This window comes from Rothia sp. 32237D007AR, assembly GCF_053544675.1.
Genome location: NZ_JBPPUO010000004.1, coordinates 115,172 through 170,160, shown reverse-complemented (window position 1 = coordinate 170,160; position 54,989 = coordinate 115,172). Strand labels below are relative to the sequence as shown.

45 protein-coding genes (1 of these 45 cut by a window edge) are annotated in these 54,989 nt (G+C 58.9%); 24 read left to right on the top strand and 21 right to left on the bottom strand.

Annotated elements, in window-relative coordinates; translation table 11 throughout:
• From ACED87_RS04500 to pgi, 3 genes are all read right to left on the bottom strand, one after another.
• Window positions 1-638, bottom strand: a 638-nt coding sequence (locus tag ACED87_RS04500; protein WP_449089646.1) for a hypothetical protein, incomplete at its 3' end; no start/stop codon positions are given.
• A 265-nt stretch (window positions 639-903) separates the two neighbouring features.
• Window positions 904-1,326 (bottom strand): hypothetical protein, encoded by a 423-nt coding sequence (locus ACED87_RS04495; protein WP_449089645.1) that lies wholly within the window; start codon window positions 1,324-1,326, stop codon window positions 904-906.
• A 108-nt stretch (window positions 1,327-1,434) separates the two neighbouring features.
• Window positions 1,435-3,114, bottom strand: coding sequence for a glucose-6-phosphate isomerase (pgi, locus tag ACED87_RS04490; protein WP_449089644.1), 1,680 nt, complete (start codon window positions 3,112-3,114; stop codon window positions 1,435-1,437).
• Window positions 3,115-3,536: 422 nt separating this feature from the next.
• On the opposite strand from pgi, the gene typA reads away from it, so the two are divergent.
• The 5 genes from typA (at window position 3,537) to ACED87_RS04465 (ending at window position 10,051) form a co-directional block, all read left to right on the top strand.
• Window positions 3,537-5,450: a translational GTPase TypA gene (gene typA / locus ACED87_RS04485; RefSeq protein WP_449083763.1), complete on the top strand. Its 1,914-nt coding sequence runs from the start codon at window positions 3,537-3,539 to the stop codon at window positions 5,448-5,450.
• A gap of 199 nt (window positions 5,451-5,649) precedes the next feature.
• A complete protein-coding gene (locus ACED87_RS04480) occupies window positions 5,650-6,948 on the top strand; it encodes a PIG-L family deacetylase (protein ID WP_449083761.1) in 1,299 nt (432 codons plus the stop codon).
• Between the two features lie 121 nt (window positions 6,949-7,069).
• The gene (fdxA, locus tag ACED87_RS04475; protein ID WP_135013646.1) at window positions 7,070-7,393 is read left to right on the top strand and encodes a ferredoxin; all 324 of its coding nucleotides are present in this window, start codon (window positions 7,070-7,072) and stop codon (window positions 7,391-7,393) included.
• Window positions 7,394-7,424: 31 nt separating this feature from the next.
• Window positions 7,425-8,555 carry a succinyldiaminopimelate transaminase gene (gene dapC / locus ACED87_RS04470; RefSeq protein ID WP_449089643.1) on the top strand — a complete coding sequence of 377 codons (1,131 nt, stop codon included), beginning with the start codon at window positions 7,425-7,427 and terminating at the stop codon, window positions 8,553-8,555.
• A gap of 215 nt (window positions 8,556-8,770) precedes the next feature.
• The gene (locus ACED87_RS04465; RefSeq protein ID WP_449083757.1) at window positions 8,771-10,051 is read left to right on the top strand and encodes a citrate synthase; all 1,281 of its coding nucleotides are present in this window, start codon (window positions 8,771-8,773) and stop codon (window positions 10,049-10,051) included.
• A 115-nt stretch (window positions 10,052-10,166) separates the two neighbouring features.
• Here ACED87_RS04465 and galE read toward each other — a convergent pair whose 3' ends face one another.
• Both galE and dapD read right to left on the bottom strand, forming a co-directional pair.
• Window positions 10,167-11,180 (bottom strand): UDP-glucose 4-epimerase GalE, encoded by a 1,014-nt coding sequence (gene galE / locus ACED87_RS04460; RefSeq protein ID WP_449083755.1) that lies wholly within the window; start codon window positions 11,178-11,180, stop codon window positions 10,167-10,169.
• Window positions 11,181-11,309: 129 nt separating this feature from the next.
• Window positions 11,310-12,269 carry a 2,3,4,5-tetrahydropyridine-2,6-dicarboxylate N-succinyltransferase gene (gene dapD / locus ACED87_RS04455; protein ID WP_449083754.1) on the bottom strand — a complete coding sequence of 320 codons (960 nt, stop codon included), beginning with the start codon at window positions 12,267-12,269 and terminating at the stop codon, window positions 11,310-11,312.
• Between the two features lie 62 nt (window positions 12,270-12,331).
• Between dapD and dapE the strand changes: the two genes are divergently transcribed.
• Window positions 12,332-13,480, top strand: coding sequence for a succinyl-diaminopimelate desuccinylase (dapE, locus tag ACED87_RS04450; protein WP_449083752.1), 1,149 nt, complete (start codon window positions 12,332-12,334; stop codon window positions 13,478-13,480).
• Window positions 13,481-13,616: 136 nt separating this feature from the next.
• Here the strand turns inward: dapE and ACED87_RS04445 are convergent, their stop codons facing one another.
• The 4 genes from ACED87_RS04445 to ACED87_RS04430 are packed head-to-tail and all read right to left on the bottom strand — an operon-like array spanning window position 13,617 to window position 16,866.
• Complete coding sequence (locus ACED87_RS04445; RefSeq protein WP_449083750.1) at window positions 13,617-14,534, bottom strand: amino acid ABC transporter permease; 918 nt, start codon at window positions 14,532-14,534, stop codon at window positions 13,617-13,619.
• The gene (locus ACED87_RS04440) at window positions 14,531-15,214 is read right to left on the bottom strand and encodes an amino acid ABC transporter permease (RefSeq protein WP_449089642.1); all 684 of its coding nucleotides are present in this window, start codon (window positions 15,212-15,214) and stop codon (window positions 14,531-14,533) included. The genes ACED87_RS04445 and ACED87_RS04440 overlap by 4 nt, the downstream gene beginning before the upstream one ends.
• 59 nt (window positions 15,215-15,273) lie before the next feature.
• Window positions 15,274-16,122, bottom strand: a complete 849-nt coding sequence (locus ACED87_RS04435) for a glutamate ABC transporter substrate-binding protein (protein WP_449083747.1) — start codon at window positions 16,120-16,122, stop codon at window positions 15,274-15,276.
• Window positions 16,123-16,137: 15 nt separating this feature from the next.
• A complete protein-coding gene (locus ACED87_RS04430) occupies window positions 16,138-16,866 on the bottom strand; it encodes an amino acid ABC transporter ATP-binding protein (protein ID WP_449083773.1) in 729 nt (242 codons plus the stop codon).
• 215 nt (window positions 16,867-17,081) lie between these two features.
• Between ACED87_RS04430 and ACED87_RS04425 the strand changes: the two genes are divergently transcribed.
• The 3 genes from ACED87_RS04425 to ACED87_RS04415 all read left to right on the top strand — a co-directional run bounded on the left by ACED87_RS04425 (window position 17,082) and on the right by ACED87_RS04415 (window position 19,200).
• On the top strand, window positions 17,082-17,477 hold the full coding sequence (locus tag ACED87_RS04425) for a DivIVA domain-containing protein (protein ID WP_449083745.1): 396 nt from the start codon (window positions 17,082-17,084) through the stop codon (window positions 17,475-17,477).
• Between the two features lie 4 nt (window positions 17,478-17,481).
• Window positions 17,482-18,918, top strand: a complete 1,437-nt coding sequence (locus tag ACED87_RS04420) for a hypothetical protein (protein WP_449083743.1) — start codon at window positions 17,482-17,484, stop codon at window positions 18,916-18,918.
• A 120-nt stretch (window positions 18,919-19,038) separates the two neighbouring features.
• A complete protein-coding gene (locus ACED87_RS04415; RefSeq protein ID WP_449083741.1) occupies window positions 19,039-19,200 on the top strand; it encodes a DUF3117 domain-containing protein in 162 nt (53 codons plus the stop codon).
• A gap of 92 nt (window positions 19,201-19,292) precedes the next feature.
• On the opposite strand, the gene ACED87_RS04410 is transcribed toward ACED87_RS04415, so the two are convergent.
• Entirely contained in the window at window positions 19,293-19,934 is a 642-nt protein-coding gene (locus ACED87_RS04410) for an O-methyltransferase (RefSeq protein WP_449083739.1), read from the bottom strand.
• 110 nt (window positions 19,935-20,044) lie between these two features.
• Between ACED87_RS04410 and ACED87_RS04405 the strand changes: the two genes are divergently transcribed.
• Window positions 20,045-20,410: a Sec-independent protein translocase TatB gene (locus tag ACED87_RS04405; protein WP_449083737.1), complete on the top strand. Its 366-nt coding sequence runs from the start codon at window positions 20,045-20,047 to the stop codon at window positions 20,408-20,410.
• Window positions 20,411-20,512: 102 nt separating this feature from the next.
• Here the strand turns inward: ACED87_RS04405 and ACED87_RS04400 are convergent, their stop codons facing one another.
• From ACED87_RS04400 to ACED87_RS04390, 3 genes are read right to left on the bottom strand one after another with little or no spacing between them, the layout of a single operon-like run.
• On the bottom strand, window positions 20,513-21,646 hold the full coding sequence (locus ACED87_RS04400) for a P-loop NTPase (RefSeq protein WP_449089641.1): 1,134 nt from the start codon (window positions 21,644-21,646) through the stop codon (window positions 20,513-20,515).
• Window positions 21,647-21,658: 12 nt separating this feature from the next.
• The gene (locus ACED87_RS04395) at window positions 21,659-22,357 is read right to left on the bottom strand and encodes a DUF1003 domain-containing protein (protein ID WP_449083734.1); all 699 of its coding nucleotides are present in this window, start codon (window positions 22,355-22,357) and stop codon (window positions 21,659-21,661) included.
• Window positions 22,350-23,657, bottom strand: a complete 1,308-nt coding sequence (locus ACED87_RS04390; protein WP_449083732.1) for a magnesium transporter MgtE N-terminal domain-containing protein — start codon at window positions 23,655-23,657, stop codon at window positions 22,350-22,352. Before ACED87_RS04390 ends, ACED87_RS04395 begins: the two co-directional genes overlap by 8 nt.
• Before the next feature lie 905 nt (window positions 23,658-24,562).
• Between ACED87_RS04390 and ACED87_RS04385 the strand changes: the two genes are divergently transcribed.
• Window positions 24,563-25,423 carry a general stress protein gene (locus tag ACED87_RS04385; protein WP_449089640.1) on the top strand — a complete coding sequence of 287 codons (861 nt, stop codon included), beginning with the start codon at window positions 24,563-24,565 and terminating at the stop codon, window positions 25,421-25,423.
• A 41-nt stretch (window positions 25,424-25,464) separates the two neighbouring features.
• Here the strand turns inward: ACED87_RS04385 and ACED87_RS04380 are convergent, their stop codons facing one another.
• Entirely contained in the window at window positions 25,465-27,045 is a 1,581-nt protein-coding gene (locus ACED87_RS04380) for an aminopeptidase P family protein (RefSeq protein WP_449089639.1), read from the bottom strand.
• A 105-nt stretch (window positions 27,046-27,150) separates the two neighbouring features.
• On the opposite strand from ACED87_RS04380, the gene ACED87_RS04375 reads away from it, so the two are divergent.
• Entirely contained in the window at window positions 27,151-27,996 is an 846-nt protein-coding gene (locus tag ACED87_RS04375) for a PHP domain-containing protein (protein WP_449083728.1), read from the top strand.
• A gap of 56 nt (window positions 27,997-28,052) precedes the next feature.
• Window positions 28,053-29,486: a GuaB1 family IMP dehydrogenase-related protein gene (locus ACED87_RS04370; protein ID WP_449089637.1), complete on the top strand. Its 1,434-nt coding sequence runs from the start codon at window positions 28,053-28,055 to the stop codon at window positions 29,484-29,486.
• A gap of 74 nt (window positions 29,487-29,560) precedes the next feature.
• On the opposite strand, the gene ACED87_RS04365 is transcribed toward ACED87_RS04370, so the two are convergent.
• The 4 genes from ACED87_RS04365 to ACED87_RS04350 form a co-directional block, all read right to left on the bottom strand.
• Complete coding sequence (locus ACED87_RS04365) at window positions 29,561-31,138, bottom strand: DEAD/DEAH box helicase (protein WP_449089636.1); 1,578 nt, start codon at window positions 31,136-31,138, stop codon at window positions 29,561-29,563.
• Between the two features lie 203 nt (window positions 31,139-31,341).
• Entirely contained in the window at window positions 31,342-31,569 is a 228-nt protein-coding gene (locus ACED87_RS04360; RefSeq protein WP_449083722.1) for a DUF3107 domain-containing protein, read from the bottom strand.
• A gap of 142 nt (window positions 31,570-31,711) precedes the next feature.
• Complete coding sequence (locus ACED87_RS04355; protein ID WP_449083721.1) at window positions 31,712-32,371, bottom strand: TetR/AcrR family transcriptional regulator; 660 nt, start codon at window positions 32,369-32,371, stop codon at window positions 31,712-31,714.
• A 61-nt stretch (window positions 32,372-32,432) separates the two neighbouring features.
• On the bottom strand, window positions 32,433-33,725 hold the full coding sequence (locus tag ACED87_RS04350) for a glutamyl-tRNA reductase (protein ID WP_449083719.1): 1,293 nt from the start codon (window positions 33,723-33,725) through the stop codon (window positions 32,433-32,435).
• An 87-nt stretch (window positions 33,726-33,812) separates the two neighbouring features.
• On the opposite strand from ACED87_RS04350, the gene hemE reads away from it, so the two are divergent.
• The 8 genes from hemE (at window position 33,813) to hemL (ending at window position 42,961) form a co-directional block, all read left to right on the top strand.
• On the top strand, window positions 33,813-34,940 hold the full coding sequence (hemE, locus tag ACED87_RS04345) for a uroporphyrinogen decarboxylase (RefSeq protein WP_449083717.1): 1,128 nt from the start codon (window positions 33,813-33,815) through the stop codon (window positions 34,938-34,940).
• Window positions 34,941-34,954: 14 nt separating this feature from the next.
• A complete protein-coding gene (gene hemG / locus ACED87_RS04340; RefSeq protein WP_449083715.1) occupies window positions 34,955-36,463 on the top strand; it encodes a protoporphyrinogen oxidase in 1,509 nt (502 codons plus the stop codon).
• A gap of 213 nt (window positions 36,464-36,676) precedes the next feature.
• Window positions 36,677-37,411 carry a hydrogen peroxide-dependent heme synthase gene (gene hemQ, locus ACED87_RS04335; protein WP_449083772.1) on the top strand — a complete coding sequence of 245 codons (735 nt, stop codon included), beginning with the start codon at window positions 36,677-36,679 and terminating at the stop codon, window positions 37,409-37,411.
• Entirely contained in the window at window positions 37,411-38,706 is a 1,296-nt protein-coding gene (locus ACED87_RS04330; protein ID WP_449083713.1) for a ferrochelatase, read from the top strand. Before hemQ ends, ACED87_RS04330 begins: the two co-directional genes overlap by 1 nt.
• 13 nt (window positions 38,707-38,719) lie before the next feature.
• Window positions 38,720-39,727, top strand: a complete 1,008-nt coding sequence (hemC, locus tag ACED87_RS04325) for a hydroxymethylbilane synthase (protein WP_449089635.1) — start codon at window positions 38,720-38,722, stop codon at window positions 39,725-39,727.
• Window positions 39,728-39,731: 4 nt separating this feature from the next.
• Window positions 39,732-40,589 (top strand): uroporphyrinogen-III synthase, encoded by an 858-nt coding sequence (locus tag ACED87_RS04320; protein ID WP_449089634.1) that lies wholly within the window; start codon window positions 39,732-39,734, stop codon window positions 40,587-40,589.
• A gap of 34 nt (window positions 40,590-40,623) precedes the next feature.
• Window positions 40,624-41,631 (top strand): porphobilinogen synthase, encoded by a 1,008-nt coding sequence (gene hemB / locus ACED87_RS04315; RefSeq protein ID WP_449083707.1) that lies wholly within the window; start codon window positions 40,624-40,626, stop codon window positions 41,629-41,631.
• A gap of 4 nt (window positions 41,632-41,635) precedes the next feature.
• The gene (hemL, locus tag ACED87_RS04310) at window positions 41,636-42,961 is read left to right on the top strand and encodes a glutamate-1-semialdehyde 2,1-aminomutase (RefSeq protein ID WP_449089633.1); all 1,326 of its coding nucleotides are present in this window, start codon (window positions 41,636-41,638) and stop codon (window positions 42,959-42,961) included.
• Window positions 42,962-43,079: 118 nt separating this feature from the next.
• Here the strand turns inward: hemL and ACED87_RS04305 are convergent, their stop codons facing one another.
• Together ACED87_RS04305 and ACED87_RS04300 are read right to left on the bottom strand one after the other, a co-directional pair.
• A complete protein-coding gene (locus ACED87_RS04305) occupies window positions 43,080-44,420 on the bottom strand; it encodes a threonine/serine ThrE exporter family protein (protein ID WP_449083704.1) in 1,341 nt (446 codons plus the stop codon).
• Between the two features lie 79 nt (window positions 44,421-44,499).
• Window positions 44,500-45,186 (bottom strand): exonuclease domain-containing protein, encoded by a 687-nt coding sequence (locus tag ACED87_RS04300; protein WP_449083702.1) that lies wholly within the window; start codon window positions 45,184-45,186, stop codon window positions 44,500-44,502.
• A 138-nt stretch (window positions 45,187-45,324) separates the two neighbouring features.
• Between ACED87_RS04300 and ACED87_RS04295 the strand changes: the two genes are divergently transcribed.
• Both ACED87_RS04295 and ACED87_RS04290 read left to right on the top strand, forming a co-directional pair.
• The gene (locus ACED87_RS04295) at window positions 45,325-48,750 is read left to right on the top strand and encodes an ATP-dependent helicase (RefSeq protein WP_449083700.1); all 3,426 of its coding nucleotides are present in this window, start codon (window positions 45,325-45,327) and stop codon (window positions 48,748-48,750) included.
• A 9-nt stretch (window positions 48,751-48,759) separates the two neighbouring features.
• Window positions 48,760-52,449, top strand: coding sequence for a UvrD-helicase domain-containing protein (locus ACED87_RS04290; protein WP_449089631.1), 3,690 nt, complete (start codon window positions 48,760-48,762; stop codon window positions 52,447-52,449).
• Between the two features lie 90 nt (window positions 52,450-52,539).
• Here the strand turns inward: ACED87_RS04290 and ACED87_RS04285 are convergent, their stop codons facing one another.
• A complete protein-coding gene (locus ACED87_RS04285) occupies window positions 52,540-53,523 on the bottom strand; it encodes a phosphotransferase (protein WP_449083696.1) in 984 nt (327 codons plus the stop codon).
• Between the two features lie 207 nt (window positions 53,524-53,730).
• On the opposite strand from ACED87_RS04285, the gene ACED87_RS04280 reads away from it, so the two are divergent.
• Window positions 53,731-54,989: the 5' portion of an ATP-dependent helicase gene (locus ACED87_RS04280; RefSeq protein WP_449083694.1), read on the top strand. The gene runs 568 nt beyond the window's last position; only the first 1,259 of its 1,827 coding nucleotides appear in the window; the start codon lies at window positions 53,731-53,733; its stop codon lies beyond the right edge, outside the window.

The following is a 54,989-nucleotide window of genomic DNA, read 5'->3' as shown; positions in this document are numbered from 1 at the left end:
GTAACCAGGGGAGCTTCTTCGATGGGAGCGGGGTTCAGGTTCTCGTTGACCCATACTGAACCGTTGTCGATGGTGCCATCTTCGTTAACCCAAGCGGAACCGTCTTCGTTGGACTCGAAGTCAACCCAGGTGGAACCGTCAGCAGGAACGGCGGGCTCTACAACAACGGGGTTCAGGTTCTCGTTGGCCCATGCTGAACCGTTGTCGATGGTGCCATCTTCGTTAACCCAAGCGGAGCCATCTTCGTCGGACTCGAAGTCAACCCAGGTGGAGCCATCAGCAGGAACTGCAGGCTGTGCAGGAGCGGGAGTGAGGTTGTCGTTGGCCCATGCTGAACCGTTGTCGATGGTGCCATCTTCGTTAACCCAAGCGGAACCATCTTCGTCGGACTCGAAGTCAACCCACTCAGAAGTGGTGGAAGCTTCGCCGGAGTTGACGGTGTCGGTGGTGAAAGCTGAACCGTCAACATCACCATTCTGAGCTACCCAAGCGGAGCCTTCGTTGGTGACGGTGGGAAGATCAACCCACTCAGAGGTTTCGGCAGCAGAAGCAGGTGCAACTGCGAAAGAAGCCATGCCGAGTGAAAGTGCTACTACAGCACCGGTAGCCTTCTTGGGGGATTTGTGGAATGAAGTCATAAGTAACCTCTCAAAGTATGCGGATACCCATTACTGGGCAGGTATTACTACGAACTATCAGACAATCCCTCCCTGGGGGATTAGCCACCTGCTCGCTAGTAATACGCTAGTGACAAGACCACTATAACTCACAAGCTGGCGATTACCCCCTAATCGGTGGACAAAATCTTGTGAATAGGTGTTTATGACAGAAAATTTCAGGCTTGATAAGACAAATAGGGTGCACCCGGCCTATAACTATCTATTTCCTGAGCGATTTACCCTCCTACGAAGCATGAGCGGCATTCCGTCTGCGCTTAATGAGAGACAGTAACGGGCCGATATTAACAAGAACCCACAGCGGGTTCGTGATAACCAGCAGCATAAAAACTGTGCGCGCCAACGATGAAGCGTCCTCAGCCAAGGTGAGGTAGTTAAGCCATAGAGTAGCCCCAAAATAGAGCACGGTACCTACCACAAGGTAGAGCACAGCCCACCAAAATTCACTAGCGGATGCCTGCCCTCTGCTGTTCCAATAATGCCGATAAAAAAGACGTACAGCCTGGGCAAAACCTACCTGCTGGGCCGAAGCAGGTGCCCGGAGCTCGTCCGCCTGCTCATCATCAAAACCATCAAGGTTAAGAGCCTCGGGAGTATCTTCCCTAGGCTGGTAATCGTGCATCGGGCGGGTAGGTTTATGCTCAGACATACTTTCAAGACTACTAAAAAAGAAGCAGCGCCCTCCCCTTCTAGCCCCTCACGGGCCTGTGAGAGTGCATAGGGGAGAGGGCGCTGCTGCTGAGAGTGGTAGGTTCTCTTAGCCGCGGTTCTTGAGGTAGAACTCGATAAGGCCCTGGGTAGAGGAATCCTGCTCGGCAAGTACCTGGCGGTCCCCGCCCACTGCGGGAGCTAGCTGTAGGGCTAGCTGCTTGCCCAGCTCAACACCCCACTGGTCGAAGGAATCGATACCCCAGACAATGCCCTGCACAAAGGTGATGTGCTCGTAGAGGGCAATGAGCTGGCCCAGGACGGAGGGGGTCAGCTGAGAAGCCATGATGGAGGTGGTGGGGCGGTTACCTGAGAAGACACGGGCAGGAACGATCTCTTCATCGGTGCCCTCAGCGCGAACCTCATCGGCAGTCTTACCGAAAGCTAGGGCCTTGGTCTGGGCGAAGAAGTTAGCCAGGAAGAGTTCATGGACGTCCTGCTCGCCGTCGCGGGTTGCATGAACCGGGTTAGCGAAGGCGATGAAATCAGCAGGAATCAGGCGGGTGCCCTGGTGAATGAGCTGGTAGAAGGCGTGCTGGCCGTTGGTGCCGGGCTCACCCCAGAAAACTTCACCGGTGGCGGTGGTGACAGGCTTGCCGTCTGCGCGCACGGATTTACCGTTAGATTCCATGGTTAGCTGCTGCAGGTAGGCGGGGAAACGGTGCAAGTACTGGTCGTAGGGGAGTACTGCGTGGGTTTCTGCACCCAAGAAGTTGACGTTCCAGATGTTGAGCAAACCCATGAGGGTCGGGACGTTCTGGGCCAGGGGGGCGGTGCGGAAGTGCTCGTCCATGGCGTGGAAACCAGCTAGGAACTGCTCAAACACATCGGGGCCCAGCACGATAGCCAAGGGGGTGCCGATAGCTGAATCGACGGAGTAGCGTCCGCCCACCCAGTTCCAGAAGCCAAAAGCGTTCTCGGGGTCGATGCCGAAGTCCTCAACCTTATCCAGGGCGGTCGAAACAGCCACGAAGTGGGCGGCGACGGCGTCCTTCTCGTCCTTCCCCTCTAGGGTGCCTGCCTCGCGCAGGGAGGAGAGTAGCCAGTCGCGGCAGACGCGGGCGTTGGTGAGGGTTTCAAGGGTGCCGAAGGTCTTAGAGGCCACGATGAAAAGGGTGGTCTCTGGGTCAAGGTCTGCTACGGTTTCGGCGGCATCGGTGGGGTCGATGTTAGAAATGAACCGGGCGGTCAGGCCAGGCTGGGCGTAGGGCTTGAGTGCCTCGTAGACCATCACGGGGCCAAGGTCAGAGCCACCGATGCCGATGTTAACAATGGTCTCGATGGCTTTGCCGGTGATACCTACCCATTCGCCTGAGCGCACGCGGTCAGCTAAATCGTACATCTTGGCAAGTACGTCATGAACATCAGTATCAACGTCCTGGCCATCAACGACCAGGGCGGGGGTTGCGCCCTGGGGGCGGCGCAGGGCGGTGTGCAGGACGGCGCGGTCTTCGGTGACGTTGATATGTTCGCCAGTGAACATAGCGTCGCGACGCTCTTGAAGGTTAACCTCTTCAGCCAGCTGAGTGAGCAAAGCTAGGGTTTCTTCGGTGATGAGGTTCTTGGAGAGATCTACATAGAGGTCTGCTGCGGTGAAGCTGAGCTTTTCTGCGCGGGTGGGGTCGGCGTCAAACCAGGCGCGCAAATCGGCAGCGGTCTTCTGCTGGTGGTCGCTCAGGGCCGACCATGCTGTGGTCTGGGTGGGGTCGGTGATGGCGGGAAGAGACATGTAGGCTCTACCTTCCTGTTGATGTAAGTGTTCGTTTCTTTATTTTAAGGCGATTTGATGTTTTTCAGTCGAGGTGCAGGGCGTGGCTTCTATGTGTCTCGCACTATGAACCCAGATAAGAGAAGGTCCACTTATTATCAGTGACGTTGGCATTGAAATAAGCCCCACCCCTGCTGTGCACCCAGGTTTTTCACATAGCACTTACCTGCCCCATCTGGCTACCTGTCAGGTGGGGCAGGCGGTTTGGGGCGCTGATAGGCCCTTTAAAGCTAGCCAATGTGTCCCACAAGATAGCGGCTAGTTTGGGTGCCGCCGGTATAATCAAACCGAATGCCCACTGCGCTGGTGCCGAATTATCGGCTGGTAAGCTGCGCACCGGCGTCCTTATCTATCCCTAAACATGTAAGCGAGATATTTTCCGCATGTCTGAAACTCAGAAGACCGCGTCACGAAGTGACCTTCGCAACGTGGCAATCGTGGCTCACGTTGACCACGGCAAGACCACCATCGTCGATGCGATGCTCAAGCAGACCAACGCATTCTCCGCCCACGCTGACGTTGAAGACCGCGTCATGGACTCCGGTGACCTCGAAAAGGAAAAGGGCATCACCATTCTGGCCAAGAACACCACCGTGTTCTACTCCGGCCCCGCAGCCAAGGGTGAAGAAATCACCATCAACGTCATCGACACCCCCGGCCACGCCGACTTCGGTGGCGAGGTTGAACGCGGCCTCTCCATGGTCGACGGTGTTGTTCTGCTGGTGGACGCCTCAGAAGGCCCCCTGCCCCAGACCCGCTTCGTTTTGCGTAAGGCCCTAGCGGCCAAGCTGCCCGTCATCCTGGTTGTTAACAAGGTTGACCGCCCCGACGCTCGTATCGACGAAGTCGTGGGCGAATCCATGGACCTGCTCCTGGGCCTGGCCAGCGACCTGGCCGACGAAGTACCCGACCTTGACGTTGATGCCCTGCTCAACGTACCCGTTGTCTACGCCTCAGGTAAGGCCGGTGCAGCATCACTGAACCAGCCCGCCGACGGCGCCCTACCCGATAACGACGACCTCGAACCCCTCTTCGAGACCATTCTTGAGCACGTCCCTGCCCCCACCTACGACCCCACCGAGGTCCTACAGGCACACGTAACCAACCTGGACTCCTCACCCTTCCTGGGCCGTCTGGCCCTGCTGCGTATCTTCAACGGCACCCTCAAGAAGGGCCAGACCGTTGCCTGGGTACGCCAGGACGGCGAAACCAAGAACGTGCGCATCTCCGAGCTGCTAGCCACCAAGGCCCTAGAACGCGTACCTGCTGATTCTGCCGGCCCCGGTGAAATCGTTGCTGTTGCCGGTATCGAAGACATCACCATCGGCGAAACCCTCACCGACCCCGAGAACCCCAAGCCCCTGCCCCTGATCAAGGTCGATGACCCCGCCATCTCCATGACCATCGGTATCAACACCTCACCCCTAGCCGGTAAGGTCAAGGGCGCCAAGGTTACCGCCCGCCAGGTCAAGGACCGCCTCGATAAGGAACTCATCGGTAACGTCTCCCTCAAGGTTCTGCCCACCGAGCGTCCGGACGCCTGGGAAGTTCAGGGCCGTGGTGAACTGGCCCTGGCTATCCTGGTTGAGCAGATGCGCCGTGAAGGCTTTGAGCTGACCGTCGGTAAGCCCCAGGTTGTTACCAAGACCATCGACGGCAAGATTCATGAGCCCATGGAACACATGATTATCGATGTGCCCGAAGAGTTCCTGGGTGCCGTCACCCAGCTCATGGCAGCTCGCAAGGGCCGTATGGAAAACATGGCCAACAACGGTACCGGCTGGGTCCGCATGGAATTCGCTGTCCCCGCCCGTGGCCTCATTGGCTTCCGCACCAAGTTCCTCACCGAAACCCGCGGTGCCGGTATCTCATCGTCCTACTCCACCGGCTACGAGCCCTGGGCTGGCGACATCGACTACCGCTCCAACGGTTCCATGATTTCTGACCGTGCCGGCGTTGTAACCCCCTACGCCATCATCGGTCTGCAAGAACGCGGCACCATCTTCGTAGAACCCACCGCTGAGGTCTACGAGGGCATGATCATCGGTGAGAACTCCCGTGCAGATGACATGGAAGTCAACATCACCCGTGAAAAGAAGCTGACTAACATGCGTTCAGCTTCAGCAGATAACTTCGAAAACATGACTCCCCCCAAGAAGCTGACTCTTGAAGAGTCCCTGGAATGGGCTCGTGAGGACGAGTGTGTGGAAGTTACCCCTGAAGCTATTCGCATCCGCAAGGTCATTCTGGACGCTAACGAGCGTGTGCGTGAGGCACGCCGCCGCGCCCGCGCCTAAGACCAACCTGAGGTAAAACCTCATAGGGCCGTGGCCCGTTTCCCGCTAGTAGGGGAGCGGGCCACGGCCCTGTTGATAGCTGTAAGACTCTGACCGCGATGAGTTGAACACACCATAAAAGATTCAAACCCAGCCAGAGCGGCGCAACTAAAGATAAAATTGCTAGGAACCAAATAGCATCCAGCAGAAAACCGCCACCATGGAACTCGACGCCCAACCCCACTACCCGGTTGCCGGTGAGCTTATCACCAGCAGCGCCACCTTCAGCCTGATCCCTGAAGGACTCCAACCTAAAGACGCTACCGTGCTCTTCGTCCACGCCCACCCCGACGATGAATCCACCTCTACCGGTGCTACGATCGGTGCCCTCATTGACGCTGGCGCCACCGTACACCTGCTCACTATGACCCGCGGTGAAATGGGTGAGGTCATTGACCCCTCCTTGCGCCACCTTGAAGCAGCACACCCCGCTAACGCAGACCGGGGCCATGCCCTGGGCGAATACCGTGACGGTGAGCTTGCTGCGGCCCTCAAAGCCCTGGGCGTGCGTCATCACCTCTACTTAGGTGAAGGCTCTAGCTACCTTCCCGGTGAGCGCACCAGCTACCGTGATTCGGGCATGGCCTGGGGGGCAGATGGGCGTGCCATTGCTAACCCCTCCGCTGCCGATGACTGCCTGACCCGCCTGCCTCTTAAACCTCAGGCGGACGCTATCGCCAGCGCTATCCGCGATACTCGACCAGATGTGGTTGTCACCTACGATGCGGACGGCGGCTACGGCCACCCGGATCATAAGCGCACCTATGAGGCCACCTACGCGGCCGTCCGCTCCCTAGAGGGCACCCCTTTCGCTCCTATCGCGCTGTGGGGTATTGAAGGTGACCCCAACCCCCAAGATACCCGCCAGCAGGCTGTCATCATGGGCAATATTGAGCGTAAGCGCGAAGCCATGCGCGCCCACGCTACCCAAATCACCATTACGAGTGATACCACCTTCGAGTACTCCAACAAGGTGCCCCAGCCGATTAACTCCACTGAGACCTACCGGCTCCTGTGGGGAACTGCCCAGGCTGGAACACCAGCGGATGCCTTGCCCGAAGATAACGTGGAAGCCCCTGGCCCCATCAATTCAGCTATCACTGCTATCGCCCTTGGCATTATCGCTGGTTTTGCTGGCACCATGTACCATGCCCATATCTGGTACCCCACCAGCGCCCTCTGGATCCCGTGGGGTGCTGCCCTGGGTCTGCTCACCGTCTACTTTGCCGCAACCTGGGCTGCTATCCATACCGAAAAGAACTGGACGGCAGCCCTAGTGGGGGCCACCGCCTTTGCCCTCATTGGTGTTTTTGCTTTCACCAAGGGCTCTTCAATGCTGGTGTATATCAACCCCAGTAACCCCATAGGCACCGCCGGAACTATCTGGGCCCTAGGCTCTCTCCTTGCCTGCGTCTTTGGCATGGTCAGTGCCAGCAGGTACCGCCGTAAGAAACGCTAAGCCGCTTCACCAAGCTATCTCATCCATCACAAAAATCTGCCCCTAGACCGGTGAGCAGATACACTAGTGCACAGTTACCTGACACTCCCCGCACCGGTGCGTCACCACCAGAAAGGCACTCATGACCTACATCATCGCCCAGCCCTGCGTCGACGTTAAAGACCGCGCCTGCGTTGAAGAATGCCCCGTTGACTGCATCTACGAAGGCGAACGTTCCCTCTACATTCACCCCGACGAATGCGTCGACTGCGGTGCATGTGAACCGGTCTGCCCCGTAGAAGCAATCTACTACGAGGACGATGTTCCTGAAGAGTGGGAAGACTACACCGCTGCTAACGCTGACTTCTTTGACGACCTTGGCTCACCCGGTGGTGCTGCCCGCCTGGGCGTCATCGCTAAGGATGCCCCCATGATTGCGGCCCTACCCCCTCAGAACCAGGACTAAATACGGGGTAAAACCCCATAGAAAGCACACTATGCGCGAATTTGGCCTTGACCTGCCCGACTACCCCTGGGACACTATGGCCCCCTACCGGGCCACTGCTGAAGCCCACCCAGAGGGGCTCATTAACCTCTCCATCGGCACCCCGGTTGACCCTACCCCGGCTGTCATTCGTGATGCCCTCGCCGGTGCTACCGACGCCCACGGCTACCCTACAACCCACGGTAGTCTTACCCTGCGTCAGGCTATTGTTGATTGGTTTGACCGCCGCCGCGGTGTACCCGGTCTGACCACCGACCAGGTCATGCCCACGATTGGTTCAAAAGAACTCGTTGCCTGGCTCCCCTTCCTGCTGGGCCTGGGGGAGGGGGATGTCGTCGTCCGCCCCACTGTTGCTTACCCTACCTATGACATCGGTGCCCAGCTTGCTGGGGCCACCCCTGTCGCAGCTGATTCTCTGGAGGACCTCGATGAGGCCACCCGCGCCCGCGTGCGTCTAATATGGATCAACTCCCCGGCTAACCCCACCGGTATTGTGCGCGATGTTGACGAGCTCAAAAAGATTGTGGAGGACGCCCGCGCCTTAGGTGCTGTGGTAGCCTCCGATGAATGCTACGCAGAGCTGGGCTGGGGAGAATGGGACGCCTCGCGTGGTGGAAAGTCTGTGCCCTCTGTTCTTGACCCCCGCGTCTGCGGGGAGAGCCAAGAGCTGGTTCTGGCAGCCTACTCTCTTTCTAAGCAGTCTAATTTTGCTGGCTACCGGGGTGCCTTTATTGCTGGTGATGCCGCTATCATGGCCAACCTGGTTAACTCCCGTAAGCATGCGGGCATGATTGTGCCTGCCCCCGTGCAGGTGGCCATGACCGTTGCCTTGACAGATGACGCCCACGTTGAGGCTCAGAAGGACCTCTACCGGGCCCGCCGCGAGGTTCTGCTTCCTGCTGTTGAGCGTTTTGGTTTGAGGGTTGAACACTCTGAGGCCGGGCTGTATCTGTGGGCTACGGCAGGGGAAGATACCTGGGCAACTGTGCAGCGTTTTGCTGAAAAGGGTCTTCTCATTGGCCCCGGCGTGTTCTATGGAACCGCAGGTGAGGGCTATGTTCGTCTTGCTCTGACCGGCTCTGATGACGACATCGCCCGCGCTGCTGCTCGTCTTTCAGAGTAGTTAAAATTGCTCATGTCAAATGAGTGTCGCCAAAGAACGTAATCTGACCTGAAGTATGCCAAGAATGTGACCTTGCACATCAGTCTGTTGTAATGTGAACCATAGATGATAAGCATACGTGCACGGTGCGGTTTCCCGTCCGACATGGAAAACCGCACCCTTTCTACGATTCCCGCCTCGCACGTACGCTGCCTCGTTTATTAGGAGGAACAACAATGACTGACCACCAAGCACAGCTACGTTACGACGACAAAGAGCTACTTCTACCCACAGAAGAAGCAACCGCAGGTAACGGTGCTTTCAACGTCGCTGGCATGCTCCAAGAAACCGGAAAAGTAGCCTACGACCCCGGTTTCATGAACACTGCTAATGCAAAGTCAGCTATCACCTACATCGACGGTGACGCCGGCATCCTGCGCTACCGCGGCTACCCCATCGAAGAACTGGCAGAAAAGTCCAGCTTCCTCGAAGCTGCCTACCTTCTCATCTTCGGCGAACTGCCCAGCCCTGAAGAGCTGGAAGACTTCGACCAGATGATCCGCCACCACACCATGGTGCACGAAGACTTCAAATTCTTCTTCCGCGGCTTCCCCCGCGACGCCCACCCCATGGCCGTGCTCGCCTCTAGCGTCTCAGCCATGTCCACCTTCTACTCTGACTCCCTTGACCCCTTTGACCCCCGTCAGGTAGAAATCTCCACCTACCGCCTGCTCTCCAAGGTGCCCACCCTGGCCGCCTACGCCTACAAGAAGTCCAAGGGCGAGCCCTCCATCTACCCCAACAACGACCTCAACTACACCGAGAACTTCCTACGCATGTGCTTCGGCTTCCCCACCGAAGACTACGAGGTCAACCCCCTCCACGCTGAGGCCCTCGACCTGCTGCTGCTGTTGCACGCAGACCACGAGCAGAACTGCTCCACCTCCACCGTCCGCCTAGTTGGTTCATCAAACGCCAACATGTTCTCCTCAGTTTCAGCCGGTATCAACGCCCTCTATGGGCCCCTTCACGGTGGCGCCAACGAGGCTGTGCTGGCTATGCTCAACCAGATTAAGGACGAGGGCATCAGCCCCGAAGACTTCATGGAGAAGGTCAAGAACAAGGAAGACGGCGTGCGCCTGATGGGCTTTGGCCACCGCGTCTACAAGAACTACGACCCCCGCGCCCGCATCGTCAAGAAGACTGCCGATAAGATTCTTGAAAGCATTGGCGGCAACAACGAACTGTTTGAAATTGCTAAGCGCCTGGAAGAAAAAGCCCTCAACGATGATTACTTCATCGAACGGAAGCTCTACCCCAACGTAGACTTCTACACCGGCCTGATTTACAAGGCCATGGGCTTCCCTGAGCAGATGTTCACCGTCCTCTTCGCCCTGGGGCGTCTGCCTGGCTGGATCGCCCAGTGGACCGAAGCCATCCAGGACCCTGACCGCAAGATCGGCCGCCCCCGCCAGGTCTACATTGGTGAAACTGAGCGCCCCTACCCCCAGCGCTAAAAGAGCCCTAGCCTTGGCACGGTAAACACTGAGCCCCGGCGTCCTACCCCCTTGAAAGAGGGTAAGGACGCCGGGGCTCAACTGTATGAGGCAGGGGCTAGGGCCCCGCTACCTCCTAGGATTCGTAGCCGTTGGGGTTGTTCTTCTGCCAGTTCCAGTGATCACGAACCATGGTGTCAATGTCGCGGGTAGCAGACCAGCCCAAATCGGCAAGAGCCGCAGCGGGGTCAGCATAAGAGACAGCCACATCGCCGGGGCGGCGGTCCACAATCTTATAGGGCAGCTCTTTACCGGCAGCCTTCTCAAAAGCGTGGAGAACTTCTAGCACCGAGTAACCGTTACCAGTGCCCAGGTTCCAGGTGCGCAGCCCCCCATGGGTGGTGATGTAATCCAGGGCCTTGAGGTGCCCATCAGCTAGGTCAACGACGTGAATATAGTCGCGCACACCGGTGCCATCAACAGTGGGGTAGTCGTTACCAAAGACATTCAGGTACTCGCGGCGACCCACAGCAACCTGGGCGATGAAGGGCACCAGGTTGTTGGGAATACCGGCAGGGTCTTCACCGATACGGCCGGACTCATGGGCACCTACCGGGTTGAAGTAGCGCAGCAGGGCAATGTTCCACTTGGAGTCTGAGGCTGCAAGGTCAACCAGCATATCTTCAATATGCTCCTTGGTGCGGCCGTAGCAGGACTGGGCGTCCATGTTAATCTTTTCAACCAGCGGCATGGACTCAGGCTCACCGTAGACGGTTGCTGATGAAGAGAAAACAATGGAGTGGCAGCCAGCATCTTCCATGGCATAGAGCAGGTTGAGGGTGCCGGCCACGTTGGTCTGGTAGTACCACAGGGGCTTTTCAGCGGACTCGCCCACAGCCTTCAAACCAGCAAAGTGAATCACCGCATCAGGCTTCACCAGATTAAAAAGCTGCTTCATAGCGGGCAGATCCAGCAGGTCAACCTTATGGAACTCTACGGTCTTGCCGGTGAGCTCTTCAACGCGGGCTAAGGACTCCATGGACGAGTTCGCCAGATTATCCATAACGGTTACCTCGTGGCCTGCCTTGAGCAGTTCGAGTACAGTATGTGAGCCGATGTAGCCGGCGCCGCCGGTAACGAGAATCTTCACGTTTTCCCCTCGTAGATAATTGATGCTCTTTCTAGCTTACCCGCATAAAGGCCCTGCCCACCCGGTTTTAGCCAGGTGGGCAGGAAAGAATAGAGCTAAGACACCGCATACGACGATGCCAGATAACTACTAGTCGTTAGCGTGCAAAGCTGAATTCAGCTCAACAGTGTTATTAGCGCGGGGGAGCACCTCAATAGCACCACTTACTGAATTACGGCGGAAGAGCAGGTTATCCTGGCCAGAAAGCTCCATAGCCTTAACAATCTGAGGCTCCTTACCCTTAGCCAGCAGGGTCACACGGGAACCGGCAGTTACGTAGAGGCCAGCCTCTACAACGCAGTCATCACCCAGGGCAATACCGATGCCAGCTTCAGCACCGAGCAGGGAGCGCTCGCCGATGGAAACCCGCTGGGTACCACCACCAGAGAGGGTTCCCATGGTGGAGGCGCCGCCACCAATGTCGGTGCCGTTGCCAATCACAACGCCCTGAGAGATGCGGCCTTCAATCATGGATTCACCCAGAGTACCGGCGTTAAAGTTGACGAAGCCCTCATGCATGACAGTGGTACCTTCAGCCAGGTGGGCGCCCAGGCGCACACGGTCAGCATCACCGATGCGCACACCGGCAGGTACTACATAATCAATCATGCGGGGGAACTTATCGACGTGGGTAACCACCAGGGCACCGCGGCGACGCAGCTTGAGAGATACAGTGTTGAATTCGCTGGCGAGGACGGGGCCAAAGTTGGTCCAGGCAACGTTAGTTAGCTTGCCGAACAGGCCATCAAGGTTGATGGTGTTGGGGGCAACGAGGGTGTGAGAGAGCAGGTGCAGGCGCAGGTAGGCGTCCGCTGCGTTGGCCGGTGCTTCATCAAGGTTGATGGTGACGTTCACCAGTTCACGCACGACGTTGCGGTCTTCATCTGCTTCAACCAGGGCTTCAAGGTCGCCTGCTACAGAGTCGTCAGCGGTGTCGGTGAGGGTGGGGGCGGGGTACCAGACATCTAGGACGGTGCCTTCGTTGTCGCCAGAGGCTACGACGGTGGCCAGGCCCAGACCGGATGCTACGCGGGTGTTATTTTCAGTCATACACACTAGTCTACGGAATCAGAAGGGTGTCTTGTTGTGCTATCTGCTTGTATGGTGGAACTATGACCAAGAACCCAACCCTCACCCAAGCCGCCGAATTCGCCCATGTGGGCCCCAGCGTCCTCAACCTGACTCAGCCGGTTGAAGACCTCACCGCAGATCTGCTCAACGTCTATTCTGTCTCTGGGGCAGAGGTGCGTTTAGCGGACGCCGTGCAGGCGGCCCTTGAAACAATCGGCGGGCTGGAGATAACCCGCGACGGCGATTCCATCATCGCCCGAACTAACCTAGGCCGAGATACCCGCATTGTACTGGCCGGGCACCTGGATACTGTGCCTCTACCTCGTACCCCCGGTTCTTTGGGAACCGTCCCAGCTATCTGGGTTGAAGAGGAAGGGCAGCGGGTGCTGTATGGCCGCGGCGCAGTTGATATGAAGGGAGGTGTGGCCGTGCAGTTAGCCCTGGCTGCCCGCCTAACAAACCCCCGCTATGACATCACCTACGTCTTTTATGACAATGAAGAGGTTGCCTCTGAGTTCTCCGGCCTGGCCCGTCTGATGCGCAACCACCGCGAAAAGCTGACCGATGCTGAGCTCGCGGTCCTTCTTGAACCTACTGACGGCACCATTGAGGGTGGCTGCAACGGCACCATCCGCTTCTGGATTCGTACCTCCGGTGTTGCCGCCCACTCGGGGCGCTCTTGGAAGGGCGTGAACGCTATCCACAAGATGGCGGACGTACTCGGGCGCCTGGACGCCTACCAGCCAGCCACCTACGAGGTGGAGGGCCTAGCCTACCGTGAGGGGCTTAGCGCCGTGCAAATTTCAGGCGGAGTGGCCGGTAACGTGATCCCCGATGAGGCAGGTGTGCACATCAACTACCGTTTTGCCCCCAACAAGACCCTGGACGAGGCTGTAGCCCACCTCAAGGAGGTCTTTGAGGGCTACGAGCTGGACTTCGTTGACCTCTCATCAGCAGCCCGCCCCGGCCTAGATGCCCCACTTTCTCGCTCCTTGATTGAGTCGGTAGGGCAGGAGCCTAAGCCCAAGTACGGGTGGACGGACGTTGCCCGCTTTAGCGAAATCGGTATTCCTGCCGTCAACTTTGGTCCCGGTGATGCGCTGCTGGCCCACACCGATAATGAGCATGTGAAAGCTACTGAGGTGAGCGCCTGCTATGCGGCCCTGGAGAACTGGCTGACTGCGTCCTAATCCTTTGTAGCCTGCACACAGCCCAAGAAACCTGCACAGCCTAAGAAACCTGCCCAGCCCCGGCTAAGAAAATAGAGGAAGGGCCCCATCAGATGATGGGGCCCTTCCTCTATGCGCCAGGTAAGATGCGCGGACGCTAGTGCTTGGGAATCTTGAACATCAGCTCGGTCTTGGGGCGGGCTTCGTCCACTTCACCGGGCACACCGTCGGCGTGCTTGATAGTCACATCAGAGTGGGAGCTCATGTACTTAGCCAACCACTCAGCAAAGAGAGTCAGGGCGAAGTTGATGACCACGAAGATCAGGGCAGCCAGCAGGAGCATCTGCAGAATGTTGCCTTCACCGGAGCCAAAGCGGCGGGCGGCAGCCAGCAGCTCGGGGTAGGAGATGATGTAACCCAGGGCGGTGTCCTTAAGGATAACCACGAACTGCGAGAGCAGGGAGGGCATCATGGCGGTGAGCGCCTGGGGCACCAGAATCAGGGTCAGCACCTTCCAGGGGGTTAGGCCGATGGCTAGACCGGCCTCGCCCTGGCCCTTGGGCAGCTGCTGCACACCTGAGCGTAGAAGCTCAGCGATGACCGAACCATTGTAGAGGGTCAGACCTAGAACAACAGCGATAAAGGGCAGCTGTGAGGGGGCAAAGATGTTGAGCTGGCCTAGGAAGAGCCAGAAGAAAATCATCATAATCAGCACGGGAACGGCGCGGAAGAATTCCACGACCACGGTGCCAAAGGCCCGCACAGCCTTATTGGGGGAGAGACGGGCTAGACCAAAGAAAAGACCGAAAGCTACCGAGGTCACTACAGAAATAAGTGCGGCTGAGAGGGTCTTCCAGAGGGCCGGCAGAATGTAGTTGACCCAGAGGTTACCGGAGAAGAGGGAGGTCCATTTCTCGGCTTCTAGCTGGCCCTGACGGTTCATCACCATCATCACGTAAGCGGCACCTACTGCCAGGAGCAGAATTGCCACGATGTTGAAGATGCGGGTGCGGGCGCGGGCCTTGGGGCCGGGTAGGTCAAAGAGGACCGAGGTTGAGGTCATACGCTTGCTCATCGCTTCACCGCCAGTTTACGAGAGGCCCAGGTGGTTAGTAGGCCGATGGGGACAACAATAATCACAAAGCCCATGGCGAAGACGAAGAAGATCATGAAGATCAGGTCTGAGTTGAACTCAATCATGGATTTCATCATGCCTGAGGCCTCAGCGACTGAGGCGACGGTGGCTACGGTAGTGTTCTTGGCCAGCGCGATCAGGGTGTTACCCAGGGGAGTGATGGAGCCGCGCAAAGCCTGCGGGAAGATCACGTAGCGGGCGGTGGGCAGGAAGCTAAGACCGATAGCGCGGGCTGCCTCAGCCTGGCCGACAGGTACGGTGTTAACGCCTGAGCGGATGGCTTCACAGACGAAGGCCGCGTGGTAGATGGCAAGGACGATGACGGCGTAGATAAAGAAGTTCCACTCAAAGCTAGTTGCTAGTGAGAGCTGGAACTGGGTCCACACGCCCAAGATTGCCAGAGTCATCAGGATGGTCAGCGGGGTGTTGCGGACCAGATGTACGTAGGCGGTGCCCGCCCAGCGTAGGGAAGGCACGGGCGAGATACGCATGAGTGCCAAGATGGAGCCAAGGACGAAGGATCCGATAGCTGCCCAGAAGGTCAGCTGGACGTTGGTCCAGAAGGCGCCGATGACGTCGTAGGTGGCAAAGAGCGTGGAGAGCTGTTCAGAGAACGACATGAAAGCCTCCGGTAGTTGAAAGATGGTGGTGTAGAGAGGGGGCACTGTGCCCTGTGGCCTTACTTGGGGTCAACAGTGGCACAGGCTTCGGTGAGGACGGGCGGGTTCAGCTCGGCGTTGTAGGTGTAGTCAGCGGCACCTACGTTCTTTTGGATGGCTTCTTCCCAGGCGCCGGTTTCGACCATCTTGTTGATGGCCGCATTGACGGCGGCGCATTTGTCGGAGCCCTTGGGCAGGCCGACACCGTAGTTTTCGGTGGAGAAGGTGTGCCCGACGAGTTTGAGTTCGCCCTGGTTGGCCTTGGTGGAGGCTAGACCTGCCAGGATGATGTCATCGGTGGTGACAGCATCGACCATGCCAGCGTTGAGGGCAACGACGCAGTCAGAGTAGGAGTTCTGCTGAACGAGCTGAACCTCTGATGAGTAGTTGTCTTGAATCTTTTTGGCGCTGGTTGAGCCGGTGACAGAGCACAGGTTCTTCCCGGCAAGAGATTCGGGGCCGGTGATGTCGGTGTTATCTGCCTGTACCAGAAGGTCCTGGCCAGCGACGAAGTAGGGCCCGGCGAAGTCGACGGTTTTGAGTCGCTTTTCGGTGATGGAGTAGGTCGCAAAAATCATGTCTACCTGGTTATTGGTGAGCATGTTTTCGCGGTTGGAGCTGGGGGCCTCTACCCATTCGATCTGGTCTTCTGAGTAGCCTAATTCAGCGGCGACGTAGCGGGCTACGTCGGTGTCGAAGCCGGTGTAGTCGCGTCCGTCTTGGTAGCCCAGGCCAGGCTGGTCGTATTTGATACCGATGCGGATGGTGTCTTCGCTACCGGATGCGGTGCAGCCGGAGAAGGCCAGGACGCCGGTGGCGAGCAGGGCCGCTAGGGTGCCGACCTTTGCTGTGGTAGGTAAGAAGTTCATGGTATGACCGTCCCCTTAGTGGCCCAGGATTTTGCCGAGGAAGTCCTTGGCGCGGTCTGACTGGGGGTTGGTGAAGAACTGATCGGGGGTGGCTTCTTCGACGATTTCACCGTCGGCCAGGAATACGATGCGGTCTGCTGCCTTGCGGGCAAAGCCCATCTCGTGGGTGACTACGATCATAGTCATTCCTTCGCGGGCTAGGGAGACCATGGTGTCGAGTACTTCGTTGACCATTTCGGGGTCCAGGGCGCTGGTGGGCTCGTCAAAGAGCATGACCTTGGGCTTCATGGCCAGGGCGCGGGCGATGGCTACGCGCTGCTGCTGACCGCCGGAGAGCTGGGCGGGCATCTTAGAGGCCTGGTTATCAACGCCGACCTTTTTGAGCAGGCTCATGGCCAGTTCTTCAGCGGCAGTCTTGTTCATGCCGCGGACCTTCTGGGGGCCTAGGGTGACGTTTTCCAGGATGGTTTTGTGGGCAAAGAGGTTGAAGGACTGGAAGACCATGCCGACTTCTGCGCGCAGGTTGGCTAGCTCTTTACCTTCTTCGGGCAGGTTTTTGCCGTCGATGGTGATGGTGCCGTCGGTGATGGATTCTAGGCGGTTGATGGTGCGGCAGAGGGTGGACTTGCCGGAGCCTGAGGGGCCGAGCAAGACGACAACTTCGCCCTTGCCGATGGAAAGGTTGATGTCCTTGAGGACGTGGTTCTCACCGTAGTGCTTGTTCACATGGGTGAGTTGAACCAGTGCGTTAGTAGTCACTGGGCTTCCTCTCGTATGGTGGATTCAGTGCGTGCGCCGGTAGCATTGAGGTGCTGTGGCACAAACCAAATGGTATATGTGCTTACCTTACTCCCTGTACGGTAAATAACTTGTTACGCGGGGTGTGGTTTTTGCAGTCATCTTTGTTTGGTGTGTTCGCTGGTGCCGGGCGGGAGCTTTGGCCCAGGTGGGAGGACGGTATGAATTATTTGCTAGTTGCAGTGACTTTTATGGTGCTGGCGGTGGTGACTGTTGCCTGTGCAGTGCTGGGCACAGATCGCTTAGTTCCGGCGCGTAAGGTGCTGGATGCGCTGAGCCAAGACGGTCTGGCGCTGGTTCCTGCCGCTGAGCCGCCGGTGATTCTTTCGGAACGTCCGGACGCAGCTGAGCTGGGTCGGGTGCGTTTTGCCACATCAGCGTTAGGGTATAACCGTGATGAGGTTGATGGGGTGCTTGCTCAAGTCATTGCTGAAAACAGCCGCCTGCGGGCCCAACTTGAGGCCCTGGGGCAGGTCTCTCAAGGCTCTCAGGGCTCGCAGGAGTCTCAGAGCTCTCAGGGTACGGACGCCGCACCTAGCTCAGATGGGCAAGGCTAGGCCAGTGGAGCGTCCGTCAGTGGAGCGTCCGCCTGCCCCTGTGAAAGGCCGGGTGCTTGAGCACGCCGCTGTAGCCCTGAACGTGAACGCCAGCCGGTTTGCCTTCTTCTTTGCCTCCCTGCCTCTTGCCCTACGGGTGGCCCTCATCTACGCTGCCAGTAGAATCTGGGGCTGGTTTATCTTTTCGACGGTGGGCTTGCACCAGACCTATAGCCCCTGGAAGAACACCTCCATGGGCTACCTGGAGTTCGTCACTATTTGGGATGCGGACTGGTACGCCAAGATAGCTGACCACGGTTACCCCAGTGTGCTCCCGGTGGGGGCTAGCGGCCAGGTGGCTCAAAACGAGTGGGCCTTCTACCCCCTCTACCCTTTTATCAGCGGCACTATCAGCAGGCTAACCGGCCTGGACTACCAGGTTCTTGCCCCTACCATCTCGCTTCTTTTCGGGTTCGGGGCAGCCTGGATGATCTACCGGCTTTTTGAGGCCAGCCTGCGCACTCGAAGACTGGCACTCACCCTTGATACCAACCAGTGCCGGGGCGGGCAGGCCGTGACGGGCCAGCGCGCCGGTAGGCATACAGGCGGGGCACACACAGGCGGGGCACACACAATCGAGGCGCACACAGACAGGGCACCCACAAGCGAAGTGGAAACAACAGCCCTCTGGGCAACTGCCGCCGTCAGCTTCTGCGCCATCGCCCCCATCTTACAAACAGGGTACGCCGAGGCCACCGGCCTTTTCTTCCTGGCCTGGGCCCTCTTTTGGCTGGTGCAGCAACGCTACCTCCTGCTGCTGATTCCGGCTCTAGGTGCTGCCCTCTCTCGCCCCGTGGGGGTGCCCCTGGGCGCCGCTGTGGGCCTCTGGTGGCTCATCTGCTGGGGTGCTCAAGCAAGGGAGCAAGGTTTTCTGCGGGCTCTGCGCTCAACCGGTCTGCAGCTAGCCTCTGCCCTGGCTGTCTGCGCTTTTGCCTTCATTCACCCGGCTCTTGCCTGGGCCGCTACCGGGCGTATGGACGCCTACACCGCCACCGAAGCAGCCTGGCGGGCAGGCGGCGAAAACGTACTACCCTTTGTGCCCTGGCTTACCCAAAGCCAACTGTATTTGGGGCAGGTGCTGGGGCCACTCGTCCTGCTCTTACTGCTCTTACTCTACCTGCTGTGCTTATCAGCCCCTGTGACCAGGCGGGTGCTCCACCCAGCTCTCATTACCTGGTGTGCAGCCTACGCACTCTACATGCTGGCCTTCTTCAACCCCCAGTCATCCACCTTCCGCCTGCTCTTACCTCTCTTCCCCCTCCTCTTGCCCCTGGTGGCTCTCTCAGCTTCGCGGGCCTACCGTTGGCTGCTGATTATCAGTGGGGCAACCCTACAATTTGGCTGGGTTGGCTGGCTCTGGCACTGGAAGCAACTACCCGGTGGTGGGGACTACCCGCCCTAAACCTGCAAGTTTTCACGAAAAACTTAGAAGTAAGCCAACTAAGCACTATGATGATAAGAAGGTAGAACTGGCAGCAGATGCCGGGCCACCGCAGACCAACCTCATTGAAGGAGAACCAAGATGGCAGCTCAGAAACCTCGCACCGGCGACGGCCCCCTCGAAATCGTGCGCGAAGGGCGCAGCATCGTCATGCGCATTCCCGTTGAAGGTGGCGGCCGACTGGTTCTTGACATCACCGAAGAAGAAGTTGAAGCCATCCGCGCCTGCGTCGAAAACGTCTAAACCTTAACACTCTTAGACCTTAGCCCTCCTAGGCCCTGCGCCCTAGGCCTCAGCCCCTGCCTATAACCCCTACCGGGTGACGGCGGGGGCTTTTAGCGTTTATAGACCAGGTAAAGGCCCTCACCTGCATGGATTAGAGACACAAAAACATCAGCGGTGCAGGCTGCTACCTCCTGCAAGACGGTGCGTACCGAAACAGTGATAGCGTCACGGGCAGTAGGGTTAGCCACAGCCCCACCCACCAGCGGGTCATGCAAAATCAGTAGCCCACCGGGCTCTAAGAGGGCTAGCGTGTCATAAACTAGCTGTTCAGCTAGCTGGCTACCTGCATCAATAAAAGCTAAATCATACGAGGCCGCCGACAGGCGGGGCAGTACCGCCGCAGCGTCCCCGGTAATGACGCGCACCCGGTGGCTAGCATCAAGGCCACTCGCTGCCAGCAAAGACCGGGTAGCCTGGCAGCGGGTTGAATCAATATCAATAGCTGTGAGCGCAGCGCCGGGGGCTAAACCCATCACCAGGGCTGCGGTGGCGACACCGGCCCCGCACCCAATCTCTACCGCATGCTGGGCCTTGGTCGCAGCAGCTAGCACTGTGAGCAGTGAAGCTACCGACGGGGCCACAGGGGTAGCATCCAGTCGTTCGGCTTGAGCCCGGGCAGAAGCCACAGCTTCAGCCTCCAGGGGGAACTCTTCAGCATAAACCCAGCTTCGAGTTTGTTCCTGAGTATTCACCTAATACTTCACCTTCACATGAGCGCGCGCGGTAATGATTCTGGAAACATCTTAATCAACCCCACCCGTTTTATGGGCGAACACCCGGGCTGAACTGGTAATCTCTTTGTGTGTTTGGAATTAGCGGCCTCGAATTTATTGTTCTAGCGATCCTGGTGTTTGTCGTCATCGGGCCAGAACGTATGCCCGAGTATGCCCAGCAACTCAAAGAATTTATCAAATGGGCGCGTCGCATGGCTTTTGACGCCAAAGATGACCTGAAAGAAACCCTGGGCCCAGATTTGGGCGACATCAACTGGCGCCAGTACGACCCCCGCCAGTACGACCCCCGCGTCATTGTGCGCGAGGCCTTCGCTGAAGACGAAGAAGAACGCCGTAAGGAACTTGAAGCTAAAGCCGCTGCTACACCGGCCGCATCGGTCAGCTCCCGCCTACCCCAGGGCGCCTGGGCCCCCTTCGATACCGAAGCCACCTAAACACTTACCCAGCCCTAGAAGCTAAAGGGGGGGGGCTTATTACAAAAGGACCGCATCCATGATGCGGTCCTTTTGAGATTTTTGCACTCCCTATGAGCTGGGCTAGACAGTAAAAGGCAAAGAAGCACCGGCAAGCCCGCGCGGGCGGTGAGTCAAAGCCCGGGCGATTTTTACCAGCTCCTGGGCCGCCGCTGTCTCAGGGGCACCCCAGACAACCGGGGTGCCAGCGTCCCCACCCTCACGCAAGGCAACCTCTAAAGGCACAGACCCCAACAAGGGCACCTCATAGCCCAGGGCCTTACCCAAAGACTCCGTCAGCAGAGCCCCACCACCTTCACCAAAAAGCGGCAGACTGCTACCATCAGGCAACTGCAAAGCCGCCATATTCTCTAGCACCCCAATCACCTTCTGCCCGGTCTGCACACTCAAGGTACCAGCCCGCTGCGCCACATCCACAGCCGCCAACTGGGGGGTAGAAACCAGAAGAATCTCAGCATGAGGCAAAAGCTGGGCCATGGAAATAGCAATATCACCGGTGCCCGGGGGCAAATCAAGGAAAAGCACATCAAGATGCCCAAAATGCACATCAGTCAAGAACTGCTCTAAAGCCCGGTGCAACATAGGCCCACGCCAGGCAACAGGCTGATCAGGCTTCACAAACATGCCAATAGAAATCACCTTAATCACCCCGCCACCTGTAGGAGCTTCCAGCACCGGAGGAATGATCATATCGTCCATGCGGGTCGGGCCAGCGGTGATGCCCAGCAGCCCCGGAATTGAAAAACCGTGCACATCGGCATCAACAATCCCCACACTCAAGCCCATAGAGGCACAGGCCGCAGCCAGGTTAGCAGTGGCAGAAGACTTACCCACCCCGCCCTTACCAGAAGCCACCGCAAAAACACGGGTAAGCGAACCAGGGGTCGTAAAAGGGTTCTGCTTGGTGTGGCCCAGGCGCTGACGCAAAGCAGCCCGCTGACCAGGGCTCATAAACCCCATCTCAAGCTCAACCTCGCTCACCTGCCCCAGGGCAGAAACAGCAGCGCGGACGTCCGCCTCAATGGTCGAACGCAAAGGGCAACCCTCAACCGTCAGGAGCACCCTGATATGAGCCACAGAGCCAGCCAGCTCAGCCCGATCAACCATACCCAGCTCAGTGATAGGCTGGCGCAGCTCAGGGTCAATAACAGTTGCAAGGGCCGCTAGGAGCTCCTCATTCACATGTGATGTCTGCATAGGGTAAACCGCCTACTCGAAGGAGCGGTCGATGTCCTTAACCTTCTTCTTCTTACGCATCTTCGGGTGCTCATCACTGAGCACATCAAAAGCACTGGTAACCGGCTGAGCCGCATGAGGGTCAAAGGCCGCGGCATTCTCAGAAACCTCAAGCTCATTGGCCTTAGCCGCCAAAGACTCAGCCCGAGTAAAAAGCTCCTCCTGGCGGCGCTGCACCTCAGCTAGCTCCTCCATAATGTCGCGCATCTCCCCGCGCACAAAGTCACGGGTAGCAACCTCACGCAAAGTAATACGCAAAGAGGCGATCTCACGGGTCAGATACTCTGTCTCCTCCAGATTCCGCTGATCGCGCTGCCTGTCCTGGCGGGCAACCACACGGTCACGGTCATCCTGCCGGTTCTGCGCCAACAGCAAAAGAGGAGCAGCATAAGAGGCCTGCAAAGACAGCATCAAGGTCAGCAGGGTAAAGTTCAGCGACCGCGGATCAAACTGCATACCCTCCGGGGCCAGAGTATTCCACCCCAACCAGAGGGCACAAAAAACGGTCATCCACAGCAAAAACTGCGGGGTACCCATAAAACGCGCAATCTTCTCGGTCATCTGACCGAAAGCATCAGGGTTAGGGCTGAGCTGAAAAAGCGGCCGACGCTTCTTCTGCTGGGGGGTCCCTAGAGTCTGCGCTGATTCATCGCGCTCGCGTGCCTCACTCAAAGCGGCGGCCTACCTTTCGAATCGGGGTTCCATCGTCATAGGTGCGCCAGTCATCAGGCAACATCTCATCGAGCACGTCATCCACAGTGACCGCACCAACCAGACGGTCAAAATCGTTGACCACCGGGATAATAGTGAGGTCGTAGGTCGCCAACACTCGGGCGACTTCTTCAATGCTGGCAGCATCAGTTACCGGCTCAATGGACGTATCAATAATATTGCCCACCTGCTCGCTGGGGGAGTGGCGCAGCAAACGCTGCATGTGCACAATGCCCAGGTACTTACCGGTAGGGGTTTCAAGCGGCGGACGCGTGACCACCACCGCCGCTGCCATGGCAGGGGAAATTTCTTCCTGACGGATATGAGCCAGGGCCTCAGCCACGGTCGCTTCGGGAGAAAGAATAATAGGGACCGGGTTCATGAGCGAACCGGCTGTGCCTTCCTCATACTCCAGAAGACGGCGCACATCGTCCGAATCTTCCGGGTCCATGAGGGTCAGCAGCTCTTCACGCTGAGTATCTGTTAGCTCACCGAGCAGATCGGCTGCGTCATCGGGTTCCATCTCTTCAAGGACGTTGACGGCGCGCTCCACCTCAAGGTGGGAGAGGATCTGCACCTGGTCGTCCTCAGGTAGCTCCTGTAGCACATCTGCCAGACGCTCATCTTGAAGCTCCTGGGCCACCTCAACCATGCGCTTATCTGGCATCTCGTGAATAGCATCTGCCAGGTCAGCGGGGTTAGAGTCCTCATGGCTTGCTACGAAGGCGGTAGCAGCCTGGGGTTCAAAGTCGGTGGAGAGAATGACCTCATCCCAGTCCACAATCAGGGTTTCCTTGCGGCGGCGCATCAAACTGGCGTGGCCGCGGGAGATGAAGAGCTCTGAGATGAACCAGTCGCCGTTGCGGCGCTGTTCCATGGCAACGTCCTCAATTTGGGCTAGGCCTGACCCATCACGCAACTGCACCTTACGGTCAAAGAGCTCACCGACCACCAGCGCCTCAGAGCCGCGCTGCTCAAAGCGGCGCAGATTGACCAGGCCGGTCAAAATAATCTGGGTAGAATCGATGCTGGTCACCCGCGTCATGGGAACAAAAATACGTTTCTTGCCCAAAATTTCAATGACGATGCCCACCACGACTGGCTCTTTGAGCTTAGCTAAAGGGCCCACCGCACTGAACTGGGTAAACCCGCTTTTAAGCACCACAACATCGCGCAGACGGCCCAGGCGGTCACCGTGGGGGTCAAAAACGTCTAGGCCCAAAAGGCGGGCAATAAAAATCTTGTTCGGTACGCTACTCACAGTTATCAAGGGTACCTGCCTCAGCCCGCATCTGCCACTGAAAAAATCAAACCTTGATTGAAATGTCTATAGAATTTCGTCTATAGCATGCTACATATTGGCACAGTAGCGAGGGGTATTCAAAAGTCCTCCCAGCCGCATACAACACCACCCCACACACCAGAAGAAAACACCCGCCCATAAGAACCCAATAGACACCGGAAACCCGTATGAAAAATACGCCAGGTCTTATCCTGCGCGATGACACGTTCCACCACAGCTCGCACCCTGTTCATCACACGATGCTTGTCCTTGACAGACTTCAATCTCTTCGACAGAGTCCGATGTCTTCACCGCCGGGTTTGTCCCTTGGTTGGTGTCAGTAGCCCCAAACCTACTTAGCCTTTATCGGCTAGGGGTATCTCATCCACGTCCCTATCTACACCATGCTTTTTGAGGGCATAAGCATCGTGCCGAGTACCAGGTAGCCGGTCTGTAATAACAAAAGGAGCCTGCCATCAATGGTGCAGAGGACTTGGTGATTGCACCTGGCCTGCTTGTGCTGACCAGAGTAGTTGGTTTTACCTGGTGAGCGCTAGTTTCAGGCCGGTATTAGTGTGCTGTTGGTGAGCAGTGATCTTGGTGTTGTGAGTGCCTGGGATAGGGTGAGGGGTTGGTGGTCTGCTTCCTGGTTTTCCTCAGGTGAGGTGGTTGTTTAGGGTTTGTTGTAGCGTGGGCGTTTTGTGTAGTTGTTAGCCTGGTTGTACGTTGGTGGGTGTGGGGTGTGCTTCTACTTTTGAATAAGCCTCCAAGGCGCTAGGTGTTTTCTAGCTATAGATAACATGCAACCGCCCTGAGAGTTCACCTGTGGCGATACACCGGCGCGCTCCTAGCAAACTCCCTGCCCAATAAGAAAAAATAGGGGCATGAATCAACTCAAAGCACCTCCTGCCCTGGCCATGGCCGACGGCGCCCACCTGCCCCCTGGTGAACTCGTTGCAACCTTCACCGACCGTAAAGAGGTGACTAAGGCCATCGAATTCCTTGCTAGCCAGAAATTCCCGGTGCATTCCCTCTTCATCGTGGGCCACGATGTGCAGCAGATTGATTACGTCACCGGCCAAGCCACCTACCCCAGGGCAGCCCTGGGCGGGGTTATTCAGGGTCTTGGTCTTGGTGCCCTCGTTGCTCTCTTCAACGCGGTGATTACCCAGACCTCCATCCTGGCTAATCTTCTAAGTATCGTGCCCCTGGCTATTGCCTTCTGCATCATCTACTCCATTTTCGTAGCCTCCCGCAGCAAGGGCCGGGGCATCCGCACCCGCAGCCAGATGCTCCCCCAGCGTTTTGACCTCATGGCTATTCCTGCCACCGCTCAAGCTGCCCGCCACCTACTGCGCGTCACGGTGCAGCCCACTGACACCCACAGCGGGGTGCGCGGGCCAGCAGCTCATCCCTTCGCCCAGCAGGGGCCCCAGAAGGGGCAGACCTCAAGCCCCTACATCCACCCCGGTATGAGCCAGGCTAACCCCCAGGGCTACGCGGCCCAGCAGCCCCAGGCGCCCCGGCCGTCTCAGGCACCCCAGCAATCTCAGTCGTCTCAGAATTCTCAGGGTCCTGCCGCCTCAGAAAGCACCTCCGCCCCCGCCTTTGTGCCCCCAGCCGAAACCAACCGCGACGGTTCAAAGGCTGCTGGTAAATACGGTCTACGCGTGGAAACCCCCGAAGAATTCGAAGCAACTATCCGCAAGGCACCCCACAGAGCAGAGAACGAAAAAACCCAGTAGCAGGGTGCCCCTCAGGCCTAACTGTCCTCGCGGTTATCTGGTTAACTGTGGTCAGTGCGGTGAGCGCTCTCAGGGCGGGAGTTCTCAGCCATCCAGGCCTCGATACCCTCAACGGTGCGAGGCAGGGCAGCTGAGAGGTTCTCGTTACCGTCCTCGGTAATGAGCACATCGTCCTCAATGCGGATGCCCATACCGCGCAACTCCTCAGGAATCGCCAAATCCTCTTCCTTGAAATAAAGGCCCGGCTCAATAGTGAATACCATACCCGGCTCAATGGTGCCCTCCATGTAGAGCTCCTTCTTAGCCTGGGCGCAGTCATGCACATCAAGACCCAAATGGTGGCTGGTGCCGTGGGGCATCCAACGGCGGTGCTGGCCACCCTCAGCTGAAAGGGAAACCTCAGCAGAGACAGGCAACAGACCCCACTCATGCAAACGGGCCGCCAGAACCTGCATAGCAGCCTCATGAACCTCACGGAATTTCTTACCCGGCACCGCAGCCTTAAACGCTGCATCAGCTGCCTCAAGCACAATATTGTAGGCCTTAGCCTGAACCGGGGAGAACTTACCACTCACCGGCAGAGTGCGGGTAATATCGGCCGTGTAGAGGGTGTCATCTTCAACACCGGCATCCAGTAGCAGCAACTTACCCTCATCAACAGTGCCGTTATTACGAATCCAATGCAAAATAGTGGCGTTGTTACCGCAAGCGGCAATAGTGTCATAGCCCAGGTCATTGCCTTCAACACGGGCCTTAGCGAAAAAAGCGGCCTCAACAACACGCTCACCGCGACGGTGAGCACGAGCCGCAGGTAGAGCTTTGACAACCTCAGCAAAACCCTCAATGGTAAAACCTACCGAGCGGCGAAGATTCTCCACCTCAATCTCGTCCTTCACCAGGCGCGCCTCAGAAAGAGCCTCAGTTAGGGCAGCATCGAGCTTATCTGACTCCTCTAAATCAACAGCGGTATTGTAACGAGAGGTATCAACCAGGGCATCAACATTCACATCCACATCACGAACCAGACGGATGCGAACCCCACCCAGGGCCTGATGCCCGGCATTCTTAGTAATTGCTACCTCCAGTTCAGAAAGATCCCTGGTGCGTAGCCCATACTCAGCACCCAGCGACTCGAGGGTAGGGCGGGGGCCAACCCAGAACTCACCATAGCGGGGGTCGCGGTAGAACATCTCAGTATCACGGCCCGCCAAGGGGCGGAAATAGAGGGTAACCTCATGGTTAGAACCCTGATCCCCCTGACCCTCTTCAACCGGCTCAAAAACCAGTACCGCATCGGGCTCATGATCTAGCCCCAGGCCAGTCTGATGAGCAAAGGCTGAGTGCGGGCGGAAACGGTAGTCAGTATCGTTCGAACGCACCTTCAAAGGGCCAGCAGGTAGCACCAGGCGCTCGCCGGGGAAGGCCGCAGAGATTTTGGCGCGGCGCTGGGCTGCGAAGTCAGCTATGCGGGCCCGGGCAGGGAGCTGGTCGGACGCCGGCGCCCAGTTAGCTGCCATAAATTCAGTAAAAGCGCTGGAAGTAGGAGCAGCAGAGCGGTTGGTGACGCGCTCTTCAATAGGCTGGTCATCTCCTGGGGTGGGGGTCTTATCGCTAGTAGTCATGCCTACCAGTCTAGTGAGCCGGTTAACGGTGCGTCTAGCGCAAGGCGGGGCGGCGGTGCTAGCTAGTGCCTGTTATTGGGGGCCTGGCGAAGGTAACCTGGTGGTATGTACGACCTGCACACCCACTCCCGTATTTCTGATGGAACCCAGCCGGTAGCTGAACTGGTAGCTGATGTTGCTGCCGCAGGGCTGACCGGTTTTGCCCTCACCGACCATGACACCACCGCAGGCTGGGCTGAGGCCGCAGAAACAGCCGGTGGCCTGGGGCTAGATTTTCTGCCTGGCATGGAAATCTCCTGTTCGGCTCAGGGGGTGAGTATTCATCTTCTTTCTTACCTTCATGACCCGACCGATGAAGCTCTTTTAGCTGAGATTGGTCGTGCCCGTGACTCCCGGTTGGGCCGGGCCCAGCGCATGGTTGAGAGGCTGGCTGAGGACTACCCGGTGACCTGGGAGATAGTGCAGGAGCAGGTGCATGAGGGTGCTACCGTGGGGCGTCCGCACATTGCCGATGCCCTGGTGGTGTTGGGGGTTGTGAGTAACCGCTCTGAGGCTTTCGAGACTATTTTGACGACCCGCTCCAAGTATTATGTATCCCATTACGCTCTTGACCCGGTGCGAGCCGTGGAGCTGGTGCGGGCGGCAGGGGGCGTGCCGGTTATGGCCCACCCCAAGGCGTCCTCCCGCGGAAAAATAGCGAGCGACCAGACCATCTATGCCATGATTGATGCCGGCCTGGCAGGTTTTGAGGTCTACCACCGGGATAACCCCCCTGAAGGGCGCGCCTGGCTTTTGAAGACCGCGGCCGAACACCAGCTGCTGGTTACTGGCTCCTCTGACTATCACGGGGCAGGTAAGCCTAATCGTCTGGGTGAAAACACCACCCCCCAAGAGACGGTGGACCGTATCAGAGAACTCTCCCAGCAGCTGCGGCAGAAATCGGCCCAGTAACATGCTCAAAGCAAACAAACAGCTTGTGGGGGAGTGCACCACCTAGACTTGAGGGTATGAAGTTTCTCAACGGTATGACTCCGGCCACCGATCTGACCTACAACGACGTGTTTATGGTTCCCTCACGATCTGCGGTAGGTTCCCGCATGAGCGTAGACCTCTCCACCGCAGACGGAACCGGCACCACCATCCCCCTGGTCATTGCCAATATGACCGCCGTATCTGGCCGTCGCATGGCTGAAACCGTTGCCCGGCGCGGTGGCATCGCAATCATCCCCCAGGACGTCCCTGCTGAGATCGTCGCCCACACCATACAGGAGGTGAAGAACTCCCACCTGGTCTTTGACACCCCTATTACCGTCAAGCCCCACCACACCGCAGGCTATGTGCGCCACCTGCTACCTAAACGCGCCCACGGGGCCGCTATCGTCGTTGATGGCCAGAGCCCTATTGGCGTGATTACCCCCAAGGATCTGCGCGGGGCAGATAATTTTGACCAGGTTGAAGATTTGATGAGCACCGAGCTGCTCACCCTGCCTGATACAGTCACCCCGCGCCAAGCCTTCGATATTCTGCACGAAAAATCTCGCAAGGTCGCCCCCGTTGTAGATGCCGAGGGCAAGCTGGTGGGTGTGCTCACCCGAGCAGCTGCCCTGCGCGCCAGCCTCTACACACCGGCCACAGACGCCCAGGGCAGGCTCCGCATTGGTGTGGCTATCGGCATTAACGGTGATGTTGCTGGCCGCGCTGCTGCCCTGATAGAGGCCGGTGCCGATGTGCTGGTAGTTGATACCGCCCACGGCCACCAAGAAACCATGATTGAGGCCCTGAAAAAGGTCAAGGCCCTTAACCCGGCGGTCCCGGTTGCTGCCGGTAACGTGGTGACCGCAGCGGGCGTGCGCGATTTGGCAGAAGCTGGGGCAGATATCATCAAGGTTGGTGTGGGCCCCGGTGCCATGTGCACCACCCGCATGCAGACCGGTGTGGGGCGCCCCCAGTTCTCTGCCGTCCTAGAATGCGCTCTTGAAGCGAAGAAACTGGGCGTGCACGTGTGGGCGGACGGCGGCATCAAGGACCCCCGCGATGTTGCCCTAGCCCTGGCCGCAGGTGCCTCTAACGTCATGGTGGGCTCCTGGTTCGCTGGCACCTACGAATCACCTGGCGATGTCATACAGGACGTCGACGGTCGCCTTTATAAGGAGTCCTTCGGCATGGCCTCCCGCCGTGCCGTGATTAACCGCAACTCTAAGACCGAGGCCTTTGAGAAGGCCCGCCGGGAAATGTTTGAAGAGGGCATCTCTTCAGCCCGCATCTACCTGCCTGAGGGGCGCGGGGGCGTGGAAGATCAGATTGACTCGATGATCTCTGGTGTGCGCTCATCCTTCACCTATGCTGGTGCCGCTACTCTTGAAGAGTTTGCCCAGCGGGCCGTGGTGGGTATCCAGTCAGGTGCAGGTTACGCTGAGGGCCAGGCCCGCGCCACCCGCTAAGGGGAAGAAGAAGCCTGGGCCACCTGTTACGGTGGCCCAGGCCTGTGCCCCTTACTAGGGGGGAGGGAAAGAGTCTAGCTCTCGCCGCCTTCTACCCGGCGGGTACGGCGGCGGCGCGGCTGAGCCCCGCCCTCACCGGCTTCACCCTTATGGGCAGCAGGCTTCTCCTTACGGGCCTCGCCGCCTGAACGGGCACCATCACGGCGCGAAGAACGTGAGCCAGAACGTCCGCGGCGCTCATCGCGTTCGCCTCGCTCACCGCGCCCGCCACGGTCCTGCCGCTTCTGACGCGAAGGAGCACCACCAAAATCCTCAGTCTCTTCAGCCTGCAAACCGGCTGCGGTGCGCTCTTCCTTAGGCAGACGCCCCTTAGTTCCCTTAGCAATCCCCAAATCAGAATAGAGGTGGGGGGACGAAGAATAGGTCTCAACAGGCTCATCAACACCCAGCTCCAGGGCCTTGTTAATGAGCTTCCAGCGGGGGACGTCCTCCCAATCCACCAAGGTCACAGCGGTACCTTCTTTTTCGGCGCGGCCGGTGCGGCCCACACGGTGCAAGTAGGTCTTCTCATCCTCAGGGCACTGGTAGTTAATGACGTGGGTGACATCCTCAACGTCAATACCACGGGCAGCCACATCGGTCGCCACCAAAATATCGACCTTGCCGTTGCGGAAAGCCCGCAGAGCCTGCTCACGGGCACCCTGGTTCAAATCACCGTGGATAGCGCCAGCGGCAAAACCGCGAGCCATCAGCTCATCAGAAAGCTTAGCGGCTGAGCGCTTAGTCTTTGTGAAAATGACGGTGCGGCCCCGGCCCTCAGCACGCAGGATACGGCCAACGAGTTCGTCCTTATCCAGGGGGTGGGCCCGGTAAATAACCTGGCGAATCGAGGCCTTAGTCATGGTCTCTTCTTCACCAGATTCGGCGCGAATATGCATGGGGCGGCTCATATAACGGCGGGCCATGGTGAGCACCGGCCCGGGCATGGTTGCTGAGAAGAGCATGGTCTGGCGGACCTCAGGCACAGCAGAAAGAAGACGCTCCACATCGGGTAAGAAGCCTAAATCAAGCATCTCATCGGCCTCATCAAGAACCACAATCTTAATCTGGGCGAGGTTGAGGTACTTCTGACGGTGCAGGTCAATGAGTCGGCCCGGGGTGCCCACAATCAGCTCAACACCCTTTTCTAGTTCCTTAACCTGGCTGTCGTAGGGTCGGCCACCGTAGAGGGTGCTCACACGCACACCAGATTTTGAGGCGGCAACCGACAAATCATCGCCCACCTGGATCGCCAGTTCGCGGGTAGGAACAATAATCAGAGCCTGGGGCGCACCGGGGGTAGGGAGCTGCTCAAAAGCCTGCGTACCCGGGACCGCTACGCTCTGTAGGGCAGGTAGACCAAAGCCCAGGGTCTTACCGGTACCGGTCTTAGCCTGGCCGATAATGTCCTGGCCAGAAAGAGCCACCGGCAGGGTTAGCGCCTGGATGGGGAAGGGGGAGGTAATGCCCTTTTCTGCTAGGGCATCGGCAATGTCTTGGCGTACACCGTAGTCGGCGAAAGTTTTACTGGTAGTAGAGTCTGTCACGAAACATGTTCCTTCAAGTGAGGCCCCACCGCGGGGCAAAGGAGGAAGCCGATCGTGGGTTTTCATGCAACAAAGAAGCTCTATCAACCACCATCAGGACGCATACAGGGCGTTGGGCAGGAGAGCTAAAGGCAGGTGAGTCTATACGGATGGTACGACCGGGCAACCAAATAACTCCTCTATTCTACCGGCAAGAGCCGTAAAAGTAAGGCGGCCCTGGGAGTTTTGTGTCAAACTCCCAGGGCCTACCCTCTACATCAAACCTACATCTACTGGCCGATACCAAAGCCAATGCGGTGCTTGGTTTCAGCACCCAGCTCTACATAACCAATATTGGCTGCCGGCACGAGAGTAGTGGAACCCTTCGCATCGGTCAGTTCCAAGATGCCGCCCTGCTCAAGAGCTGCGGCAACCTTAGCGCGTACCTCTGAGGCGGTTTCATCGGTGTCGATGACGACCTGGCTGGGTACATTGAGCACGCCAATCTTAATTTCCATGAGGATTCCTTCCTATCAGTCCCTTACCCGGCGGCAGGGGGTCTCTGCCCACCAGTCTACGTGAGCGAGACCAGAAAGGGGGCAGGGTTTCGGTCTGAGCTGACAGAGACAGAAGGCTAAAGCCCAACCAGCAGCAGGGCCCCTAGCGCCAGTCTTGGTCAATCACTGATATACCGCCCCACGCTAGACGGAAGACCGAACGCTCAGCTGTTTTGAGCTGCTGAGCTGAGGCTCCGGTGCCAATGACCATACGGGCGGCAGACTGCGTCATTCCTGTGAGCATGCGGGCCGTCATTAGAGCCTCTTCTGTGGGCATACCCGCCTCAGGTGCCAGCACCTCAGCAATGCGCTGGGCCAGGGTATTGAGCATCTCATCAGTGCGTTCTTGTACCGCATAATCGTTACGAATATCGGATTCAAAGATGAGCCGGTAGCCAGCCACATTCTTGCGGGCAAAACTGAAGAAAGCACCGATGACCCCCTGCACCCGTTCACGGTTAACCTCAGTGGCATAGAGAGGGTGCAACAACTGGTTCATGAGGGTCTTGATTTGTTCATCAAGCACAGCCAGGTAGAGGTCGCGTTTGCCGGTGAAGTGCTGGTAGAGCACCGGTTTAGTCACCTGCGAGGCTGCGGCAATATGGTCCATGGTGGTGGCGTGATAGCCCTGGGCTGCGAAAACACGCACGGCGTTTCCGATGAGTTGTTGGCGGCGTAGCTCTTTGGGTAGACGGCTAGCACCTGAGGGGTCGATGGAGTCATCATTACTGGCGGGGTGGGGTGCACCTAGCGTAGTAGTCATTTACGGCCGGACCTTTGGGACGGTGAGCGGACGGGGGCACGGCAGTTTGGGTGCCGCTTACCTAGGAGGCGTCAGTTTGGGGTTCAGCCTCTTCGGAGGTCTCTTGCACCTCGATACCATAGAGGGCCTTGAGGGCCGCTACATAATCATCCACCCGCCCTTGACGCGCCATATCACGGGCGCGGACGGTCGGGGTGTGCAAGAGGGACTTGACCATGCGGCGCATTGCCAGTTCAAGCTGTTCAGTTGCTGCGGTGCACCCGTACTGGTTATGCACCTTAGCTAGCTCGGCATCGAGCACGCTCATGGTGTGTTGTCTCAGAGCAACAATAGCAGCGTCCACGCTCCGAGCTTTCTCCTTGATGGAGAACTCTGCGGCGGCCTCGTCCACAATTGTGCGGGCAGTGTGGACAGATTCCACAGTCTCTTGAGGGGCCGCAAGACGCACCGATTCGAGGGTGATCAGTTCTACCTCTGGTAAGTCTGCTACCTCAGGAGCGAAGTCACGGGAGAGTGCCAAATCAAGAATGACGCGCTTCCCCTCAGGGATTTCGATAGGCAACATGGGAGAGGCCCCGCCAGAACAGCCGATAATAATGTCCGCGGAGGCCATGTACTTATGAAGGTCCCCATGGGGGACGGCCTGCACCCCGCGTTTGTCGGCAAAAAAGGCTGCACGATTTGAACGAGAATAAATCCAAATATCGGTCGTACCGCGCCCATGCAAGGCAGCTACAGCCGCACCAGCATAGGCCCCAGTACCAAAGACAAGAACCCGGCGCTCCTCCCAGCTCTTCTCTGCAATATCATCAGCCATATCAAGGGCCACAGACACAATAGAACGACCCCGCGAACCAAGCATGGTCCGCTGACCAACTCTGCGAGCCGTTTGCGCCCCATACTCAAAAAGGCGCACCAGATTGCCAGTAGCCCGCCCCCGCTGCTGGGAGAGAGCTAGAGCCCGGCGCACCTGGCCGGTAATTTCGCGCTCGCCCACAACGGCTGACTCCAGGCCTGAAGCTACGGTAAAAAGATGGTGGGCGGCGTCGGTATTAACAAGCACATCGAAGCTGTTTTCTACCAGGTCGTAGGAGAGCCCGGAGCCAAGAGAAATAGAGTCAAAAATGTGTTCTGCGGCGGTGGCAACATCGTTGGCGATATTCTGGTCGGTAGCTCCGGGTCTGCTGGGAATTTCTGCGTAAAGTTCTAGCCGGTTGCAGGTAGACAAAATCACCTCACCACGGATACCGGTGCGCTCAAGGTCCCGGTGAATCTTCTCAACGCCTTCGCTGAGATGGGCCACAGTGGTGAGGTCGACAGAGCGATGCGATGCAACAAGGCTAAAAATAGTCACGACGACACTATTATAGACAGCTCCCTCACCGCAGCTAGTGACAAGGTGTCTCCAAAGTTGTGCCTTAAACTTGGCAGAATGGTGTATATGAGTCAGACCGTGCCATCAGCGCTACGTCAGCGCCCCTTGCTCACCGACGAGCAACTTGCCCATCTGCCCGCATCCCACCCCCTCAAAACAGCCGGAACCGGTGAATCAGCCATGATCCGCACCCTCACCGGGCGCCAGGCCGAGCACGCCCCGGTCTGGTTCATGCGTCAGGCAGGGCGCTCCCTGCCCGAATACCGCCAGGTGCGTGAAGGTATCCCCATGCTGGACTCCTGCCTGAACCCCCAACTGGCCGCAGAAATCACCCTCCAACCGGTACGCCGCCACAAGGTAGATGCCGCTATCTTCTTCTCAGACATCGTCATCCCCATGAAGCTAGCAGGGGTAGGGGTAGATATTGTGCCCGGTCGCGGCCCCGTGCTGGAGGCTCCAGTCCGCACCCTAGAAGACATCAAGAACCTGCCCGAACTTGAAGACTGCGCCCTTGACCCGATCCGAGAAGCCGTAGCTTTGACCGTCGAAAAGCTGGGCTCCACCCCGCTAATTGGTTTTGCCGGTGCCCCCTTCACCGTAGCGGCCTACATGGTAGAAGGCGGCCCCTCACGCGACCACCTGCGTCCGCGCACCATGATGCACGCAGACCCCCACGCCTGGGAAGCCCTAGGTGCCTGGGCAGCAAGAACCTCAGCCCAATTCCTTGCCGCCCAAATCGAGGCAGGGGCATCAGCCGTGCAACTTTTTGACTCCTGGGCCGGCTCCCTAGGGGAGGCCGACTACCGCCGCTTTGTCATGCCCCACTCGGCAGCCACCCTGGCAGCCGTTGAACACTACGGTGTGCCCCGCATCCACTTTGGTACCGGCACCGCCGAACTACTGCCTGCCATGCTAGAAGCCGGGGCCGACGTCATCGGTGTCGACTACCGCCTGCCTCTCTCCCAAGCCCAAGAACGCCTAGGCGGCGGCATCGTGCTCCAAGGCAATATCGACCCGGCCCTCCTGGCCTCTGGCTGGGAAGCCCTCACCGCCCACACCGACGCCGTCATCGACGAAGGACGCAGCGCCCCAGCTCACGTGGTAAACCTAGGGCACGGGGTGCCCCCCACCACCGACCCCACCGTCCTGACCCGCCTGGTCGACTACATCCACTCATCAACCCGCAAAGGCTAGGTAGAAAGAAGCCCATGGCACCAAACCAGCACCTACGAAACACCGCCCTGGTCATTGGCGGCGGTATCTCAGGCCTACTCGCAGCCCGCGAACTGGCCCGCGCCGGGAAAAAAGTTACCCTAGTTGAGCGAGAAGACCACCTAGGAGGTGCCGTAGGCGCCCACCAGCTAGCTGGGCTAGTTCTGGACTCCGGCGCTGAATCCTTCGCCACCCGCACCGATGCGGTGCGCAACCTCCTGACCGACCTAGGACTAGCAGAACGCATCGTCACCCCCCAACCGCTAGGCTCCTGGCTCTACCTACCCACCGGCCCCTTCCCCTCACCCTCCACCGGTGTGATGGGCATTCCCGGTAATCTTGAAGACCCAACCCTCAAACAAATCCTCGGCCGGGCAGGCTACCACCGGGCCAAGCTTGACGCCATGCTACCCCGCTCAGTAGGGGCCAACGCCACCACCCTCGGCGAACTGGTGCGGGTCCGACTAGGGCAGCAGGTCCTAGACCAGCTCGTTGCTCCCGTGGTCTCCGGGGTGCACTCTGTTCACCCCGACCAGCTAGAAGTAGCTACCATCGCCCCCGGCCTGCTCACCGGCCTACAAGAACTCGGCTCCCTCACCGCAGCGAGCGCCCGCATGCGGGCAGCCTCACCGGCCGGTTCCCAGGTCGCCGGAATCGAAGGCGGCATGAACCAGCTCTCCAAGGCCCTGGTCGATGACCTACTGCGCCAGCGGGTGCGCATCGTCAGCGGATTCGACACCATCGCCGTTGACCGGGACCCCGTCTCAGGCGGCTGGACCGCCATCCAACGCCAGCCCGAATACGGCGAAAAATCAGCCATTATCCGCGGCGAACTGCTGGTCATTGCCACCGACGCCCAGACCTCCATCCGCCTGCTAGGCCCCCACTTACCGGCCTCCGCCCTGCCCGCTGTCGCCCCCGGCCCCGAAGTTGCCCTCGTATCCCTGGTGCTTGACCAGCCGGCACTCGATGCCGCCCCGCGCGGCACCGGCCTGCTTGTGAGTGAAGCTGCCACCGGCGTCCGCGCCAAGGCCCTGACCCACGCCACCGCCAAATGGGCCTGGGTCGCCGACGAAGCAGGAGAAGGACGCCACGTGGTGCGCCTCTCCTACGGGCGCGGCAAGGAACACGACACCTCACCCCTGTCAGAGCTGGCCCTGCACGATGATCAACTAGTCACCCTGGCCCTGCATGATGCAGCCCACCTGCTGGGTGTACCCATTAGCGAAGAGCACCTGGTGGCAGCGGATGTAGTGCGCTGGCAAAGCGCCATGCCCTCCACCACCCCAGGGCACAAGAGCCGCGTCACCGCCTTCCGGGCAGCTCTTACCCAACTGCCTGCAGCCACTGCGGTTGGCGCCTGGATCGCCGGGACCGGCCTAGCCGCTGTCACCGTAGATACCCAGAAGCACATCGGCGACTTCCTGCAGAAAAACAGTGAGGCACAGGAAAACAGTGAGGCACAGGAAAACAGCGGGGAGCCCAGCTCCTCTCCAGCTCACTAAGCAGGCACACTCAGCAGATTCACTACCCGCCCCCACCCTCCACGAAAGGTATCCCCCATGTCACACCACGGTAACCCCGAAGAACAGGCCCACAACCTCAACACCCACGGCAGCGCAGGCCACGGCGCAGCTGACCACGCAGCGCCTGCCCCCGGCGCCTACCCCCACGGTGCAGCTAGCCACAGTGCACATGGTCATGGTGGCCGCCCCTCCATGCCCACTGCCAAAGATGCCACCGGCCGTATCCAAGGCCAGCGCCCCGGCGAAGTAGCCGAAGGCGACAGCCAGTTCCACTACGCCCTCTACACCGTCTTCGCCCGCCAAGGGGCAGCCGACCCCGCAGCCACCAGCGCCGAAGCCACCGCAGAACTTGAAACCCTGGTTGCTGACCTCAAGGCTAAGGGCGTCACCACCCGCGGCTTCTACGACGTCTCAGCCATGCGCAACGACGCAGACGTGATGGTCTGGGTCCACGGTGCCGTCCCCGAAGACCTCCAGTCCGCTATCCGCAGCTTCCGCCGCACCACAGCCCTCTCCGGCACCAAGATTGTCTGGTCTACCATGGGCGTACACCGCGACGCCGAATTCTCCGCCGGTCACACCCCCAGCTTCGCCAAGGGCATCGACCCTGAACAATGGGTCTGCGTCTACCCCTTCGTGCGCTCCTACGACTGGTACACCATCAACCCCGAAAAGCGCCGCGAAATCATGAAGAACCACGGCATCAAGGGCATTGACTTCCCCCAGGTGCTACCCAACACCATTGCCGCCTTCGGTCTCAACGACTATGAGTGGCTCATTGCCCTCGAAGCCCCCGAACTGGTGCTGATAGTAGATATCATGCGCTCCTTCCGCAACACCGAAGCCCGCCACTTCGTGCGCGAAGAAATTCCCTTCTACACCGGCCGCCGCATCCCCGCAGAACAGGTCGCCCAGGTGATTGCCTAATGCCAGAACCCCTGCCCCGGAACATCATCCCCAACCAAACCGACCCGGCCAACACCGCCACCAACGGCCCGGCCACCCTCGATGAGACCACCATCGGCACCTACACCAGCGAGCGCACCCTCACCCGCCCCCGGGCCTCCGCCCCGCAGGACTACGACCTGGTGATTCTCTCCTCCTTTGGTGGGCCCGAAGGGCAGGAGGACGTTATCCCCTTCTTACGCAACGTCACTGCCGGGCGCGGCATACCCGATGAGCGCCTGGAAGAAGTTGCCACCCACTACCGGGCCAATGGTGGTGTTTCACCCATCAACGCCCAAAACCGTGCCCTGCTTACTGCCTTGCGCCAGGCTATGGCCGAGAAAGGCCCGGCAGTTGATATAACCTGGGCTAATCGCAACTGGGCGCCCTACGTTAATGATGTAGTCAAGCAGGCCTACGATGAGGGCAAGCGGAAGATTCTGGTGCTGGCTACTAGCGCCTACCCCGGCTATTCGTCCTGCCGCCAGTACCGTGAAGATTATGGTCTGGCCCTGGCCGAGCTGGGGTTAGAGGGCAAACTGCAGATTGATAAGATCCGCCCCTACTGGGATACTCCTGGCTTTATCACTCCCTTTGTTGAGGGCCTGGTGCAGGGCCTGGCGGAGGTGCGCGCCCAGCTTGCCGCCTCTCAGCAGCAGGCTGCGGGGGAGGGAAAAATTCGCATCATGTTCTGCACCCACTCGATACCTACCAGTGCCGCCAATGAGGCAGGGCCCGGCGGTGTTGACTATGAGGGGGGCTCTGCCTATGTGGAAAAGCACCTGGAGGCAGCCCGTGCCGTCCTGGCCGGGGTAGAGGCTATAGACCCTACCGTGCTGGATGGGGTCGATTGGGAGCTGGTCTACCAGTCCCGCTCTGGCCCGCCGAGTATGCCCTGGCTGGAACCAGATGTTAACGATGCCCTGGAAGCACTTCAAGGCGCTGTTGATGGTGTGGTGCTTGTGCCCCTGGGTTTTGTCTCAGACCACATGGAAGTTGTGTGGGATTTAGATACCGAAGCCCTAAATACCTGCAAGCGCCTGGGCTTAGCCGCACGACGCACTCCCACCCCTGGTACGCACCCTGCCTATGTTGAGGGCTTGCGCCAGCTCATTGCTGAACGTGTGGTCTCCACTGCTCCTGCCCAGGATCTTGAGGGCGTGCAAGCAGCCCGCCAGTCTCTCTGCGGTGGGCCGGGGTGGTTCGATGCCTGCGACCCTGACTGTTGTAAGCCCCGCCGCCCTGGCACTGATAAGCCAGTGATTGCCGAATTCTAGGAAAGGACGCCCCTTGGCAGCTCGAACATTTACCGTAGGTACGCGCGGGTCGGCCCTTGCAACCACCCAGACGAACTGGGCTGTGCAGCGTATACGTGAGGCCACCGGGATTGGGTTAGAGATTCTTACCGTCAAAACTGAGGGGGATGTGCTCGCTGGCCCCCTGTCTCAGTTGGGCGGCACCGGTGTGTTTGCTGCGACCTTGCGGGCGCGCCTGCTAGATGGGGGAGTGGATGTGGCTGTGCACTCGCTCAAAGATTTACCCAGCGCACCCTGCCCTGGCCTGACGGTGGCTGCAACCCCGCAGCGGGAGGACCCGAGGGATGCCCTTTGCGCCCGTGACGGCCTGACCCTCGATACTCTGCCTACTGGGGCTAGGGTGGGGACGGGCTCTCCGCGCCGGGCAGCTCAGCTGTTGGCTCTGCGCCCAGATCTTACCCTGGTTGATATTCGCGGCAACGTGGGTACCCGCCTGGCCCGGGTTGCCGGCAACGAACACTACGGGGTGGGGGCACACGGTCTGCACGGGGAGAAGAAACTGGGTGCTATCACCGGCGACTGTGATGCTGTGGTGCTAGCTGCTGCCGGGTTACACCGCCTGGGGCTTGGCGAAACTATTACCGAGTATGTGAGTGTTGAGAGGGTTGTTCCGGCTCCTGGCCAGGGGGCTCTTGCTCTTGAAATCCGTTCGGAGGACGCCGCTGAAGACTCAGAGCTGGGGCAGGCTGTAGCTGCTATCAACCACACCGAAACCCTGCTTGCTGTGACCGCAGAACGGGCCTTGCTGCGTCGTCTTGAAGCAGGCTGCGCCGCCCCCATTGGTGCCTACGCCCAGGTGCAGGCCGGTCAGCTGGTTCTGACTGTTGCTGTGGCGCACCCTGATGGTACTGGGCTCTTGCGGCATACTGTGCAAACTGAAACCCTGTCGGTAGAGTCTGCCGCCTTCTTGGGCACCCAGGCTGCCGATGACCTACTGGCTATGGGTGCTGCTGCCTTGGCCGATGTGAAAGGCGGTGCCTAAACGTATGAGCACCTATCTGATAACTCGTACCCCGGCTAAGGCTGCTGCCCTCACCTGCGCCATCGCAGAGAAGGACGCCACCGCCCGCTTCCTTTATGCCCCCGTCCTTGAGGCTGTGGGTAGCGCACCAGATGACTGGGAGGAAGTGGCCTTCGCTCTGATCCGTGGAGAATTTTCTTGGGTTACGTTCACTTCGGTGAACGGGGTGTTAGGGCTTGAAGCCCTGGCTCAGGGGCTAGGGCAAAGCCTGGTGGAGTTGCTGGGGGCTGCCCAGATTGCTGCTGTCGGCCAGGCTACTGAAGCGGCTCTGATGGAAAGGGGCCTTATGGTCGATTTTGTGCCCAGTAACCAGTCGGCAGCCGGTATGGTCGAAGAGTGGCTCATTGATGAAGAATGGGATGACCCCATGAGCGAAACTATTCTGGCTGTTCAGGGAACTACTGCCTCATCTACCCTGGAAGAGGGGCTCACCGACTACGGTTATACCGTGGCTACCTTGCCGGTCTATGACATGGTGCCCTACCCGGCAGAAAATCCTCTCAGCGCCCACCTATCCGCTGATCCGAAAACCTCTACCGGCCCGAAAATCTCTACCGCCGCGAACACTTCTACCGCCTCTACCCTCACCCTGGGGGAGGCTGTGACCGCTCTGGCTAGCACTGACGTCCTGATTGCCACCTCGCCCCTGCTGCTCAGAACCCTGGCAGAAGACGCCGAACGGCCTTTGCCCCCAACGGTTGTCATTGGGGCCAGTACCGAAGCTGCCGCCCGTAGCCTCCCTGCGGCGCAGCGCCCTGCCACCATCAGCCTAGCTGCTAGCCCCGCCCCGGCAGACCTAGCCGCTGCCGCCTTAGCCCTCTAAGCTGTAAAGATCCCCTACCTGCCCAAGGAAGACCATGTTTGAACCTTCTGCCCTGCCTGTGCGGCCCCGCCGGCTGCGTACCACCGGCCCCATGCGCGCCCTGACCGCTGAAACCTCCCTGACTCCGGCTAACCTGGTGCAGGTGCTCTTCGTCCGTGATGGGATTGATGAGCCTGTGGCCATTGAATCCATGCCCGGCCAGTACCAGCACACCCTGGAGACCGTCCTTGAGCAAGTGCAGAAAGCCGTGGACGCTGGCGTGCGCTGTATCGACCTTTTCGGGGTGCCGTGCGATGAAGATAAGGACGCTACCGGCTCAGCAGCCTGGGACGATAAGGGCATTCTCAACCGGGCTATCCGGGCTGTGCGAGAGCGTTTTGGTAACTCGGTGGTTATCATGGCCGATACCTGCCTGGATGAATTTACCGACCACGGCCACTGCGGCCCCCTGACCGAGGACGCCTTCGGCACCACCATTGTCGATAATGACGCCGCCGTGGAGTCCTACTGCAAGATGGCTCTCTCCCAGGCTAGGGCCGGTGCCCACACTATTAGCCCCTCCGGTATGATGGATGGCCAAATCGGGGCCCTGCGTGCGGCCCTTGACCAGGCAGGTTTCACTGATGTTTCTATCATGGCCTACTCCGCTAAGTACGCCTCAGCCTTCTTTGGGCCCTTCCGTGATGCGGTTGGTTCCACCTTCACCGGCGACCGCAAAACCTACCAGCAGGACCCGGCCAACCGCCGTGAATCCCTCTACGAGGTGCAGCTCGATATTGAGCAGGGTGCCGATATGGTCATGGTCAAGCCTGCCACCGCCTACCTTGATATTGTGCGTGAAGTCGCCGATTTCTCGCCTGTCCCCGTGGCCGCCTACCATGTCTCAGGTGAGTACGCCATGATTGAGGCTGCTGCTGCCGCCGGTTGGATTGACCGCAAGGCGGTAGCCCTCGAAGCGCTCATGGGTATCCGCCGGGCAGGTGCCTCCATCATCTTGACCTACTACGCTACCGAAGCTGCCACCTGGCTGAACGAAAGGTAACCCTGTGACTGTCTCAGAAGACCTCTTTGCCCGCTCTACCCGCGTCATCCCTGGCGGTGTTAACTCGCCGGTGCGTGCCTTCAACTCCGTTGGCGGCACTCCTGCCTTCATGGTAGAAGCATCCGGCCCCTACCTGACGGACGCTGATGGCCACAACTACGTCGATCTAGTCTGCTCTTGGGGCCCTGCCCTGCTGGGGCACAAGCACACCGGCGTCATTGAAGCCGTACATGCGGCGGTGGAACACGGCCTGTCCTTTGGCGCTTCGACTGCCGCGGAAACTGAGCTAGCTGAACTTGTGGTTGACCGTATCAATGCCGTCTTCCCTGGAACCATTGACCAGATTCGTATGGTTTCTACGGGCACTGAGGCGACCATGACCGCCATCCGTCTAGCCCGCGGCTACACTGGCCGCGACAAAATCATTAAATTTGCTGGCTGCTACCACGGCCACGTTGATGCCCTGCTCTCAGAAGCTGGCTCCGGTGTTGCCACCCTGGCCTTACCCGGCTCTGCGGGCGTCACCGCAGCTACTGCCGCTGAAACTATCGTGCTGCCCTATAACGATGAGGACGCCGTCCGCGCAGCTTTTGCCGCCAACCCCGGCGACATTGCCGCCATCATCACCGAAGCCGCCCCCTGCAACATGGGTGTTGTGACCCCGGCAGAAGGCTTCAACGCCTTCTTACGCGAGATTACCCGGGCAGAAGGTGCCCTCATGATTTTTGATGAAGTGCTGACCGGCTTCCGCGTCTCACCGGCAGGCTACTGGGGCTACAGCGCCCCGGCAGAAGGCAACTGGGCCCCGGACATTTTCACCTTCGGCAAGGTCATTGGCGGGGGGATGCCCATGGCGGCCCTGGGCGGTAAGCGCGAGATTATGGAGTACCTTGCTCCGCTGGGCCCGGTCTACCAGGCAGGAACTCTCTCTGGTAACCCCATCGCTATGGCTGCTGGCCTAGCCACCCTCAAGGCCGCAGATGCCACCGTCTACCAGAGCATCGATGCCCGCTCAAACCAGCTACAGGCTGCCCTGACCGAAGCCCTGACCGCAGCCGGGGTCAACCACTCCATCCAAAGAGCAGGTAACCTCTTCTCCCTGGCCTTTGGCACCGCAGAGAAGGGCGTGCACAACTACGAGGATATTAAGGCATCAGAAACCTACCGCTACAATGCCTTCTTCCACTCCATGCTGAACTCCGGCATCTACCTGCCCCCTAGCGCCTTTGAGGCCTGGTTCCTCTCAGCAGCCCACGATGACGCAGCCATGGACCGCATCATCTCAGCCCTACCCGATGCCGCTAGCGCAGCAGCCCAGGCAGAAGCCTAAGGCCCACCTAGCCTATCCCGGTTGTCCACCAGCTAGCAGATAAGCCTAAGGCCCTAACAAAAAGGTGCCCCACCCTCCCGTGAAGGAGGGTGGGGCACCTAGCTTTTAGGCGGCGTCCTTACCTCAACCGGCCCTGAGAGAGGGAGGAAAGAACCTGAGTATCACGGTCATAGAGCCAATCTTTATCCATCAGCAAACGAGAAAGAGCCAAGCCCATGCCCAGGGCCGCAAAAATCAGCAGAACCTGAACAAAAATAGCCAAAGCCTCTGCAACATTCCCATTCGAAAAATGCGCCATGGACATATAAAACATGACACCGGGAATCATCGTCACCGTGGCAGGAACCGCCAAAGACACCCGAGAGATACGGTGCTTCAACGCCATGGCCACCAGCTCCGCACCCACCCCGGCACTCAAGGCAGCAAGAGCAATCGCCAGGTGCGGGGCCCAACCGTGCTCCACCAGCAGCAAACGCCCAGGGTTCACCACAGCCGCAATAGCACCAGCCCACATGCAAGAGGCAGGGGTAGCCGAAAAGAGCATGGCAAAACCAAAAGCGGCGGTAAAAGAGGACAGCACCCACAAACCCAGCAAAAGGCCAGAGGCTATCTGCGGCACCGGGGCCTGTTCCAGAGGAAGAGAAAAAACAAAAGACGTGAGCCAGACAGCAAAAGACGCACTAGCTAAGAGCACCGCCACATAGGCCAGCCGGGCAATACCCGACCCGAAATCCATACGGGAAATCTCTAACATACCCGTCACCAGCGGGAACCCCGGCACCAGGTACAAGACCGACGAAATGAAACCCACCAAGTGGTTATCAGCAACAAGCTCAGCCGCTACCAAAGAATTAATAACACCAACATAGATACCTGCTGATAAGAAGCCACACAGCATCCACACCACCATGTGGTTCAGGCCCCGGTGAGCCAGCGTAGAACGCAAGAACTGGCCCGCAAAAGCAGCCAACAAAACCACAGAACATTCAATAACGCCCCCACGATTCAAAAAGGCAAAGGCCGCACAAGCGCAGGCAGCAGCCAGAGCCAAAAGCCACGGAGCGTAGAGGGGCTTGGCTTTCTCAATCTGCGTCAAAGCGGCAGAAGCCTGGGCTGGGTCAATCCGCTCAGGCAAAGACGAGACAAAATCAGAGAGCAAATCAATCTTGTAGGCAGAAATACCCTTAATACGGGTCTCCGCGATCTCAGTACGAAAATTTCCCTGCGTATAAGCAGTAGTCGAAACTTCCGTAAAATGCACCTGAGCATGGTGCTCATCAAGGCCCACTGCCTTAGCCAACCGGGCCATAGAAACCTTCACACGGTAGGCGCTAGCACCAGATTTCATCAGAAGCAGCCCCAACTTCAGCACAACTGCTGACTGGTCCACCAGCTGTTGGTGCTGGGCACGAGTAGAGCCAAGATAGATGCTATTAGTGGGCGGGGCGGGCTCGTTCACGATCGTCCTTGTGCTTGAAATGTATCTGCCGTTCTCTAATCTAATAGAGGTGGGGCAGAAAAAGGAACTAGCAGCTACTCTAGCTGGTGCGAACCGGCCATTCCCCACTGATATCTGCCTGCTTGCCAATGCGATTGAAGTAGTCCTGCAACTCAGCGGCCTGCTCAGCCGCCCATCTTATCTGCTGCTGGTGCAAGGCAGTAGCAGGCTGCTCGATCTCTTCGTACTCCAAGCTCATAGCCGTCAGTAGACGCTCAGCGGCCAGAGCATCGTCCTTAGATGTGTGGGCGTTCTCTAGCTCCACACCGTATTCGCTAGAAAGCACCTCAAGGGTGCGCTTACCCTTCTTAAACTTATGCACATGCTTATTAATGACCAAGGGGTCAAGCACCGGGTAGCAGCTCAGAGGCGGGAAACCATGGCGAGCCAACTCAAAATGCAGCACCGAAAAATCGTAGGCAGCGTTAAAAGCAATCACCGGCACACCATCAGCAAAGAGCCCACCTAGAGCCATGGCAAGTTCGTAGGCTACCTGCTGGGCAGGCTTACCGTGCTCCCGGGCGTACTCGGTGGTGATACCGTGAATAGCGGAGGCCTGCTCCGGGATCTCAACCCCAGGGTCAGCTAACCACTCACCGGCACGCAAGACCTCACCGTCCGGAGAAACCAAGACCAAGGAGGCTGTGACGATGCGGGCAGTTTTAGGGTCTATGCCGGTGGTTTCGAGGTCGAAAGTAGCACGGGGAAGCTCGGTCCATGAAGTCATACCTTCGATAGTAGCCATAGAACCGGCGGCACAATAATATTTGAGACAAGTGGCGCTCAGGCTCTTAAAATGTCAGCCACCTATGATGGACTATGAAACACAGGCAGAACCTTGAACACACACGATGGGGAGTGCACCATGGCACAGGAGCAGACAGACACCCAGAGCCACACCTTGCTCTTAGGCGCACCCGGCAGCGGTAAAACCCAGGCCCTACTCACAGCAGCCACCCACTTTATCGAACAGGGTAGCGACCCCGCCCGGCTCCTGGTCCTGACCCCATCTCGCATCAGCGCAACCCGTTTCCGCCAAGCACTCTCAGCCCGCATCACCGCAACCGTCTCAACCGCCCCGGTGCGCGCCTGGCAAGCCTACGCCTTTGACCTGCTCAGACGAGCCCACCTAGAAGGCTACCTACCCCACCTAGATTTCACCCCCAAACTGCTCTCTGGCCCTGAGCAGGACGTCCTGATCAAAGAACTACTCGATGGGCACCACAAGGGCCACGGCTCTAGCATCCTCTGGCCCAACGACCTAGACCAAGCCATAGAAACCCGCGGCTTTCGCCATGAAGTGCGAGACTTCTTCGACCGCATAGCCGAATACGACCTCACCGCCTCAGCAGTTGCCGACCTAGCCCAAGCCCATAACCGCCCCGAATGGCAGGCCCTAGCTAGGCTCTACACCGAATACCGTCAAGTGCGAGCCCTACGCGCACCCCACGCCTTTGACCCCGCCGCCCTCATCCACGAGGCCACCAAAACCCTACTAGCCCACCCAGATTTACTCAGAGCCGAACGGGCCCGCTTCGATCTGGTACTCATCGACGACGTCCAAGAACTTACCCCCTCCATCTACCGGCTACTGGCCGTTCTCATCGGCAGGTCAGCAGAATACCTAAAAACCACAGCCAGCAACTCCCTCACCCTCCAGAGCGCAGAAGAAACCTCAAACCTAGAGGGCCTTCTCTCACAAGGCCCAGCCAGCATTATCACCTGCTGCACAGACACCGTCGTGCAGGGCTTCCGTGGCGCTAGCCCCCACCTTGCTACCAGCCTGCCCGATATCTTCCCCACTCTCATCACCAAGAACCTAACCACCAGTTGGCGCATGGCACCGGTTATCGCCGCCCGCTGGGCAGAACTAGCCTCCCGCCTGCCCGCTGTGCCCCGGGCAGCCCACCACCGCCTCCTGACCCCCGCCCCGCACGAACCCAGCGAAGAAGCCCTACTGCCCCTGGGAGACGACGGCGCCCTGCTCAACCCCCACAAAGCAGAAGGCGCAGAGGCAGAGGTGCTGGGCCTGCTCGTAGAAACCCCCCAACAGGAGAACCAGCTACTAGCTCAAATGATCCTGGAAGACCACCTCTACCGGGGCAGGGCCTACCGCCGCAACGCCATTATCGTGCGCAACGGCTCAGACGTCACCCGGCTCAAACGAGCCCTCATCAACCTGGGCCTACCCGTACAAACAGCAGCCTCTATCACCCCTGTCCGTGACGAGCCCGCCGTGCGCCCCTTCCTCGACGCCCTAGGGCTGATCCTGCACACCCGCCGCCTACGAGCCAGCGACCAGGAGACAAGCACCTGGGGGCTGGGCGCTGAGACCGCAGTTTCCCTACTCACCTCCCGCTTGGGCGGGGCCTCCACCATGGATGTACGCCGCCTACGCCAGCGCCTGCGCGCTGAAGAACTCCGAGCCGGAGGAACCCGAGACAGCGACGCCCTGCTCGTTGAAGCCCTCATCACCCCCCAACTACTGCCCACCGGAGAAAGCAGCGCCGCCGCCCGCCGCCTAGGCCGAGTACTCACCGCCGGAGACAAAGCACTCGACCAGCCCGGAGCCACCGCAGAAACCGTGCTCTGGGCCCTCTGGGAAGCCTCAGAACTAGCCCCCCTCTGGAAATCCCAATCCCTCTCAGGGGGTGCAGGAGCTGACCGCGCCGGGCGAGACATCGACGCCATGATCGGCCTATTTGAAGCAGCAGAGCGCTACACCGACCAAATGCCAGGAGCCACCGCCGAACAATTCTTGGCCTACATCGACGCCCAAGACCTACCCATGGACACCCTGGCAGAACGCACCAACTACCGGGACGCCGTAGAAATCATGACCCCCGCCCTAGCCGCAGGCAGAGAATGGGACACCGTCTACATCGCCGGCCTACAAGATGGCACCTGGCCTAACACCACCGTCCGCGGCTCCCTGCTCGGCACCCTAGACTTGGTGGACGCTATCACCGGGCGCCTACCAAGCAACAGCCAAAATACTCGCAGCGCCACCGGCTACTCTCTGCTAGAACGCCTACGCGCTAACCGCTTCGATGAGTTCCGCATGTTCGCCACCGCCACCTCCCGCGCCCGCACCCGAGTAGTCTGCACCGCTGTTTCATCTACCGACCAGGCCCCCAGCGAACTCCTTGACATCTTCGCCCCTGCCCCCGGCGGGGAGCGCCCCCTCACAGAAGTACGCCGCCCCATGACCCTGCGCTCGCTGATCGCTGAGCTGCGACAGTGGGCAGAAGCTCAACATCTTTCACCGCAGAAGGCGGACGCCGCCGCCCGCCTACTGGGGCGCCTTGCCGACCCGGGCCAAACCTCACATCTGAGCCTGCCTGGTGCTCACCCCAGCTCCTGGTGGGGTCTGTTGCCGCTCTCGTCTCAGGCTCCGGCCTTTGAGGGGCAAGGGCCTATCCCGGTCTCGCCCTCTCAGATCGAAAAGATTCACCGCTCACCCTTGGACTGGTTCGTTGCAGCTTCTCGCGCCGAAGCTGCAACTGATGCCTCCCGGTCACTGGGTACACTGATTCACGCTATTTGTGAAGATATGCCTGAAGGCAAGGGCACCGACCTGCGCGATGAACTGCACCGCCGCCTACCGCAACTTGGCCTACCCGATACCTGGGAGACCCAGAAGACTATCGAGCGGGCCGAGAAAATGATTCAAAAGTTTGCCGACTATGTGCGTGACCTCAAAGGTAAAGGGCGGTCCTTGGTCGGGGTTGAAGGGTCCTTTAGTGTGCTGGTGCCAGGCCCAGCCAAGGACGCCCTCCTCTCAGGTCGAGTAGACCGAATTGAGGTAGACCAGGTGGGGCGGTTCATCATCATTGACCTCAAAACCGGTAAGAGTAAGCCCACTCAAGCCGACCTTGAACAGCATCCCCAGCTCGCTGCCTACCAGGTTGCCCTGGAAGCTGGGGCCGGGGCCCTTATGAAACAAGCCCTAGACTATGAGGCCCTTCACCAAGAGGGCCAAGGGGAAGTGAAGAAGCCTCACCCGCCCCAGGTGCCGGTACTTGATGGGCTTCATGAACTCTCCGGTGGTGCCCTGCTCCTACAGGTGGGTGGATCCACCAAGAGCTATTCAGAGCAGGAACAGGCCCCCCTGAGTGCTGAGAGCACCTGGGCTGTTGAGCTGATTAACCGGGCTGCTGAACTCATTGCGGGGGAGCACCTGCAAGCTCGGCATACGGCAGGTGGTGCCTTTGGGGTCGGGTGTGCTCTGCCCGATATTTGCCCCATCTGCTCACGAGGCCGAGCTATCACCGTCCGCCCCGCCCAGTAAGGGAGAACCATGACTGAGAATACGCCACAAGATGCCCTGCTGAGCCCTGAAGATATTGCACGGGCTCTGGGCCGCCCCCTACCCACCCCAGAACAATCCGCTATTATTAGCTCCCCTCTGCTACCCCGCCTGGTTGTGGCAGGAGCCGGGTCCGGTAAGACAGCTACCATGGTCGATAGGGTGGTCTGGCTAGTTGCTAACGGGCTGGTACGGGCTGACCAGGTGCTCGGTGTGACCTTCACCCGCAAGGCTGCCGGGGAGTTACGCGAGCGCATGCGCTCCCGCCTCGAAGAGCTACGCCGCCAGGGGCTGGTGAAAGAAACCCCCGGCCAGGGGGCTGAGGAGGTCACCAGCGACCCTACTATCTCTACCTACCACTCTTACGCTAATACCCTGGTACAGCAGTACGGTTTGCGTATTGGTGTAGAAGATGACGCCCAGATGCTAGGCGGTGCCCAGACCTGGCAGCTGGTGGCCCAGATTGTGGAGCATTATGAGGGTAAGCTACCTGAAAAGGACGTTGCCAAGTCAACGATGGTGGAGTCCATCATCAAACTTTCTTCTGAATGTGCCGAACATCTGGTGAGCCCTGATGAGGTCATGACCTGGTGCGCCAAGACCTTACAGCAGGTGGAGCATCTGGGGAAGCCCACGGTTAAGGGGGCGACCACTGAGCAGCGGGCCCTAGTTCAGGGCCTACAGTTGCGGATTTTTTATGCTGAACTGGTCAAACGCTATTCAGCTATTAAAGAGCAGATGCAGGTGATGGACTACGGTGATTTGATTGCCAAGGCGGCTCAGATTGCCCGGTCAGTGCCGCAGGCTGCCCATACTGAGCGAGAACGCTTCAAGGTGGTGCTGCTAGATGAGTTCCAAGATACCTCTCATGCCCAGATGCAGCTTTTCTCTGACCTCTTCGGGGCAAGAGCTGAGGCCCCAGCCCACCCTGTTATGGCGGTGGGTGACCCTAAGCAGTCTATCTATGGTTTCCGTGGGGCTTCAGACGGTCAGCTTTTTAGTTTCTATGATTACTTCCCGGCAGAGGACCGCACCGCCAGCTACCTGACCGTGGCCTGGAGGAACGACACCGCTATTTTGGCTGCTGCTAACCGGGTAGCAGAGCCCCTGTCCACCACCCCTGACTGGGTGCAGCGCACCCATTCTATTGATGTCCCGCCGCTGGTGGCCCGCCCCCAGGCAGACAAGGGGCGTGTGCTGGTCGGGGAGTATCTAACAGACCTGCACGAGGCCCGTTCGCTAGGGCAAATAATTGCCCAGCAGCGCTCGGCCTTTACGGGCCGGCCCTTACACGAGATGCCCACTATGGCTGTGCTGTGTAAGAAACGGGCCATGATGGAACCGCTCCAAGAAGCCTTCGATGAGCTAGGTGTTCCCTACCAGGTGGTAGGGCTCGGTGGCCTACTTGATACCCCAGAAATTGTGGATCTGGTTGCGGTGCTCCGGGTGCTCAGTGACCCTGGCCGCTCCGATGCCCTCATGCGCATACTCTCCGGTGCCCGCTGGAGACTGGGCCTCTCTGACCTGCTGGCCTTTGGCGAATGGGCAGAAACCCTCAAACGCCAACGCGAACTTGAAATTAGGTTCGGTATCACAGCCCAGGCCGCTGCCCTTCGTGCCGAACAAGAAATCCTTGATGAAGCCCATGCCCTGGCAGATGCTGCTGAACGTGGCGCCACCAGCGCCCAAGAGCTTAAGGACGCAGACCAGCAGCTACCGGCGTCCGCTGAGGACTACCGGCGCCTGCTAGAGGCCGCTGCCCCTGATGTGACGGACGGGGCCTCCCTGGTAGAAGCACTTGAAAACCTGCCCCCGGAAGGCTGGGCCTCAGCGCGCAGCGGCCGGTCAATAACTGCCGAGGGTCTACGCCGTCTACAGGCTGTGTCAAGGGAGCTGACCTACCTGCGTCAGTTCACCGCCGATGATCTGACCACCCTTATCAGCGAAATTGAGCGGACCTTGCTGTTGGATATAGAGTTAGCGGCCCGCCCTGGTGCCCACTCTTCTTCAGCCCGTAGAAATCTTGATGCCTTTTACGATGTGGCTGCCAGCTACGAGTCCACCGCCCCGCGCGTGAACGCCCTCTTGCTGGCTGCTGCTAATGGTCAGCCTCTAGAAGAGGGGGAGAGCGGCGTCCGCTTTGCCCTGAGCGCCACTGGCGCATCGGCATCGGGCATTAGTGGGTTTCTGGCCTGGCTTGATGCTGCCGCCCAACAAGAAGCTGGGCTTGAAATGGCGGCAGAAGCCCCCCGCCATGATGCGGTGCAGATTCTGACCGTGCACGCCTCAAAGGGCCTGGAATGGGACCAAGTCTACATACCGGGCATGGCAGAGGGCGAATTCCCCGATTCTAAGGACGAACGCTGGAGCAAGAAGGCAGACACCCTGCCCTGGCCCTTACGCGGGGACGCCGCCTACCTCCCCGGCTGGCGGTCAGACTTCGAACACCTGCAAGACCTAGGCGACTTCATGGGCCAGCTCTCAGAACAGGCGGTAGAACACCGCACCCTGGAAGAGCGCCGCCTTGCCTATGTGGGCTACACGCGCGCCCGCTCCTTGCTGGTGCTAACCACCTCAGCCTGGAAGGGGACCACCGCTAAGCCCCGGCTGATGTCTACCTTTGTTGATGAGCTGCTTGACTCTGCTGCTGACCTTGCACAGATAATCAGTGAGCTTGACCCCGAGCAGGTCGGTGCGGTCAACCCCCAATCTGCTACTATCACTACCGCCCTGTGGCCCTTTGACCCCCTGGAGGGGCCCCACCAGATGACCTGGGCATCGCTAGAGGAACTTGAAGCGGCAGGGCCAACACCTCACCCGAACACTCCCAGGCAGGGAGAGCTCACCGGGCTTAGCCCTCGCCAGGTGGTTGAGCGTGCAGCCCATAATGTACTACGGGGCGGGCTTGCCCCTGATGAACTAGCCCAAGCCTATGAGGCTCTGCCTGAGCTAACCCCCGACCAGGCCCACGAAACCCAAGGCACCATTGAGGACTGGCAAGAAGAAACTGACCTCTTGTTGAGCCTGCTGGCAGCCCCAGCAGAAAACAGCACCTTTGAACTGCCAGGGCATATCTCAGCTTCACTGCTGGTCAACCTGGTCAAGGACCGGCAAGCTGTTATCGACAATATGCGCCGGCCCATGCCCCAAAAACCAGGGATTGCAGCCCGCCAGGGAACTATCTTCCACAGCTGGGTAGAAGAGCACTTTGGCACCACTGGCATGCTGGATATGGACGAAGACTTCGATGATGAGGGCACCGAAGAAGAGCTGAATATCCCGGCCCTGCGTGAGAACTTCTTAGAAAGCCCCTGGGCTCATCGCACCCCCTGGGCCCTAGAGTACCCCCTTGAAACACCGCTTGCGGGGGTAACGGTCCGTGGCCGAATTGACGCTATCTTTACCCGTACAGACGGGGACGGTGCGACTATCTGGGAGCTGGTGGATTGGAAGACCGGCCGCCCACCGCGCACCAAAAAGGAGCTCAAAGAGCGGTCAGTGCAGCTGTCTCTCTACCGGCTGGGTTTTGCCCGCCTGCACGGTGTAGCCGAAGAAAATATAGAAGCTCATTTCTTCTATGCTTCTACCGGCCAGAGCATCGAGGTGACTCACTTCTCCACGCGCGAGGAGTTAGAGAAAGCCCTGCAAGGAGCAGGCCAGTTAGGGCACCAGAAAAGCTAAAACACCACAGTAGCTACGGACACCAGAGCAGTGAGAGGCCCTAGCCCCCTAGCACTCTAGCCCCCCTAGCCCTAGTTCTAGCCCTTGGTTCTAGTCCAAAGGCTGGGGCTTCTCCTCATCAAAGGTCGGCTCAAGGGCACCAACAGCCCGCAGCTCTGCCTCCAGATGGTCAAGCATGGAGACAGCCTCTGAAATCATGACCCGATCTTCTAACTCAACTCCACGCACCAGCCACTGGGCCAGACCAAACTCTGCGTAGAGATTAGCCCGGGCCTCAAGATTACGGTCAGGCTCCTGAGGCATCTCTTGACGGTAGGTCGCAAAAACCCTCTCCCTAAAAAGAGGATCTTCACAGGCATAGAGCCAGGCGAAATCAGCAGCAGGGTCACCCACACACACCTCAGACCAGCCGGTAATCTCAACAATCTTCTTCTGCTCAAGCACAAGGTTATCTTCGTTCAAATCCCCATGAATGGTGCGGGGGCGGAAGTCCCACATAGCCGAATTGTTGAGCTGCTGCTCCCAGCGGGTCAGCAGCCCCGACGGTACCTTGCCGGTAGCTACAGCCAGGTCTAGTTCTGCAAGGCGGCGCTCGCGTACCTGCTGGCCGGTATAGACCGGCAGGTCAGCGTCCTCCACGATAGTGGTGGGAAAAACATGGATGGAGGCAATATTTTTGGCGATGTCATCGGCAATATTGGCCTGCCCGCTGCCGGTGGCGCACGAGATGGCGGCTAGGTCATCGATATCGTGGGGGGTACCGGGGATGTGGGTGTAGATGAAAGCCTGCCGCCCGTCTAAGGGGACGGTGCCAACGATGGTAGGCACCAGGAAGGGTAGGCGGGCGCGCAGGGCGGGAGTGAAGGATTGCAGGATGACGTGCTCTGCTTCTAGGCGCACGCTAGCTTCTGGGTGCTTGGGGGCGCGTACCCTCCAGCGTTTGTTGGTGGAGTCGATGATAATGGCCGAGTCGAAGTCTAGGGCGTCGTCGGCTGAGGGCAGGGCGGCTACCGGGTAGAGCCCGGGCACCCCCGCTGATACGATGGCGGCAAGTTGAAGAGGTGTTGAGGTCACATTTTAAGGGTACAAGAGAAGTTGGACTGAACCCGAAATGAAGGGGAGAAAAATTGATTCATTGGCCCCAAGAACGTCCGGCACAGGGTCAGGACGCAGCCCCCAGCTCCGCTACCCCCAGCAGGTGGGCGCTGGTGGGCGGTAGACTAGTAAGCTGGCGTGAGCGCGTATGGCCAGTGATAACTGCGAGGGTAGGGGAGATGCACCATGAATCACGATAAGCTCAGGGCCCAGCCTATTACTCTGTCAGCCCCCAATGCTGAGGCTATCCTTGAGGGTCTTGACCCTGAGCAGCGCCGTGTTGCTACTGAGCTTGCTGGGCCTATGTGTGTGATGGCTGGTGCTGGTACCGGTAAAACTCGTGCTATCACCCACCGTATCGCCTACGGTATTGCCATTGGCCGCTATAACCCGCGGGCTGTGCTGGCTCTTACTTTCACTAACCGGGCGGCTGAAGAGATGAAGGTGCGCCTGCGCCAGCTGGGGGCTGCTGGGGTAGTGGCTCGAACCTTTCACTCAGCTGCTCTGGCCCAGTTACGCTATTTTTGGCCTCAGGCTATTGGTGGTGCTCTGCCGGAGATTATTAAGAATAAGTCCCAGTTTATTATTGAGTCGGCTCGCCGCCTGGGGTTAGCTACTGACCGGGCTATTGTGCGTGATCTTGCCAGCGAAATTGAGTGGGCTAAGGTCTCTATGCTCACGGCTGATTCTCTCATGCCTCATCTGGCTGACCGGGAGCTACCGGCAGATATTAGCCCCATTGACATGGTGCGCCTGCTCCGCACCTACGAGGAGCTTAAGGATGAGCGCAACGTCATTGACTTTGAAGATATCTTGCTGCTGACTGTTGCAGTTATTGAAGAAAACCCCGATATTGCCGCCCAGATTCACCAGCAGTACCGCCACTTTGTGGTCGATGAATATCAGGACGTCTCGCCCCTGCAACAGCGCCTACTGGAGGCCTGGCTGGGGCGGCGCGATGATTTGTGCGTGGTGGGCGATGCCTCCCAGACCATCTACTCTTTTGCTGGGGCAACTAGCCGTCATCTCCTTGAGTTCCGCACCCGTTTTGAGGGCGCTACCGTGGTGAAGCTGGTGCGTGACTACCGTTCTACCCCGCAGGTAGTTGATGTGGCTAATCGCCTGCTAGCTGCCCGCCGTCAGATGCCAGATTCCACCCGCTATTCTTGGGCGCCGCCCCTAGAACTGGTCTCCCAGCGGGAGCCTGGGGCTAAGCCGGAATGGTTTGAATACGCAGATGATGAACAAGAAGCGATGGGTATCGCTGAAGATATCAAAGACCTCATCGATAAAGAAGGCATACCGGCAGCCGATATTGCTGTGCTCTACCGCACCAACTCCCAGTCTGCTGCCCTAGAACAAGCCCTGACTGATGCCGGAATTAACTATCAGCTACGCGGTGCAGAACAGTTCTTTGACCGCCCTGAGGTGCGCGCAGCCCTGAG

Bases quoted from the DNA above. Each gene is read 5' to 3' on its own strand.
- ACED87_RS04445 (WP_449083750.1), bottom strand. From the start codon at position 14,534: ATGAGCAAGCGTATGACCTCAACCTCGGTCCTCTTTGACCTACCCGGC.
- ACED87_RS04295 (WP_449083700.1), top strand. From the start codon at position 45,325: ATGGCACAGGAGCAGACAGACACCCAGAGCCACACCTTGCTCTTAGGC.
- ACED87_RS04480 (WP_449083761.1), top strand. From the start codon at position 5,650: ATGGAACTCGACGCCCAACCCCACTACCCGGTTGCCGGTGAGCTTATC.
- ACED87_RS04435 (WP_449083747.1), bottom strand. From the start codon at position 16,122: ATGAACTTCTTACCTACCACAGCAAAGGTCGGCACCCTAGCGGCCCTG.
- ACED87_RS04425 (WP_449083745.1), top strand. From the start codon at position 17,082: ATGAATTATTTGCTAGTTGCAGTGACTTTTATGGTGCTGGCGGTGGTG.
- dapE (WP_449083752.1), top strand. From the start codon at position 12,332: ATGACCAAGAACCCAACCCTCACCCAAGCCGCCGAATTCGCCCATGTG.
- ACED87_RS04370 (WP_449089637.1), top strand. From the start codon at position 28,053: ATGAAGTTTCTCAACGGTATGACTCCGGCCACCGATCTGACCTACAAC.
- pgi (WP_449089644.1), bottom strand. From the start codon at position 3,114: ATGTCTCTTCCCGCCATCACCGACCCCACCCAGACCACAGCATGGTCG.
- hemE (WP_449083717.1), top strand. From the start codon at position 33,813: ATGAGTCAGACCGTGCCATCAGCGCTACGTCAGCGCCCCTTGCTCACC.
- dapD (WP_449083754.1), bottom strand. From the start codon at position 12,269: ATGACTGAAAATAACACCCGCGTAGCATCCGGTCTGGGCCTGGCCACC.
- hemB (WP_449083707.1), top strand. From the start codon at position 40,624: ATGTTTGAACCTTCTGCCCTGCCTGTGCGGCCCCGCCGGCTGCGTACC.
- hemQ (WP_449083772.1), top strand. From the start codon at position 36,677: ATGCCCACTGCCAAAGATGCCACCGGCCGTATCCAAGGCCAGCGCCCC.
- ACED87_RS04400 (WP_449089641.1), bottom strand. From the start codon at position 21,646: ATGCAGACATCACATGTGAATGAGGAGCTCCTAGCGGCCCTTGCAACT.
- ACED87_RS04440 (WP_449089642.1), bottom strand. From the start codon at position 15,214: ATGTCGTTCTCTGAACAGCTCTCCACGCTCTTTGCCACCTACGACGTC.
- ACED87_RS04330 (WP_449083713.1), top strand. From the start codon at position 37,411: ATGCCAGAACCCCTGCCCCGGAACATCATCCCCAACCAAACCGACCCG.
- ACED87_RS04320 (WP_449089634.1), top strand. From the start codon at position 39,732: ATGAGCACCTATCTGATAACTCGTACCCCGGCTAAGGCTGCTGCCCTC.
- dapC (WP_449089643.1), top strand. From the start codon at position 7,425: ATGCGCGAATTTGGCCTTGACCTGCCCGACTACCCCTGGGACACTATG.
- ACED87_RS04385 (WP_449089640.1), top strand. From the start codon at position 24,563: ATGAATCAACTCAAAGCACCTCCTGCCCTGGCCATGGCCGACGGCGCC.
- ACED87_RS04465 (WP_449083757.1), top strand. From the start codon at position 8,771: ATGACTGACCACCAAGCACAGCTACGTTACGACGACAAAGAGCTACTT.
- ACED87_RS04355 (WP_449083721.1), bottom strand. From the start codon at position 32,371: ATGACTACTACGCTAGGTGCACCCCACCCCGCCAGTAATGATGACTCC.
- ACED87_RS04300 (WP_449083702.1), bottom strand. From the start codon at position 45,186: ATGACTTCATGGACCGAGCTTCCCCGTGCTACTTTCGACCTCGAAACC.
- ACED87_RS04365 (WP_449089636.1), bottom strand. From the start codon at position 31,138: ATGAAAACCCACGATCGGCTTCCTCCTTTGCCCCGCGGTGGGGCCTCA.
- ACED87_RS04360 (WP_449083722.1), bottom strand. From the start codon at position 31,569: ATGGAAATTAAGATTGGCGTGCTCAATGTACCCAGCCAGGTCGTCATC.
- fdxA (WP_135013646.1), top strand. From the start codon at position 7,070: ATGACCTACATCATCGCCCAGCCCTGCGTCGACGTTAAAGACCGCGCC.
- ACED87_RS04495 (WP_449089645.1), bottom strand. From the start codon at position 1,326: ATGTCTGAGCATAAACCTACCCGCCCGATGCACGATTACCAGCCTAGG.
- ACED87_RS04380 (WP_449089639.1), bottom strand. From the start codon at position 27,045: ATGACTACTAGCGATAAGACCCCCACCCCAGGAGATGACCAGCCTATT.
- hemG (WP_449083715.1), top strand. From the start codon at position 34,955: ATGGCACCAAACCAGCACCTACGAAACACCGCCCTGGTCATTGGCGGC.
- typA (WP_449083763.1), top strand. From the start codon at position 3,537: ATGTCTGAAACTCAGAAGACCGCGTCACGAAGTGACCTTCGCAACGTG.
- ACED87_RS04375 (WP_449083728.1), top strand. From the start codon at position 27,151: ATGTACGACCTGCACACCCACTCCCGTATTTCTGATGGAACCCAGCCG.
- ACED87_RS04290 (WP_449089631.1), top strand. From the start codon at position 48,760: ATGACTGAGAATACGCCACAAGATGCCCTGCTGAGCCCTGAAGATATT.
- ACED87_RS04415 (WP_449083741.1), top strand. From the start codon at position 19,039: ATGGCAGCTCAGAAACCTCGCACCGGCGACGGCCCCCTCGAAATCGTG.